Genomic DNA, 56,228 nt, shown 5'->3' on the forward strand with positions numbered 1-56,228 from the left:
GTGACGCCCCTTCCCCCTGCAGTCCCCTCTCGGAGGTCGCGACATGACGGAGTCCACGCACCACGGCAACGCTCAGCACGGACGGCCCTGGGTGCCCTGGCTGGTGACGGCGCTGGTGGTGCTGATGTCGGGCGGCGTGCTGTTCCTCGCGCACCGTGGCACGAGCCAGGCCGAGGCCCTGGCGGAGCAGTCCCGCCAGGCGGCCGTGGACGCGGCCACGCGCGCGCGGGACGCGGAGTCCGCGCGGCTGATGCTGGAGCAGAAGCTGGCGGCGCTGGAGGCCGAGCGCGCGCAGCTCGCCACGGAGAAGGACCAGCTCAGCACGGAGAAGGCGCAGCTCAGCCAGACGGTGCAGGAGCAGGAGGCGGAGCTGGCCAAGCTGAAGGCCACCTACGAGGACCTGGAGGACAAGATGAAGGCGGAGATTGCCGAGGGCGCCATCCGCCTGTCCCAGGCCGAGGGCCGCATCCAGGTGGACCTGGTGGACAAGGTGCTCTTCGACTCCGGCGACGCGAGCATCAGCGCGCGCGGCCAGGAGGTGCTGACGCGGCTGGGCAGCGTGCTGTCGAAGGTGGAGGACAAGTCCATCCAGGTGTCGGGCCACACGGATGACTCGCCGCCGACGCCGAAGCTGCAGGCCACCTTCCCCTCCAACTGGGAGCTGTCGGTGGCGCGCGCGGTGAACGTGGTGCGCTTCCTCCAGGAGACTGGCGGCGTGCCCGCGCGGCGCCTGGTGGCGGCGGGCTACGGCCAGATGCGGCCGGTGGCCAGCAACGCCACCCCGCTGGGCCGCGCGCGCAACCGGCGCATCGAGGTGCTGCTCATGCCGGACCTGCCCTCCAAGCGCACGCCGGCGGCGGCGGTGCAGCGCGCGCTCGCGGGCACCGCCACGCCCAAGGGCCAGGCGAAGCCCGCGCGCGGCACGAAGTAGCCTGACGCGCCCACCGCGCGTGGGCGCGCCGCGGGCTACTGCTTCTTCACCGACTCCAGCAGCTTGCGGAAGGACTTCTCCGAAGCGGCCACCGTCTTCTCCGGGCCCGTCAGCTTGAAGAAGACGGCGCCCTGGGCGCCCTCGACGATGGCGCCCAGCAGCCGGTAGCCCGGCTTGGGCGTGGAGGGGCCCATCATCGGCCCGCCGCCCGTGTACGTGCCCTTCACGTCCACCATCGTCAGCGGCATGCCGTTGACCTTCTCCGTCTTCGTCTTCGCCTCCTTCGTGATGGGCTTGCCGTCCGCCGTCTGGAACTGGCCCACCCAGCGCTTCACGTTCGCGTCCACGGCGCCGCCCTGCCCCTGGCCGAAGTAGAAGACGGCCAGCTCGGCGCCCTCCGTGTCGCCCTTCGCCGCGGGAATCTTGTACGTCGCCGCGCGCATCGGCCGGGGCCCCTGCACCGCCCACTCCGTCGGCGCCGTCCACGTCAGGCCCCCCGCGTCCTCCGCCTGCGCCACCATCGCCACTGCAGCCACCAGCACACCCAAGAGTCGGTTCATGGTCCGGAACGTAACCGACCCGGGCCCGCTGCGCAGCGTGTCAAAGACAGACCGTCACAGCTGAACACACCGGGCCGCCGCTGCGCGGCGTGTCAAAGACAGACGGTCGCCCAACCCCGCACGCAAAGGCCTGACTGACACAACGCGTCAAGTCCCTTGGCTTCCTGCCAACCCATGGACGTGGTAGGCCACGTACGTTTCCAGTCCAGCCATCCCAACCCGGACTTGGAGGGGGTTGTACCCATGAGAAAGGTGTTGTTCCTCGGGGCATTCGCCCTGGGCGCTTCGGCATGTGCTCCCGACATCGCCCAGGACCCACCGCGGAGCCCTGAAGACTCGGTCGTCGCGGAGTTCGACCCCACCGGGTCTCCGCCCGTCGTCCCGTCACCCAACGACCTGGCCATCGTCAACGGCGTGGTCAACGCGCCCATCAACCCCCAGGCCTCGGCGGCGGAGCAGGAGTTCACGCGCGACTACGTGAACACGCTCAACGGCTTCCCCACGACTGTCACGGTGACGACGCGCATCCGGGACCTGAACCCGGACACGGTCAACGAGAACACCGTCAAGCTCATCGACGCGTATGCGGGGACGCCGCTGGCGAAGCCGGCGACGCCCAGCGCCATCCGGTACAACGAAGAGACCGACCTCATCACCATCCTCCCGCCGCAGCCCGCCGGCTGGCCCAAGGGCGGCCGCTACGCGGTGGCCATCCTCGGTGGTGAGAACGGCGTGAAGACGACGGCCGGCAAGCCGGTCATCCCGTCCGCCACGTGGGCCTTCGCCAGCTCCACCGAGCCCCTGGTCACCTGCGACGACCTGACGGCGCCCGACTGCCAGACGGCCACCGAGCTCATCCCCTCCACGGAGACGGACCCCGCTGCGCGCCTGGCGGACCAGACGAGGAGCGCCCTCCAGCTGGAGCAGCTGCGCCGCGGCTACGCGCCCCTCCTGAACCTGGTGGCCGAGCAGTTCAGCGTGAAGCGCGAGGACATCGTCCTCCTGTGGACCTTCACCATCATGGACCACCCGGAGGCCACCTTCGACCCGGCCGGCAGCGTCATCCCCTTCCCCAACGACCTGCTGCGCGTGCCGGCCACCGAGACGACCCCGGCCCACCTGAACCTGCCGGTTCCTCCCGGAGAGGGCCCCGCCCAGAGCCTCATCGCGGGCCTCAACACGCTGGACGGCTGGTCCACCACCGCGCCCATCGTGTCGGAGAACAGCCCCACCCGCGGTCCCATCGACCAGGGCTCCAAGCTGCACGACGCCACCATCCGCCTGAAGGTGGGCTTCGACCCGGACCCGGAGGGCACGCCGGCTGACCAGAAGACCAACCTGCGCTTCATCAAGCTCACCAACCGGGACTCGGGCACCGAGCCGCGGGTGAAGATGTGCTTCAACTGCGAGCCCGTGGTCGAGGGCGTGACGCCCGTGGAGGGCACGCCGCAGCAGCTGCAGATCGTCCCCGAGGTGCCGCTGGACGAGGGCACCCAGTACGCCGTGGTCATGCTGCGCGGCATGAAGGACGAGGACGGCCGCACCGTGGCGCCCAACGCCATCCAGGCGCTGATGCGCATGGCCAACCCGCTGGTGGACGCCAATGGCAAGAGCCAGGTGGCCGCCGTGACGGACGAGCAGGCCGCCCAGCTGGAGCCGGCCCGCCAGGGCCTGAAGCCGCTGTTCGACGCCCTGGAGGCCGGCGGCATCCCGCGCAAGGACATCAGCCTCGCCTGGGCCTTCACCACGCAGAGCACGCGCTCCATCCTCGAGCGGCTGAACGAGGCGCCCACGGCGGTGCCGGCCGACCCCGTCTACCTGGTGGACCAGACGGACGCCATCAAGGGCACGATGGAGGCCCTGACGCTCGACACCGGCGCGGTGGGCCATGTCTTCATCGGCGCCTACCACACGCCCTACCTCCTGGATGACGTGCAGGGCACGCTCAACCGCGCCCAGCCGCGCATCGACCGCGTTCCCTTCATGCTCTTCACGCCGGCCGGGGCCGCGCCCGCCGAGGGCTACCCGGTGGTCGTCTTCGGCCACGGGCTGACGGGCAACCGCACCAACGTCATGACGGTGGCCAACAACTTCAACGCGGCGGGCTATGCCGTGGCGGCCATCGACACCGTCTTCCACGGTGAGCGCGCCAGCTGCGCGGGCGTCAGCGAGGCGTCCCCCATCTTCGTCGACGAGGACCGCAACGGCACCCCCGAGTTCTACGCCACCACGCCGGACGCGGCCTGCGAGACCGGCTCCACCTGCGACGTGACGCCGGGCAGCGCCACCTACGGCCGCTGCGTGTCCAACACCCGTCCGGCCTGCAACGTGTCCCCCACGGCGCCCGTCCACGGCGACCTGTTCTGCTCGAGCCAGGGCCTGGGCCGCTGCCTGGCGGCGCCGGGCAGCGCCGAGGGCGTGTGCGAGGGCGGCGACTTCGCCCGCCCGGGTCCCAACCAGGCGCCGTACGCTTCCGCCTCCGGCTTCCTGAACCTGGTCAACCTGTTCGCCACGCGCGACAACTTCCGCCACCACGTGGTGGACTTCGCGCAGTTCGTGCGCGCGCTCGACGCCGACAGCCTCAATGGCCGCCTGAACGCCATGGGCGCGGGCACCCTCAACACCAGCCAGTTCCACTACGTGGGCCAGAGCCTGGGCGGCATCCAGGGCGCGCTGTCCGCGTCCGTGTCCCCCGTGGTGAGCCGCACCGCGCTCAACACCCCGGGCGGTGACCTGGTGGACATCCTGCTGACGGCCACGGACCCGACGTTCGTGCGCTACCGCACGGGCTTCTTCCAGACGCTGGCGGGCATCGGCCGCGCGCCGGGCACGCCGGAGTTCTACGAGTTCATCACCCTGGCGCGCACCATCCTGGACCCGGCCTCGCCCCGCAACTACGGCCGCTACCTGGAGAACGCGCCGTCGGCTCCCGCCAACCGCGAGGCCTTCATCCAGTACATCTCCGGGGACATGGTCATCCCCAACGCGGTGACCCAGGGGCTCATCGACGCGGCCAACCACCCGCTGGTCAACGCCTCCACGCCGCGCACCGTGCAGTCGTACATGGTGCCCGACGACACCCCGCTCCCCCTGGACGTGCGTCACGCCTTCTTCGGCATCGTGGACCCGTCGCTGGACCCGAACTCCACGACCAGCCGCGTCCTCAAGGCCGTGCGTGACGAGGCCCAGAACCAGGTCATCCAGTTCCTGAACACGGGCACCGCGCCCTCCCCGTAATGGCCACCCGAGAGAGAACGAACACCATGAAGAAGACACTCTCCCTCATCACGATGCTCGCCGCCGGGGCCTCCCAGGCCGCGGGCTTCCAGGTGAACACGCAGAGCGCCCGCTCCACGGGCATGGCCAACGCGGCGGCGGCGTGGCTGGACGACTCGTCCGCCATCTACTCCAACGCGGCCAACATCCTGGGCGTGAAGAAGCTGGACATCACCGCCGGCGGCACCGGCATCCTGCCCAGCCTGCAGTTCACGCCGACGGACGGCACGGTCCAGGGACAGAAGACGACGCTGTCTCCGCCGCCGCACGTGTTCGCCGTGTACAAGCCCACGGACTCGCTGGCGGTCGGTGTGGGCTTCTACACGCCGTTCGGCGCGAGCAGCCGCTGGGAAGACGGCTTCGTGGGCCGCTTCCGCGCCCAGGAGTCCGCGCTGTCCATCTACAACATCAACCCCACGGTGGCGTACCAGGTCCACGAGCGCTTCCGCCTGGGCGCGGGCGTCAACATCACCCGCGGCACGCTGGAGCTGAAGCGCGCGCTGGGCTTCGTCACCAGCGAGGGCCAGGTGCACCTGGGCGGCGCGGGCTGGGGCTTCGGCTTCAACGCCGGCGCCCAGGCCGTGGTGGTGCCCAAGCTGGTGACGGTGGGCGTGCAGTACCGCAGCGCCATCAGCATGACGTTCAAGGGCGACGCGGACTTCCAGAACGTGCCGCCGGCCTTCCAGGGGCGCCTGCCGGACACCCGCGTGGAGGGTGACGTCAAGCTGCCGCAGTCGGTGGTGGCAGGAATCGCCGTCACGCCGCTGGAGCGCCTGACGCTGGCGTTCGACGCCAACTGGGTGGGCTGGTCCAGCTTCCCGGAGCTCGCCATCGAGTTCCCGGACAACCCGGCCATCAACAACCCGCTGCCCAAGAACTGGCGCTCGACGTGGAACTTCCACCTCGGCGGTGAGTACGGCATCACGGACGCGCTGCAGGTGCGCGCGGGCGTGCTGTGGGACCCGGCGCCCAGCCCGGATGACACGCTGACGCCGGACCTGCCGGACGCGGACCGCCTGGGCCTGTCGGCGGGCGTGGGCTACAGCTTCGGCGCGCTGCGCGTCGACGCCGCCTACCAGTTCGTCAACCTGTTCGACAAGGACAGCACCGCGCCGGGCATGCCGGGCACGTACAACGGCACGGCCCAGGTGTTTGGCCTGACGCTCGGCTACTCCATGTAGTCTTCCGGCACGTCCGGACCTCACCGCGCCCGGGTCTCCCCACGGAGGCCCGGGCGTCGTGTTTCCAGCGGTCCGCGCCCGGGCCGCGCGCTCAGTCCACCTTCGTGGGGAACGGATTGCGCTCCGCGAAGCCGCGCTGGTGCCAGTACGGATAGGTCGGCGTCACGGCGCTGGCCGCGTCGAGCCGCGCCACCTGCTCGGCGGAGAGGTTCCACCCCACCGCGCCCAGGTTCTGCCGCAGCTGCTCCTCGTTGCGCGCGCCGATGATGATGGTGGACACGGACGGACGCTGGAGCAGCCAGTTGATGGCAATCTGCGGGAGCGTCTTCCCCGTCTCCTCGGCGACGACGTCGAGCGCGTCCACCACGCGGAAGAGGTACTCCTCGGAGAGGGGCGGCGCGCCCTGGGCGTTGAACGAGGCCTCCATGCGGGAGCCCTCGGGGCGCGGCTGCCCACGGCGGAACTTCCCCGTCAGCCGGGCCCAGCCCAGCGGGCTCCACACCACGGTGCCCACCTTCTGGTCCAGCGCCAGCGGCATCAGCTCCCACTCGTACTCGCGGCTCACGAGCGAGTAGTAGGCCTGGTGCGCCACGTGCCGCGCGAGGCCGTACTTCTCCGAGGTGGCGAGCGACTTCATCAGGTGCCAGCCCGAGAAGTTGGACGCGCCGATGTAGCGAATCTTGCCGGCGCGCACGAGGTCGTCGAGCGCCCGCAGCGCCTCCTCGACTGGCGTGAGCGCATCGAAGCTGTGGAGCTGGTACAGGTCGATGTAGTCCGTGCCCAGCCGCTTCAGGCTGGCCTCCACCGCGCGGATGAGGTGGAAGCGCGAGGAGCCCACGTCGTTCGGCCCATCCCCCGAGCGGAAGCTGCCCTTCGTGGAGATGATGACCTTGTCCCGGCGACCGGCAACGGCCTTGCCGAGAATCTCCTCCGCCAGGCCCTTCGAGTAGCCGTCCGCGCTGTCGAACATGTTCAGCCCGGCGTCCAGGCAGATGTCCACCAGTCGCGTGGCCTCCTCGACCCCGCTGCTGCCCCACGCCTTGAAGAAGTCCCCCCGGCCACCGAACGTCCCCGTGCCGAGCGTCAATACCGGGACCCTGAAGCCAGAGCCGCCAAGCTGTCTGTATTCCATTCCCATAGCGGGGCCTCCTGGTAACGAGGACGGCCAGGCTGCTCAATCGGAATGCGGGCCCGGGCCGCGAATTCCGCCGCTATGCTCGGACAGCGCGAACGTTAAGGGGGGGCCGGACGTTCCCGGGGTCCTTTGGATGAAGTCACGCAACGCGGTTGCTTGGCGCGCCGTCGCGTCTCTCCTGGCCGGGCTGGCCGGGCGGATGGCGCATGCCCATGCGGGTCTGCCGGAAACCTCCAACATCGCCATCCGCCGGGGCCACCCCCAGGACTTCTTCGTCGGGACGACGTTCGGCGCGGTCATCTCCCGCGACAGCGGCCAGACGTGGCGCTGGGTGTGCCCGGATGCCATGGGGTATGGCGGCTGGCGCCCCGAGGCCTACCTGTGGCGGGAGACGGGCGACATCCTCGCCGCCACCGGCAGCGCCCTCCTGCATTCGCCGGACGAGGGCTGCAGCTGGCGCACGCACCCCTTCTTCAAGTCGACCTGGGTGACGGGGCTGGCGGCCCACCCCACCGATGACCGCGTCTTCTATGCCGTCACCGGCCGGCCTGGCATCGCCAACGGTGTGTACCGCTCCGAAGATGGTGGCGAGACGTGGGCCGCCACGCCGCTCTTGCGCGAGGGGCTGGAGCTGAACGCGGTGCGCGTGTCGCCCGTGGACCCGCGGCGCCTCTACGCGTCCGGCGTCGCGAACAGCCAGCTGGTGCTGCTGCGCAGCGACGACGCGGGCCTCACCTGGCAGGAGTTCCCTCACGCGCTGCCAGAGCTGCTGCGCCCCTATGCGCTGACGGTGGTGGCCGTGGACCCCGCCGCGGTGGACGTCGTGTGGACGCGCGTGTCCGCCCAGGGCTACACCCACCTGCTGCGCAGCGAGGACGGCGGCCGCACGCTGACGCAGGTGTCCGTGCTGGACGACACCTTCATCAACATGGACCTGTCCGCCGACGGCGCCACCGCCTGGGTGGGCACCCTCAACTACTTCTTCCGGGGCCCGAGCACCGGCCCGCTGGAGAAGCGGCCCCTGCCCACCGGCAACGCGTGCGTGCTGCGCGACGGCGAGACGCTCTACGGCTGTGGCTCCACCTGGCTGCACGACTGGGCCCTGGCGCGCAGCACGGACCAGGGCAGCACCTGGCAGCACATCTTCGGCCTGTACGAAATCCAGGGCACCCAGCTGTGTCCCCGCGGCACGCCCGTGAGGGACCTGTGCCCGGCCCGCTGGCCGCAGCTGGCGGAGCAGCTCGGCGCGCCGCTCTATCCGGATGGCGGCGTGGAGGAACCGCCGCCGCCTCCAGACGCGGGGGCGCCCGACGCGGGGACGCCCGATGCGGGGACGGCGGACGCGGGCACCCCGGACGCGGGCGGCCCCCCCGAAGAGCCGCCCCCCGCGCCGAAGGCCAGCGGCTGCGGCGCCACCGCCGGCACCTCCGTTCCCCTGTTGTTGTTGCTGCTGTCCTCCCTCCTTCCATGGCGCCGTGGAGCGCGGCGCCCGCACCAATAGGCCCCTCATGACCCTCGAGACACGAAGGTGGCTGTGGACATCCTGCGCGGCCCTGCTGCTCGCGCTGGGCACCGCATGCGACGGTGGAGACGACGCCCCACCCGATGACGCGTGCGGCGAGCCCCTGTACGCCGGCGAAGCCACCGACGAGGCGTGGCGCACCTTCGTCGATGCGAAGAGCCGGCCCGATGACAGCTCCCAGGCGGTGACGCTGGTGTCGCCCGCGCCGGGCCAGACGTACTCCGCGGCCGACGCGCCGCCCACGTGGCGCTGGACGTCGCCGCTGGCCTCCCGGCTTCCATCGCGAGAGCCCGTGACGCCCGCGGACGTGCCGCCCTCGCGAACGCCGGCTCGCGGCATGCTGGCGTGGCTGGGCAACCTCCTCCTGCCCTCCGCGGAGGCGCACCTGCCGCCCGTCACGGGCGACTTCTACTGGGTGCAGGTGACGGTGCCCGGGCGCCAGTGCCCGGTGGAGCTGCTGACGTCGAACATGGAGTGGCAGCTCGACGCGGCGACCTGGGACGTGCTCCGCGCCGCCGCGGACCAGGACCTCCGCGTCCAGGTGACCAGCGCGTACCTGGTGCAGAACCGGCTGCGCGAAGGCCCGTACCGGCTGGCGTCGCCCCACACCATCCGCGTGGAGGTCGCACGATGAGCCGCGCCTCCTGGTGGATGCCCGCGCTGGCCTTGGTGCTGGCCGGCTGTGACGAGGAGTCGGCGCGCGTGGTGGGCGTGGCGCCTCCGGACGGGCTGGACTACGCGCATGAAGAGCCCTGGGCGGAGCCCGCCACCGTCCCGCCGCCAGGGCCCGGCGGGCGCATCGTCATCACCAACAGCCTGGACGACACGTTGAGCCTGGTGGAGCTGGACACCGTGGGCACGCCCGGCTTCCGGGAGCTGGCGCGCGTGCCCGTGGGGCTCAACCCGGTGGAGCTCGAGGGGCCGCACCACTCCGCCGTGTCCCCCGCCGGGGACTTCTACTACGTGGGCATCTCCAACTACGTGCCGGGCGGCGGCTCCGGGCCTCATGGCGCTCACGGCACGGGCGCGGATGACGGCTACTGCCTGAAGCTGGACGCGCGCGACAACCGGATTGTCGGCTCGGTGCGCGTGAATCCCAACCCGGGCGACGTCATCATCAGCGCGGATGGCAACACGCTGTACCAGACGCACTTCGACACGCTGAAGATTGCCGAGATGGCGCGTCAGGGCCGCCCCGAGTCCGACATGAACGCGAACCTGGCCATCCTCGACGCGCGGACCATGACTCGCAAGGCCATGGTGGAGGTGTGTCCCGCGCCCCACGCGGTGCGCCTGTCCGCGGACGAGCGCACGGCCTATGTCGCCTGCTGGTCGGACGAGGTGGCCATCGTCGACCTCGCGGTGGAGGGCACCCCCGTGACGCGGGTGAAGGTCGCGGCGGGCGCGGGCAGCGCGGTGGCGCCCCGGCACCAGCCCTATGCGCTCACCCCGTCCCCCTCCACGGGCGAGGTGTGGGTCAGCTCCATGGCCAGCCGGCAGCTCCAGGTGCTGAATCCCCAGACGCGCCAGATGATGCCCGAGCGCGCGGTGGCCCTGCGCGGGCCCCCGATGTTCGGCGCCTTCACCGCGGATGGACGCACGCTGTACATGCCGTACCAGCTGGTGGACGCGGTGGCCGTCATCGACCCGGAGACGGGCACCGTGCTGCGCGAGGTGCCCCTGGCCGAAGCCGGTTGTCTCAACGTGCACCAGCTCATGCTCACGCCCGACGAGCGCATCGGCCTGGTCGTCTGCGAGGGCGACCACGTGGGGCCCGGCACGTTGCACGCCGTGGACCTGGCGGAAGGCAGGGTGGTGGGCACGGTGGAAGTGGGCATCTTCCCGGACTCGGTGAACATCCTGTGGGGGCAGCGATGAGGCGCGTAGCAGGGAGTGTGGTGATGCTCGCGGTGGCGCTGGCCGGCTGCGATGGCGGCGGGAGCGACCGCGTCTCCGCCGCGGAGTACGGCGAGGTGCTGTTCAACGACTCGCGGCTGTCGGACAGCACCTTCAACAGCTTCTCGTGCGCGACGTGCCATTCCACGACGCCCACGCCTCCGGCGGGGCGGATGGACTCCGGCTACACGCTGTATGACGCCGCCTTCCGGGAGAGCTGGTGGGGCGGCTACGAGACGCGCCTGCTGGACGCGGTGAACTTCTGCTACGTCAACTTCATGCGGGGCGTGGCGCCGCTGCCCAAGGACTCGCCGCAGAGCCGGGCGCTGTACGAGTACCTGGTGAGCATCAGCCCGAGCCCGTCCGCGCCGGCACGGCCCTTCACGGTGGTGAAGGACATCGTCGAGGTGCCACGCGGGGACGTGGCGCGCGGGCAGCAGGTGTACGTCGAGGCCTGCCAGAGCTGCCACGGCGCACCTCACACCGGCGCGGGCCGGCTGACCGAGCTGGCGTCCATTCTTCCGGAGGTGACGAACGACTACGACACGCTGTTCCCCGGCGTGCCCAAGTCCCTGGTCGTCATCGAGAAGGTGCGCCACGGCCAGTTCTTCGGCGTCGGCGGCAACATGCCGCTCTACAGTCTGGAGACGCTGTCCGACGAGGACCTGGGCGCGCTGCTCGCGTTCATGGGTTTGTGACGGAGGCCGGCGCGTTCCGGTGGAGCCCACGGTCCGCCGGACGTATACCTCGCCGCGGACACACACGTGGGAGCGCGAATGGGGTTCTGGGGCAGGCTTTTCGGGAGGAAGACGTCAACGGCCGCAGCGGCTCCTCCCGGTCCCTCCGACGCATGGCGGGTGGAGCCGCGCGAGGCGCTCATGCGTCAGGTGGAGGCCCTGCTGCGCGCGGACCCCACCGTGGAGAAGGTGGTGCGACGCACGGGTGACTACGGCCTCGACATCTCCCGCGCGGGAAGCAACTGCACCTTGTACCTGGACAACCTCTTCGCGGACACGCGCGAGCTGCCCCCCGAGCAGCGTGTCCAGCTCATCCAGCGCTACCTGCGCGCGCTGTGGCAGGAGCCGCCGGATTCACTTCCCTGGGAGCAGGCCCGCGAGCTGCTGCTGCCCGTGCTGCGCGCCTCCACCTTCAGCATGTCGCTGCATCCGCAGCCCGAGCCCGACCGGGAGCTGGTGGGACGGCGGACGCTGCCCTTCCTGCGCGAGCTGCTGGTGATGGACCTGACGGAGTCCGCCATGTTCGTCCAGCGCCGACACCTGGAGAAGTGGGGCGTCACGGAGGACGAAGCCTTCGATGCGGCCCACGCGAACCTGGCCCGGCTTCCCGACGAAGGCGTGGAGCTCTACGACGAGGAGCACGGCCCGCTGTGGTCCGTGGAGACGCGCGACACCTACGAGACGTCCCGGCTGCTCCGGCCCGGCTTCCTCGCCTCATTCGCGGGGCGCGTGGAAGGCCGGCCCATCGCCATCCTCCCGGAGCGCTCCATGCTGCTCATCGGCGGAGACGCACGGCCGGAGATGGTGGCACGCCTGACGGAGAGCGCCGAGCGGGAGTACGCGGCCGCGTCCCGGTGCCTGACGCCTGCCATGTACACGGTGGACGACGCGGGGCGGGTGGTGCCGTACCGGCATCCCGGCCAGGACGCGCTGGCGAACCGGGTGCGGCTGGCCCACGTGCGGCTGGCCCTGGAGGAGTACAGCGCCCAGAAGGAGTCGCTGGACGCGCGCCATCAGGCGCAGGACGTGGACATCTTCGTCGCGAGCTACAGCGCGACGGCGCGCAAGCGGGACGAGCTGCCCATCTCCTGGTGTGTCTGGCCTCCCGACACGGATGCCCTGCTGCCCGAGACCGACCTGGTCGCGGTGCATCCCTCGAAGGACTCGGAGGAGTTCTTCATGGTGCCCTGGGCGGAGGTGCAGCGCATCGCCGGTGGGTGCTTCACGCCCGTGCCGGAGCTGTGGCCGCCGCGGCATCGCACCACCGGACAGCCCTCGCCGGAGATGCTGGCGCAGCTGCGCGCCGCCAAGGTCTCCTTCGAGGACGTCACGCTGCCCTGACTGCCGAGGCCGAAACGATGCTCGCCTGCCTGGACGTGGACTACCGCCCCGACCTCACCGTGGCCGCGTGCGTGCTGTTCCGCGGCTGGGCGGACGCGACGGAGTCCTCGCATCTGGTGGAGCGCGGGCCTCCGGCCGAGCCCTATGAGCCGGGCCAGTTCTACCGCCGCGAGCTGCCACACCTGCTCCGGGTGCTCGCCCGGGTGGAGGTGCCGCTGGAGGCCATCATCGTGGATGGCTATGTGTGGCTCGGAGAGGAGCGGCCAGGACTGGGAGCGCACCTGTACGAAGCGCTCCACCGCAAGGTGCCCGTCATCGGCGTGGCGAAGACGGCCTATGTCACGACGGGGCCGTCGGTGCCCGTGCTGCGGGGGAAGAGCCTGCGGCCCCTGTTCGTGGGTGGCGCGGGCATCGACGCGGTCACGGCGGCGGAGCACATCCGGCGGATGCACGGGGCCTCGCGCACGCCCACATTGCTGAGGCGGGTGGACCAGCTCTGCCGCACGTCCTGAAGCGCGACGGCGCAGTTCCGGACAGCCCGCGCCGCTCCTTCGCCTGAGGGGCGACCATCCTCCTGGAATCCTTCCGCCGGGGGGCTTACCTTTGACGGTGGATGCCTTCACACCCGACATCCCAGCTGGGCTTGTTCGACACGCCCGCGCCCGAGCGCGCGGATGTGGACACAGGCCGGCGCGCGGACACTGCGCCGGAGCGCCGAATTCCTGCGCGTGAGGAGGCGCCCCCGCTGGGAACGGACCGGAGCGCGAGCACCGAGCCGAAGCGCCGGCTCCCTGCGCGTGAGGAAGCACTCCCGCTGGCGGCGGACCTGGCGCGGCGGCTGTCGTCGCTTCTCGGCGTACCGGTCCACCTGCGGCTCACGGACAACCGGGCCACGCTGATCAGCTTCCGCCGGGGGGAGGAGGGGTTGCGGCTGCGCATCCACCACCTCTTCCTGGGAGCGCCGGACTCGGTGGTGCAAGCCATGGCGGCCTATACGGGCCGGGCGGACGCACGCGCGAGCGAGGTGCTGGAGGCCTACGCGCACGAGCACAGCGGCAGGGTCCGCCGGGAGCGTCGGCCGGGGAAGCCGCTGCGCACGCGGGGCCGCTGCTTCGACCTCCAGGCCGTCTTCACCCGGCTCAACGCGAGCTGCTTCGACAACCGGGTACAGGTGGACGTCGGCTGGGCGCGCAAGCCCGCGGGCACGCGGCGGCGCAGCATCCACGTGGGGGGCTACGACGCGCGGCGGAAGGAAATCAGAATCCACCCCGCCTTTGACCGGCCGCACGTGCCCGCCTTCGTGGTGGACTACCTCGTCTTCCACGCCATGTTGCACGCGGACCTCGCGGGCCCGGATGAAGCGAGCAGCGAAGACCGCTGCGCGCCCGAGCACACGCCACAGTTTCGCGAGCGCGAGGCCTTGTTTCCCCTGCGTGACGCGGCCCAGCGCTGGTTGAGTGACAACCACAAGTCCCTGCTGCGTGGCTGACAGGGCGTAGCGCCCTGCCCAGATGCCGCTACTTCTGGACGGAGAGGATGAGCCACCTGTCCGTATCCACTGCGTAGACGATGGGAACGTCCGCGAGAGGCGGCCCGTCCAGACCTTGGCAGGCATCGGGCCGGGGTGAAAAGCTGACGAAGACCACGCCATCCGCGCCGGGGACAGCCGTCACGTCATAGGACTGGCGCTGAGAGGCACAAACCTCCGTAGGAGCCGCGTCTCGCCGAGGCTTCGTCCCCAGCGGTAGGAAGTCCTCCATGGCATACGCGACCGCAGCGGCAAGCTCCCCAGGCAGGACGTGCTGCCCTTCAGTGGGCAGCACGACGGGGAACCGATACCGAGCAGCCTCCTCGAACGGCACCTTCGCTGGACGAGGAACTGGGCGGAATAGCGCACAACCAGGAAGCAGGAGTAGCCCGAGAAGTCCCGATTGCGTGTATCTCAAACCAATCCTGACTGCTTTCAACCTCTGTGATGCATCCTGCCGCCATTCCCTTTGGATTGGTGCCGCCAATCGAACTCCCCAGCACATCCACGTGGCTCAACCTGCCGATACGAACTTCAATAGCTCACTACGTAAGGAGGCCGAACAAGTTCTTGCCCGACCGCTGCACTGAGAGTAGGCCGATGATGTGACTAGGCGTTCGAAAGCGCGATTGTTGGGCATCAAGCCGGACATGGGCGCAAGCCTTTCAAGATTGTTTTCCCATCCAACCTGCGCAAGGGACAGGCCCTCTGCAATATTCGAATCCGCGTCGGGGAACTTCTCGTGACGACATCCGGGGCAGGCGGGACGAGGGGCCTCTTCGAGGGCCACATTGAACGAGTCTCTTCTGTGTCCGATCATGGACCGGTAGACGTGGACCACTCCAGTGAGGCCGTATTCGCCATTGACGGAGACGGCCGCAGGTGGGTCCGCAAGAAGATGCTCTTCACCGGTTGGCAGCCAATCCTCGCAGAAAGCCTCGGATGGCTCATCTCTCGGGAAATTGGCGTGAGGGCCCCGGTAGGAGCAGTTTGTGGCTCAGGAGATGAGCTCTCGTGGCTAAGCGCCTACGTTCCCCATGCGCTTCACTGGCAGCGCAACTACGTTCACTTCGTCCGGAACATCGACGAGTTCGGAGCAATGTTGACGCTCGATGCACTGCTCTACAACGCCGACCGCCACGCCAAGAACATCCTGCTTGTCCCCGAGCAAGGTGAGGAGGAACTGATCGCCTGGTCGATCGACGTTGGGAATGCGTTGGTAGGACATCCCCAGGACTTCATGGAACTCGGACTCAGGGTCCCCGAAAAGCCCAACAGTGCCAGGGGGTTACCAATAGACCTGATGCGGGTCGGGGCCTTCGCTGCGGCGCAGCAGGCAAGCAAACTGGCTGGAACTCCCCGGTTGGAACGTTACGTCGCCGAGGCCTGTGCGATTGTCGGTGAGGGGACTGCTCCCTTACTGTTAGAAGCGATTTCCCGCCGGATGGAACGAGCCGGCGACCTTGTTGAGGAGTACCTCAAGATCCTTGAAGGCTTCCCATGACCGCCCGGTTCCGTCTCGTCCAGTATATGCCGGACCCCTTTGCCGGTACGAAGGTTACTGTCGGCGCACTCGTCGAGGCGCATGGCCGGGTGGAACTCGTACGCGCCCCGGCGCTGCCTGGTCCCAACTGCGTGGGTAGCCGCTCAGCCTGGGTGACCATGCAATTGGTCCTCGACTCCCTGGCGGGTTGTAGCGAACTCGATGTCCGGTCCGGAGAGGTAAGCTCCTTGGCGGGCCTCACTGTGCCCCATGCCATCCCTGACGGGGTCGACGATCCAGTCGCATGGGTCGAGTCCTTTATTCTCCCACAGAAGGGGCCGAAGGAGCAGGACTCCAAGGACACGGCCCATCGACAGAAGCGGGAGACGATGGGGTTCCGCTTTTTCGAGCAGTGGCACGTGGCGCAGTTCGTTCGTAGGAAGTTCGGTGCAGAAGACGTCCCTGTACGCTCGTGCAATGACGAACTGCCGCAGGTAAAACACCCTATTACGCACTACGTGTCGGGTGCTTCCGAGCTGCTGCTGATGGAACCCATTGTCGGGACACGTGCGAAGCTGACCGATGATCTGAAGGGGCTCAGTGAATCGTTCTTGGCGTATCGCTCGCTTTTTGAGATGGCGAACACGTCCCAGAAACCGACCTTCATCGTCTACGTCTTAACCGGGGGCTACCAGGGGGCACTGACGACGGCCCACGAGGTACTCAAAGGGGCTGCTCACCAAGTCATCAACGTGGATGACCCCTCCCAGCGAGTACCTTTCCTCCAGCGCATCATGGCTGTTGGAAGGACCGGTGGAGGCCAAGGAGCGCTTGGCCTCCATTGACGGCGACCCCTCGAGAGTTCCCCAGTGCGGAACATCGAGCATGGAATCACCGGAGTCACCAGTTTGATGCGGCGTGCTGGCAACTGCCGGAACAATGCTCTCATCGAGAACTCCCTCAACAGTCAGCAGGTAGTCGGAGGGCATCCGCATTGGCTGCATTGACACGCGAGAGGAGGCGCAATGGGTGCTACCCGAGTGCCTTGCCCGATACGCTGCCCTCCTCACCCAGCGACTTCAGCCCCAACAAGCATGAGCGAACGGCCGAGGCGGCAGCACAGTCAACCAGCTCGCCAACGCGTGAATTGACAACCGCGCATCCCTGCTGCGTGGCTGACGCACGCGCGCCGGGACAGTAGCGGCCATGGCCCTGACCGATGCATGCTCGGGGGGATGCGCTACTTCAGCGTGGAAGAGGCCAACCGGCTGGTGCCGCTGCTGACGCGTACCTTCGAGCGGGTGCGTCCCTGGGTGGAGCGCGCCCATCAGCTCGCGGACGCGCTGAGCGCCGCGCCCAACCCGAGAGACCCGGCCCTCGCCTCCATGCGCGAAGAGCGTGACGCCCTCCTCGAGCGCATCCGCGGCGAGCTCCTCCAGCTCCAGGAGATGGGCCTCGAAATCAAGGGCGCGGACGGCCTCGTGGACTTCCGCGCCCACCGCGGCGGTGAACAGGTCTACCTCTGCTGGCGCTTCGGAGACCCCGCCGTCTCCCACTGGCACGCCCTGCTCGACGGCTTCTCGGGCCGGCGTCCCATTGAAAGTCCCGACGACTTCGCGCCCACCTACCTCAGCTAGCCCGCGCCCTCGCTGAAGCGCTTCTGCAGCAACGCCATCTTGTTGCGCGCCGACAGCAACTGCTGGCGCAGCGAGTCCGCTTGCCGCGCGACGTCGTGGAACGCCTGCTCCTCCGCCGCCCGCGTCAACGCCTGCGCCTCGTCCGCCACCTGGGTCATCCGCGCCTGGAGCGCCTGGAAGTCCCCGGCCAGCGCGGCATTCTGCTCGGGGGTCTGCGCCTCCTGGCGTCGCTGCGCGAACTGCTGCATCTGCACGTTCAGCTCACCCGCGCTCTGCCCCATGGCGCCGTAGCGCACCAGCAGCTCCTTGAAGACCTCCGTGCGCTGCTGGAGCTCCTGCGCCCGCAGGTGTACGGCCTCGGCCTGCGCCTGCTGCCGGTCCCGCATCTTCGAGATGACGCCCACCAGCGCCGTCACGTGGAGCCGGAGCTGCTCATCCAGGTCCGCCAGGCCCTTGAGCATCGCCGAGGCACGCTCCAGGTGCTTCTCGGACTGCAACGGCGCCTGCTGAAGCTGCTCGGCCAGGGACTCGAAACGCCCGAGCTCCGCGTCGAGTGCCCGGGCAGCCATCACCAGCTCGGAGTCCTGCGGCTTGTCACGCTTGCTCATCGTGCGCAAGACCATGGCATTTCCCGCGGAAAGGCGCCGCACCCAAGCGAGCCCCCGCACGGCGAGCGTCACCGGAACGACGCGGCCGCCGGGGCAAGCCCCCGCGCCTCCTGGCAGCCTGCTGGCCCGGCTGCCCGGCAACCCCTGCCCGTCAGGCCCGATGCACCTTGGCTGTGCTCGCCAGCGGCGCCCGCCATCCCCAACTTCCGGACATCAGACGTCACGAGGTGCACACATGCCCATGGGTTTCTCTCGCTCCGTGCTCGTTACCGGTGCCACTGGCCAGCAAGGTGGCGCCGTCGCACGGAAGCTCTTGCAGCGCGGCCACCGCGTCATCGCCTTCGTCCACCGCGCCGACTCCCCGGCTGCCCGGGAGCTCACATCGCTCGGCGCCGAGCTGGCCGTGGGGGACTATGACGACCTGGACTCCATCGCCCATGCCGCCCAGGACCTGGACGCCATGTTCGCCGTGGCCACGCCCTTCGGCCCGGGCGGCGTGCAGGCGGAGGTTCGCCACGGAAAGAACCTCGCGGACGCGGCCCGGCTGGCGCGCGTGCGCCACTACGTCTACTCGTCGGTGGCGGGTGCGGACCGCCTGACAGGCATCCCCCACTTCGACAGCAAGCACCGCGTCGAGACGCACGTGAAGAGCAGCGACCTGCCCTACACCATCCTGGGTCCCACCTTCTTCATGGAGAACTTCACCAGCGGCATGTTCGAGGAGGGCCTGAAGGCGGGCGTGCTCGCCCTGGGACTGGCCCCCACGCGGGGCTTGCAGATGGTGGCCCTGGAGGACTTCGCCGCCTTCTCCGTGCGCGTCATGGAGGAACCGGAGCGCTTCGAGCAGCAGCGCATCGAGGTGGCCTCCGACGAGGTGACGGGCCAACAAGCCGCCGGCCTGCTGTCCATGGTGAGCGGCCACCGCATCCACTACGAGCAGCTGCCCCCGGAATACCTCCGTGAGCGCAGCGAGGACCTGGCCGCGATGTATGAGTGGCTGGATCGCCGGGGCTACCAGGCGGACATCCTCACGCTGCGGCACAAGTTCCCGGAGGTCCGCTGGCACACCTTCGAGGACTGGGCGCGCGAACAGGACTGGAGCGCCCTGACGTCCCCCGCCTGGCCCCATGCCGCCGCGGAGCCCGTGTCCCCCGCCACCCACTGAGGAGCGTGCCCATGCGAGCCCCCATGCCCACGGCAGCGGCACTGCTCTTCCTGACCGGCTGCGCGGCGGAGACGCAGCTGCGTCCCTCGCCGGGGGCCCAGGTCCTCCAGGGCGAGGAGAACGCCGCCAAGGCGGCAACGGACGGCATCGTCCTGGTCGCCGATGGCACGGCCTGGAAGGGCACGCCGCGCAACCTCGAGCGCAGCCTCACGCCCGTCTTCGTCCAGGTGGAGAACCGCGGCTCGCGTCCGCTGCGCATCGAGTACAGCGCCTTCTCGCTCGTCGGCACGCAGTCGCGCTTCCGCTACGCGGCGCTGCCGCCCCTGTCGCTGAGCGACGCGCTCACCTCCGTCCAGCGGGGCACGGGCGGCTCGGGGCTCGCGCTGGGCTTCTCGTCGGGCTGGGGCTACGGCCGCTACCGGCCGTTTGGCGGCTACGGCATTGGCTCGTACCTGGGCCCGTACTACCCGGACCCGTATTACTACGGCTACCAGTGCCAGGAGCCCCTGCCCACGCAGGACATGCTGCAGAAGGCCCTGCCCGAGGGCACGCTCGAGCCCGGGGGCAGCATGGCCGGCTTCCTCTACTTCCAGGGCGTGGGCGAGCGGGAGGGCCAGGTCGTGCTCCAGGCCCGGCTCGTGGATGCCGAGAGCGGCGAGCAACTGGGCACGCTCGACATCCCCTTCCAGGTCCGCAAGGGCTGAGCCCCACCGCGCCGCTTCAGTGCAGCGTGTGAGAGACTTCCCGCGTGGACGAGCGTGGGAAGCCCTCCAGCAGCGAGGCCTCGTCCGACACGCCCAGCTCGCGCCGCAAGTCCGGGCCGTGCATCGGCAAGCCGAAGAGCGCGGCCTCGGGCACCCAGTCCAGGGCCGCGGCCACCAGGGGCCCCAGGCCCAGGAGCGCCACCGCCGCGCCCCGGGACGTCCCCGACGCCAGTCCCCCCACCACCATCCCAGCGCCCGTCACGATGCGGAGCCACCGCCCCGGCCGCGACGCCAAGAAACCGACAACCATGTGCACCTCCCCACGGGCGAAGATGGACACGTCCCGGCGGGCGGCCACCCGGGCCACAGCCCCTCACGGGCGGGACGCCGGGCAATCAGCCGGGCACCACCCCCAAGCCTTGAGCAAGGCCTCGTCCGAGCGCCTGCTCGCCGTGCGTCTCGCACGGGCTCCGCGGGCGCGGTGTCTCGATTGTCCGCTGCCAGCCCGGAAATCCCGGGCAGTGCCCCACCCGAAGCCCTGACGCCTCAGGCGCCGCGGCCCGCGCCGGGCGCATCCTCCCGGGCAGGCACGGACACCGGCGCGTCGTCGCCGCGCCAGCCCGCCCGGGCCTCCGCCTCGCGGGCCGCGCGCCGCCCGGCCTCCACGTCCACCCGCGACAGCACCGCCGCGCCCGAGACGAAGAAGAAGAGCAGCGACAACACCGCCTGCCGGCTGGAGCCCGTCAGCTCCACCGTGGCCGCGAACACCAGCGGGCCCGCCACCGCGGTGACCTTCTCGAAGACGCTGAAGAGGCCGAAGAACTCCGCCGCCCGGTCGCGCGGCACCATCTGCGCGAAGAGCGAGCGGCTCAACGCCTGGCTTCCGCCCTGCACCATGCCCACCAGCAGGGCCAGCGCGAAGAAGTGCCAGGCCGAGCGCATGAAGTAGCCCAGGAACGTCACGCCCACGTACACGGCCAGGGAGAACATCAGCGCGTTCTTCACCCCCACCCACCCCGCGGCCCGGCCGAACAGCACCGCGCAGGGCACGCCCACCACCTGCGTCAGCAGCAGGGTGCCAATCAGCGCGCCCCGGCCGATGCCCAACTCCGTGCCATACAGCGTGGACAGCCGGATGATGGTGCCGATGCCGTCGCTGTAGAGCAGATAGGCCACCAGCAGCAGCAGGGCCTCGCGGTGCTGGCGCAGTCCGCCCAGCGTCTGCGCCAGCTGCGTGAAGATGCCGCGCAGGGACAGCGGCGGGCGGGCGGTCGCCACGTCCGGCTTCGGCTCGGGGATGCGCCGGAACAGGGGCACCGAGAAGGCCGCCCACCACACCGCCACGGAGGCGAAGGCCACGCGAGAGGCAGCCCCCGCGTCCGGCAACCCGAACCACTGGGGCTGGAGCAGCAGCACCAGCTGCGCCGCCAGCAGCAGCCCTCCGCCCAGGTAGCCCAGTGCGTAGCCGGCGGTGGACACCCGGTCCAGCTCGTCATCCCGGGCGATGTGCCGCAGGAGCGCGTCGGAGAAGACGATGCTGCCCGTCACGCCCACGTTGCCCAGACCGAAGAGCAGCAGGCCCCAGCGCCAGTCTCCGGGGCCCACCGTGGCCAGCCCCAGCGTGGACACCACGCCCAGGCCCGCGAAGGTGCCCAGCATGAGCTTGATGCGCCCGGCCCGGTCGCTCAGCGCGCCCAGCACCGGAGACAGCACCGCCACGACGCTCAGCGCCACCGCGGTGGCGGTGGCGAAGCGGCTGGTGGCCACCTCGCGCGGCAGCCCCTGCGCCACCACGGAGGCGTAGTAGAGCGGGAACACCACCGTGACGACGGTGGTGATGAAGGCCGAGTTCGCCCAGTCATACAGCGCCCACGCGCGCAGCTCGGGCCGCGTCAGGCCGATGCGTGACAGGAGCCCCAGCGCCAGGCGCCTCATGCGTCGAAGTCCACGCCGCCCACGGCGTCATCCCCCTGGGCGGCCTGGTAGACGTGCCAGGCCGCCGCCAGGTCCTGGAACGGCAGCCCCACCGCCGCGAACACGGTGATGTCGTCGGGCGACGTGCGCCCGGGCCGCATGCCGGCAATCACCTCGCCCAGCTCCGCGTGGATGGCGTCCTCGCCCAGCTCCACCGCGCCCGCGGCGCCGGAGGAGAGTGACAGCCCCCGGTGGTCGACGACGAAGCGCGACTGGCGCAGCAGCTCCGGGGACAGCTCGGCCTTGCCCGGCTCGTCCGCGCCCAGCGCGATGACGTGCGTGCCGGGCCGCAGCATGCCCGCGTGCAGGAAGGGGTGGCGGCTCCACGTCGCCGTCACGACGATGTCCGCGTCGGCCACCGCCTCCTGGACGGACTCGGCCATCCGCACCGGCAGGTTCAGCTCCTGGTACATGCGCGTGGCGAAGGCGAGCGAGCGCTCCGGCGCCGTGTCGAACACCCGCACGTGCGACAGCGAGCGCACCAGCCGCAGCGACTTGAGCTGCATCACCGCCTGCCGGCCCGCGCCGATGAGCGCCACCCGGCTCGCGTCCGGCCGCGCCAGGACGTCCGCGGACAGCGCCCCCACCACGCCCGTGCGCACCGCCGTCAGGTGGCCCGAGTCCATCACCGCCAGCACCGCCCCGGTGGCCACGTCGTGCAGGTGCACCACGCCCCGGATGGCCGGCGACTGTCCGGGGAACTTCGCGTGCACCTTCACCGAGTAGGCGGGGACCGAGGGCAGGCTGCCAGGGAAGAGCACCAGCGCGGTGCCCTCGGCGTGCAGGGGCGCCCGGGCGCGCTGCGGCGCCACGGTGCGCGCCAGGGCGTCGGTGCGGAAGGCCTCGCGCATGTCCTCCAGCAAGAGGAGGGCCTGCAGGTTGCGGGAGACGTCGGAGCGGGTCAGCAGGAGCGTGCGCATCTTCCTGACACCCTAACCGAGCAGGTGCGGGCTCACAGCCCCCATGACACGGCCAGGAGGCCAAGCGCCCGAAGTTGGACGTCCGGGCAGACGGTGTAGCGCCATCCCATCTCGTGTGGCGCCCACCTGCCGTGCACTCGGACCGGAGGGACGAAGCACGCAGGCGCCATCGTCCCCAGAATGGGAGTGGGAGACGGCATGGGCGGACACGGGGCCTCGGGAGGCCGGTGATGCTGGAGACGGAGTCGCGCGCGGAGAACCAGGAAGCAGGAGCTCGGGCCCGGACGCTCAAGGTCGCGGAGTTCCTGCGCGCCCACCAGGTGGAGCTGCTCGACGACTGGCAGCGTGCCATGCGCGCACTCCATATGGGGAGCAACGCCCCGTCCTCGTGGCTGCTGGACCACATCCCCCAGGTGCTGGGCGTCCTCGCGGACCTCATCGAGCACGGCCCGGACCAGGTCCTCACCACGGTGCCGGACGAGCACGCGATATCCCGCCTGGACGAGGGCTTCGACCTGGGGCAGGTCGCGTCCGAGTACGCCCTGCTGCGCAAGTGCATCCTCCACAGACTCGACAGCGCCAGGACGCTCCCCGTGCCCGGCGAGCTGGAGCGGCTGGACGACGCGCTGGACCGGCTCGTCACCCGGACCATCACCGCCTTCTCCCAGGGGCGGCAGCGCATCCTCCAGGCCCTGGACCGGATGTCCCGGGCCGCGCTGGATGACCCCACCCTGGAGAATCTCCCCGCGCGCCTCCTCACCGTGCTGGTGGAGTCCGCGCTGTCGGTGGACTCGGCGGCGCTGCTGCTGGTGGAGGGAGACCGGCTGGTGGTCCGCGCCGCGGTGGGCCTGGGCGCGGAGGAAGCGCTCGGCCATACGATGGGACTGAGCGAGGGCTTCGTGGGCGAGGTGGCCATGCGGCGCCAGCCCACCGCGATGCGCTCGGCGTCCATGGACGCTCGCGTGGTCCTGCCAGCGCTGAAGCAGGAGGGGCTGCGCGCCGTCTATGGCGTCCCGCTGCTGGACGGGGAGCAGCTCCTGGGGGTGGCCTACATGAGCTCGCGCACCGCCTTCGCGTTCTCTGATTCGGACACCCTCCTCTTCCGAAGCATGGCGCAGCGGGCAACGGCCCACCTCGTCTACGCCCGGCTCCAGGCCCGCGAACGCCAGGCCCACACGGACGCCCAGCGCTCGCTGGCCCAACTGGATGCGCTGCTGGCCTCCATGCCCATGGGCATCGCCCTGCTGGACAGGGACTTGCGCTTCGTGCGCCTCAACCAGGCCATGGCGGACATCAACGGTCACTCCCGGGAAGCCCACCTGGGCCGCCTCTTCCAAGAGATGGCGCCCGCCACGGCCGTGGAGACCTTCGAGCCCATGTTCCGCCGGGTCATCGAGAAGGGCGATTCAGCGGAGCCGACCGAGTTCACCATCCCAGGAGACCCTCGCGCCTGGCAGGTCAGCTTCCACCCGGTGCGCACGCCCGACAACACGGTGCTGGGCTTGAGCTGCACGGTGGTGGACATCACCCACCACAAGCGGGCCGAGGCCGTGCTCCAGCGGGCCGTGGACTTCCGGGAGCAGCTCATGGCGGTGGTGGGACATGACCTGCGCAACCCGCTCAACGCCATCAATGCCTCGGCCTTCCAGCTCGCGAGGGCCGAGGACCTGGCGCCCGCCGAGCGCCGCGCGGTGGACCGCATCCGGAAGGCCACCGCCCGCATGGGGCGCATGATTACGGACATCCTCGACTTCGCGCGCACCCGCCTGGGCGGGGGGCTGCCCGTGGCCCCCCAGCCCATGGACCTCGCGGAGGTGTGCCAGGCGACGCTGGAGGAGCTCCAGGCCAGCGCCCCGGACCGGCCGCTGGTGTTCGAGGCGAGCGGCGACACGCGGGGAAACTGGGACCCGGACCGCGTCTCCCAGGTCCTGGGCAACCTGGTGGCCAACGCGCTCCAGCACGGCCAGGAGGCCATGCCCGTGCGCGTGACGGTGCGCGGCAAGACGCGCGAGGTGGTGCTGGAGGTCCACAACACCGGAGAGCCGATTGCCTCCGAGCTGCTTCCGCGGCTCTTCGACCCGTTCAAGAGCCCCTCCACGGGCAGCCCCCAGGACGCCGCGCGGAGGAAGCGCAGCCTGGGCCTGGGCCTCTACATCGTCAGCCAGATTGCCAGCGTGCATGGAGGCCGCGTGGAGGTCCGCTCCACCCGGGAAGAGGGGACCGCCTTCACGGTCCACTGGCCCCGGCAGCCCGAAGGTCGCGTGTCTCCATGAAGCCATGCGACGGGCGGGACGGCCCTCGGCGGGTCGGCCGGATGCCCGCCCCTTCTGGGGGTGAATCCAGCGCGGAGGGCCGCTATTGCTAAGGGCATGTTCTTCAATCCGACCAAGAAGCTGAGGTTGCCGACGCCGGAGGAGGCCCTGCCGGGCCGCTCGGACGAGATGCCCGTCCCCCCGAAGCACGAGGTCCTGGGGACGCCCATCAAGGGCCCCGTCCCGGAGGGCATGGAAGAGGTCATCTTCGGCCTCGGGTGTTTCTGGGGCGCGGAGCGGAAGTTCTACCAGACGCCCGGTGTGTACAGCACGGCGGTGGGGTACGCCGGTGGGCTGACACCCAATCCGACCTACCGCGAGGTGTGCAGCGGACTCACCGGGCACAACGAGGTCGTCCGCGTCGTCTTCGACCCGAAGAAGGTGTCCTTCGAGCAGCTCCTGCGCGTGTTCTGGGAGAGCCATGACCCGACGCAGGGCATGCGCCAGGGCAACGACGTGGGCACGCAGTACCGCTCCGGCATCTACTACACGAGCGAGGCCCAGAAGCGCGCCGCCGAGGCGAGCCGCGACGCGTACCAGAAGGCCCTCTCCGCCCGGGGCTTCGACGCCATCACCACCGAGGTGCTCCCGGCGCCCGCCTTCTATTACGCCGAGGACTACCACCAGCAGTACCTGGAGAAGAACCCGGGCGGCTACTGCGGTCTGGGCGGCACCGGCGTGAGCTGCCCCGTGGGCGTGGGCGTCAGCGCCTGAACCCGGACGCCGACGTGTGCGGGCGCGTGGGCAATGCCATGCGCCCGCCTTCCCGACGGGGTGCGCAATCCCAGACAAAGACAACGCAGCAAGCGCGTGTGTGACGTGGGCCTCCTGCCCTGGGGCGCACGCGCGACTTCCACGACTTGATGCGTTATCCGACCTTGGTTTGACTTTGTTGTGATGCCGAACGAATAGAATAGGCAGCAGAAAGGAAAGGACCGCTCGGACGCCGTTCTTCGTCGCTGCGCGCTGGTTCACCCCCTCCCCCACTTTCTCCAACGGTCCGCTTTTCCCATGCGTGTGCCAATTTCCCGTGTGCAGGACGCGCACGGTCCCTGGCTGTCTTTGGCCCGGGCCTGCGCCGTCGTCGCGGTATGGCTGCTGGTGGCCGTGGGAGGACGCGTGGAGGCCCAGATGGGCCCCAACCTCGCGCTCAACCGGCCGGTGGTGACGTCCTCCTCGGAGCCCGGGCTCACCGGCAACTTCGCGGTGGATGGCGATGGCGGAACGCGCTGGGGCAGCGAGTTCGCGGAAGGCCAGTGGATCTACGTGGACCTGGGCCAGCCCACGGCCATCTCCCGCGTGGTGTTGACGTGGGAGACGGCATACGGCCGGGGCTACCGCGTCCAGGTCTCCAACGACGCCGCGGGCTGGCAGGACGTGCGCGTCGTCACCGACGGCGACGGCGGCGTGGATGACCTCTCGGTGACGGGCAACGGCCGCTACGTCCGCATCCTCGGGACGCAGCGAGGCGCCATCGACTACGGCTACTCCCTGTGGGAGCTCGCCGTGTACGGGGGCTCGCATCCGTCGGGTGACCTGGCCCGGGGCCGGCCGGCCACGGCCTCCAGCGTGGAGGGCAACGCCGCGCACCTGGCGCCCGGCTACGCGGTGGACGGTGACGCGACGACGCGCTGGTCCTCCGACGATACCTCGCATGACCAGTGGATTCGGGTGGACCTGGGCTCCACGCAGCAGGTCGGCCGCGTGGTGCTGGACTGGGAGGGGGCCTACGGCAAGCAGTACGTGATTGAGGGCTCCACCAACGACACCACCTGGGCGGCGCTGGCGCCCCCCATCACCGACGGCGCGATGGGCCGCCGTGACATCACCGTGTCGGGCAGCGCCCGCTACGTGCGCATGCGCGGCATCGAGCGCGGCACCGGCTATGGCTACTCGCTCTGGTCCTTCGAGGTGTACGCGCCCGGCGGCGGTCCCCAGGAGCCACTGCCGCAGACGACGCCCCAGACGGTGAAGCTGATGTTCCCGGAGCTGGCCTACGCGAAGATCAACGTCTCGCCCGCGCCCCTCAGCGTCACGCCCACGCCCGAGGAGGGCAACACCACGCCGTCGGTGCGCAACCCGCCCGGGCCCTTCACCTACGAGCTGACCTTCCCGCCCAACACCGTGGTGACGATGTCGAAGAACCAGTTCTCGCCCACCGCGCCCAACACCGACATCCGGCTGGCCGTCACCACGTCCACCGGTACGGTGCTGCGCGGCCAGACGGTGTCCGCGCTGGCGGTGCAGGGCGCCGAGTGGCAGGTGGAAATCTTCTCCACCGGCACCAGCCCTGATGGCAGGGACCGCACCATCATCCCCGACCCCTACCCGAAGCAGCCGCCGCCCGCCGTCGCAGGGGCCTTCCGCGTGGTGGCGCCCGCCAACGAGGCGGTCATCACCACCACCCGCCGGCCCACGCTCCAGTGGGCGCCCGTCACCGGCGCCACCGGCTACACGGTGTTCGTCAACCTGAGCCGCAACGACTACGACTGGATGGCGCCGGGCAGCCTGCTGGACCGCTTCACCCAGGTGGGCACCACCACCGGCACCTCGTTCACGATGCCGGAGGACCTGCCCGACCGCTGGACGTACAAGTGGTACGTCGTGGCCAACCTGGGTAGTGGCGGCACCAGCCGCTCCGACCTGCGCACCTTCAGCGTGTACCTGCCGGTGGTGGAGACGGCCGATGACGGCGTCGCGCTCATCAACGGCCGGCGCGACCTCAACAAGAACGGCGTCATCGACCCGTACGAGGACTGGGCCAACCCCATCTCCGTCCGCGTCAATGACCTGATGTCGCGCATGACGCTGCACGAGAAGGCGCTGCAGATGTTCTACGAGGCGCGGACGGTGCCCGAGGCCGGCTTCACCATGGGGCCGCTCAGCCCGCAGGACATCGTGAGCTTCCAGCGCGCCTCCGCGCGCACGCGCCTGGGCATCCCGCACATCGACGCGGGTGACACCATCCACGGCTTCAAGACGAGCTGGCCCACGCAGCCCGCGCTCGCCGCGTCGAGGGATTTGGACACCGTCTACGAGCTGGGGGACATGCAGCGCCGCGAGCAGCTCGCGGTGGGCAGCCGCGGCACGCTGTCACCGCTGGCCGAGGTGGGCACCAAGGTGCTCTACCCCCGCATCCAGGAAGGCGGCGGCGAGGACGCCGACCTGGCCGCTGGCATGACACGCGCGCTCATCGCCGGCCTCCAGGGGGGCCCCGAGGTGAACCCGCACTCCCTCTGGGTGACGACCAAGCACTGGCCGGGCCAGGGCGCGGGCGGCGAGGGCGGCATCACCTACGACGGCACCACCATCCACTACCACATGCGTCCGTGGCACGCGGCCATCGAGGCGGGCACCAGCGGCATCATGCCCGGCTACGCGGGCAGCTGGCTGCTCGGGCCAGAGGGCTGGGGCGCGGGTGACAACCCCGGCATCCTCAACTACCTGCGCCAGCAAATGGGCTACACGGGCGTCATCTGCTCGGACTGGCTGCCGTCGGGAGCGTGGTCGCGCTCGGCGATGGCGGGCTCGGACGTCATGGGCGGCGCCAACCCGCAGCAAATGGGTGACTTCGAGAGCGTCGTCACGCCGGCCCGCATCGACGAGGCCGTGCGGAGGATTCTCGACCTGAAGTTCCGCCTGGGCATCTTCGAGGACCCGTACCGCAACGGCCCCGCGGGCACGTCGGAGTGGCACACGGCCGACCACAAGGCCCTGGTGCGCCGCGCGGCGCAGAACGCGATGACGCTGCTCAAGAATGACGGCGCGCTGCCGCTGCGGCTGCCCGCGGGCTCGCGCATCGTGGTGGCGGGCCCCCGCGCGGATGACCCGTCCTGCATGGTGACGTGGCGCTCCGACTTCCACGGGACGGAGTTCGGCGCCCCCACCATCTACCAGGCCATCAAGCAGCGCGCGGAGCAGGACGGCATCACCGTCTACAAGGACGCGGCCCCGGCGGGCGTCACCGTCAACGCGGCCATCGTCGTGGTGGGCGAGAGCTACTTCACCCACGGCACCGAGTGGGACAAGGAGAAGCCCTACCTGCCCGGCGACCCGATTGGCCCGCCGCACGACGCCCAGTGGGGCGACCAGTACGGCCTCATCACCGGCTTCCGGGCGCAGAACATCCCGGTGACGACGGTGATGATTCTGCCGCGGCCCTACATCCTGACCAACGTGGTGCCCCAGACGAACGCGCTGCTGATGGCGTACCGCCCCGGCGACATGGGCGGCCCCGCCGTGGCGGACGTCCTCTTCGGCGACGTGCTGCCTCGCGGCCAGCTCCCGTGGCAGCTGCCGCGCTCGCTGGACCAGATTGGCACCGACGTGGAGACCAACCAACTGGAGCAGTGGGACCTGCCCTTCGACCTGGGCGCCACCGCCGCCCAGCGCGCGGAGATTCGTCAGCGGATTGCCCAGGGCCTGCCCATCTCCCCGGTGTACGGCAACCCGCTGTACCAGTACGGCGCGGGCATCCAGGGCTTCGGGCTGTCGGACGCGACGCCGCCCACGGCCTTCACGCTGCTCACGCCGGCGCCGGGCTCCACCATCTCCACGCGGCCCACCTTCACGTGGACGGCCAGCAGTGACCCGCAGACGGGCATCCACCGCTACGAAGTCTATCTGGACGGCAATCCCTTCCCGGTGGCGACGACGAAGACGCCCTCGGCGACCCTCTCCAACGTGTCCCTGGGCAACGGCGCGCACACCTGGTTCGTGCGGGCGTACAACTGGGCGGGCGGGGTGACGACGTCCGCCACGGCCACCTTCACGCTCAACGACACGGCGCCGCCAGCGGCCTTCACCGCGCTGTCTCCGGCGGCCGACGCTTCCGTGCCAGGCGCGTCCACGACGTTCATCTGGGAGCAGACCACGGACGTGGGCGCGGGCGTGTCGCGGTATGTCCTGATGGTGGATGGCGTGGACCGCACGCCCGCGGTGACGCCACGGGCCTACGTAGGCACCAGCACCAACCTGGCGCTGGGCCGCAACGTCGCGGCCACCTCGTCCGAGTTCGGCTCCCCCAACGACGCGGTGGACGGCAACCCGGAGACGCGCTGGGCGAGCCGCAACGACGTGCCCAGCCCCGACACGGAGTCCATCACCGTGGACCTAGGCGCGGTGTACGCCATCAAGCGCGTGGTGCTGCGGTGGGAAGCCGCGTTCGGCCGCCGGTACGTGGTGGAGACGTCCATCGACGGCAGCTCGGGCTGGAGGCCGCTGTACACGGAAGCGAACGGCGACGGCGGGGTGGATGACCTCACCGGCCTGAGCGGCGTCGGGCGCTACGTCCGGATGCGCGGCGTGGAGCGCGCGACCGCCTACGGGTACTCCCTGTGGGAGCTCGAGGTGTACGGCGTGGGCACGGAGCAGATGACCGTGACGGGCCTCGCCACGGGCAGCCACACGTGGCGGGTGCGCGCCGTGGACGGTGCGGGCAACAGCACGCTGTCCAACGGCCCCATCCCCTTCACCAAGTAGCCGGGTGATGCCGGGGGCCACCGTGAAGCAGGCGGTGGCCCCTTCGGGCGCCTGGGAGGCGCCTCACGCCAGGTTGTGGAACACGCGCTGGACGTCGTCGTCCTGCTCCAGCGCGTCCACCAGCTCCAGCACCTCGGTGGCCTTGTCCTCGGGCAGCTCGATGGGGTTCTGCGCCACGTACTCCGAATCCGCGGACACGGGCGTCAGGCCCTTCGCTTCAATGGCGGCCTGGAGCTGACCGAAGTCCGCGAAGGCGGAGCGGATGATGATCTGCTTCTCGCCCTTCTCGCCCACGCCCTCGCCCATCTCCTGGAGGCCGTGGTCGATGAGCTCCAGCTCCAGCGAGTCCAGGTCCAGGCCCTCCGGGTTCAGCCGGAAGACGCCCATGCGCTGGAACATGAAGGCCACGCTGCCGGAGGTGCCCAGGTTCCCGTTGTGCTTGTTGAAGTGCATGCGCACGTTCGCCACCGTGCGCACCACATTGTCCGTCGCCGTCTCCACCAGCAGCGCGATGCCGTGGGGCGCGTAGCCCTCGTAGAGCACGATTTCGTAGTCGGTCGCCGACTGGCCGCTCGCGCGCTTGATGGCCGCGTCGACCTTGTCCTTCGGCATGTTCGCGGCGCGGGCGTTCTGGAGCACCCGGCGCAGCGTGGAGTTCGAATCGGGATTCGGCCCACCTGCCTTCACAGCAATGGCGATGTCCTTGCTGATGCGGGTGAACGTCTTCGCCATCTTGTTCCAGCGGGCCATCATCGTGGCCTTGCGCGTCTCGAAAATGCGTCCCATGGAGGGGATGTATAGGTCGGCCGCGTTCCGCGTGGCTACTCCCTGTCGAGCCCCCTGGGCGTCAGATGTCCACCGGGAAAGGTCGCCCGGTGCACGCACGGGCAGTCCCATTCGCCCGTCCGCCCCGCCGGGGAGCCGCTCAGCAGCAGCGTCCTCCGCCCCCGCGGTACCGGGCCCGGAGGCGCTCGTCGAAGAACCGCGCATAGCTCATCACCTCCCGGTCCGGGTGGTGGCGGCGCATGTGCTCGACGTAGGTGTCGTAGTCCGGAACGCCAATCATCAGCCGGGCCGCCTGCACCGCCTTGCGCCAGGCCCGGCCCAGCCCTGCCCACACGGTGGCCATGTCAGCGGACCTCCGCCGCGGGGAGCGGCACGGCGGGAGCCTCCTTCGCGGTGGGCTCCGGCGAGCGCCAGGCGGCCCGCGCCGCGCGCACACCGAAGAGCACCGTGGCCACCACCAGCACCATGAACGCGCCGGTGAGGGTGGCATCCAGGTAGTCGTTGCCGATGATGCGCTCCATCTCCTCCACGGAGGCCGCGGGCGCCACCACCTGCCCCTGCGCCGCCGCGGCGGAGAACTGACGCGCGTGGGCCAGGAAGGAGACGCGCGGGTCCCCGCCGAACACCTTCTGCCAACCCGCCGTCAGCGTGCAGAGGACCAGCCACGCGGCGGGCACCGCCGTCACCCAGGCGTAGCGCTCGCGCTTCATCTTCACCAGCACCACCGTCGCCAGGGTGAGCGCGATGGCGGCCAGCATCTGGTTGGCGATGCCGAACAGCGGCCACAGCGTGTTGATGCCGCCCAGCGGGTCCACCACGCCCTGGTAGAGGAAGTAGCCCCAGGCCGCCACGCAGAGGGCCGTGGCAATCATGTTCGCCGCCCACGACTCGGTGCGCTTCAGCGGGGCGTACACCAGGCCCGCCAGCTCCTGAATCATGAAGCGGCCCACGCGCGTGCCCGCGTCCACCGTGGTGAGGATGAACAGCGCCTCGAAGAGGATGGCGTAGTGGTACCAGAAGGCCATCATCCCCTCGCCCGCCACCAGGCCGTGGAGAATCTGCGCCATGCCCACCGCCAGCGTCGGGGCGCCGCCCGCGCGCGACAGGATGGTGGACTCGCCGATGTCCCGGGCCGTCTGGCTGAGGACCTCCGGGGTGATGACGAAGCCCCACTGGCTGATGGTGCGCGCGGCCTCCTCCACCGTGGTGCCAATCACCGACGGCGGCGAGTTCATGGAGAAGTACACACCCGGCTCCAGCACCGAGGCGGCGATGAGCGCCATGATGGCGACGAAGGACTCCATCAGCATGGAGCCGTAGCCCACGATGCGAGCGTCGCCCTCGCTGGCCAGCATCTTCGGGGTGGTGCCGGACGAGATGAGCGAGTGCCACCCGGACACCGCGCCGCAGGCGATGGTGATGAACAGGAAGGGGAACAGCCCGCCGGAGAACACGGGCCCCGAGCCGTCGATGAAGCGCGTCACCGCGGGCATCCGCAGCTCCGGCGCGGCCAGGACGATGCCCACCGCCAGCAGCAGCACGGTGCCAATCTTCAGGAAGGTGGACAGGTAGTCGCGAGGCGCCAGCAGCAGCCACACCGGCAGCACGGAGGCGCAGAAGCCGTAGGCGATGAGCATCCACGCCAGCGCCCGGGCGTCGAAGGTGAACGCCGGGCCCCAGTCCGGGTGCTCGGCCACGTGGCCGCCCAGCCAGATGGACAGCATCAGCAGCACGAAGCCGGCGATGGAGACCTCCAGCACGCGGCCGGGGCGGAGGTAGCGGAGGTAGAGCCCCATCAGCACGGCGATGGGCATCGTCATCGCCACCGTGAAGGTGCCCCAGGGGCTGTGCGCCAGCGCCTTCACCACCACCAGCGCCAGCACGGCGAGGATGATCATCATGATCATCAACACGCCAATCATCGCCGTCACGCCGGCGGCGGGTCCCAGCTCCAGGCGCACCATGTCGCCCAGCGACTTGCCGTCGCGCCGCACGGAGAGGACCAGGATGACGAAGTCCTGCACCGCGCCGGCCAGCACCGCGCCCACCAGAATCCACAGCGTGCCGGGCAGGTAGCCCATCTGCGCGGCCAGCACCGGGCCCACCAGCGGCCCCGCGCCGGCGATGGCGGCGAAGTGGTGGCCGAACAACACCCACCTGTCCGTGGGCACGAAGTCCAAACCGTCGTTGCGGAGGTGGGCGGGGGTGGCGCGCAGGGGGTCCACGCGCAGCGCCTTGCGCGCCACGAAGCTTCCGTAGAAGCGGTAGCCGATGAGGTAGACGGAGACGGACGCCACCACCAGCCAGATGGCGTTGATGCTCTCGCCCCGATGCAGGGCCACCGTGCCCAGGCTCACCGCGCCCACGATGGCGAGCAGCACCCAGCCCAACTTCCGCGCGACTCCGCCCATGCATGCCTCCGTACGGCCGCGCCCGCCCCGTCGCGAACGGTGCGGGCCAGCTGTGACGGTCGGCTATAGCCTGAGCTGTACGGGTCGCGTGACAGATGCCGGGCGCCGAGTGTCGTCCGTCAACACGGACTCACCACGCGTCCCGGATGCCCCGTGAAGCCCTCCGCGGGCGCGCTACGGGACCTGCTGCGCCGCGGGCACCGCGCGATTCACCTCCCCGGAGCCCATGCCACCGGCGCGGGCGCGCTCCAGGTGCGGAGCCAGCCTTCCGGCGGCCATCAGCCCCGCCATCCGGAAGTCGGAGATGAGCGACCAGAGCGGGTACTTGAACGACGCCGGCTTGTTCCGCTCGATGACGAAGTGGCTGAACCACGCGAAGCCGTAGGCGGCCACCAGCGCGGCCGGCACCAGCGCGGCGCGGCCCGTGGCGGCGGCCGTCACGCCCAACCCCACCCCCAGCGTGGTGCCCGTGAAGTGAAGCCAGCGCGTGGAGGGCAGCGCGTGCTCCCGCAGGTAGAACGGCCAGAACTCGGCATAGGTCTCGATGCGGTCGGACATGATGTGAAGTTAGGGCGCCAGGGCGGCCCCCCGTCAACCCACCCCGAGGCCACAGCGTGTAGGCATGGACAGGCCCGGGTACGCCTCGCACGTCCACCGGCCGGGCAAGCCGTCCAGCAGACATCATGTTTTCCACCGCGATGCCGCTCATCGGTGTCGGGGCCTGCGCGCGCCGCGCAGGTCATGAAAGACTCCAGGCCGATGACGGAATGGACGCCCAAGCCGAACCCCGCGGTCGACCTGCGGACGCTGGCCCTCAGTCCGGAAGAGGGCTTCGTGCTCTCGCGCCTGGATGGTGCCACGCCCGCCAGGAACCTGCCCGCGCTGACGGGACTGCCGCCGGAGCGGCTGCGGACCATCCTGTCCCGGCTCGTCACGCAGGGCGCCATCCTGCCCACCCCGGCTCCGGGCCCGGCGGCAGAGCCCCCTCCCGTCGCCTTCGAGCCGCAGCGCGTCACCGCCGCCACTCCGGCGGCGCCCACCGAGGAGGAGCTCCCCGTCCTCGACTTGACGCAGCAGGACGCGGAGGCCGCCGACGCCGTGCCGGAGGACGGGCCCGAGGCCGAGGACGAACCCGAAGCCGCGCTGGGCAACTACCGCCAGCTCTTCGAGTTGCGGCTCCATCCCCTCCCCGAGGATCAGCGCGTCGCCCACGCCCACGCGGCGGAGGACCCCGTCCTCTCCGCGCTGTGCTTCGACCCGGTGCCCGCCGTCATCAAGGCCGTGCTGGAGAACGCGCGCACGGGCCTGACCCACGCGCGGCTGGTGGCGCGCTACCACCGCAACCCCGTGGGCCTGGAGGCGCTCTGTGCCCGCGCGGCCTTCGCGGCGGACACGGGCGTGCGGCGCTGGCTGGTGCGCAACCCGCAGCTCCCGGCCAGCCTCTTCCGGCGGCTGTGGAGCGCGCGCCGGCTCATGGAGCTGCACAAGGTGGGCAACGACCGCGACGTGCCGGAGTCCACGCGGCGCTCGGCGCGTGAGGTGCTGCGGCAGCGCTTCGCCAGCGGCCCCGCCGAGGAGAAGGTGGAGCTCATCCTCAACACGGAGGGCCGCGCGCTGGCGGCGCTCATCGGCCTGCCGGTGGACGGGAAGACGGCGTCGCTCCTGTGCGGCCGTACCTACCGCTCGCCCATGCTCATCCAGAACATCGCCCGCTGGAGCGCGGCCCCGCCGGCCCTCATCGCGCACCTGCTGAAGCAGGAAGCGGTGCGGCGCCAGCCCCAGCTGCGCATGCTGCTCGCCCGCCACCCCAACGCCCCGGCGGACGTGAAGCGCGGCGGCGCCTGAGCCTCACGCGGACTTGCGCTTGCGCGCGGCGGCGGGCTTCACGTCCACCCAGCGCTCCGCCCACTTGCTCAGCTCGTCGACGACCTTCCAGAGCGCCTGCCCCTTCTCCGTGAGCTGGTACTCCACGCGGACGGGAGGCCCCGGGTCCACGTTTCGCGTCACCACCCCCTCGGCCTCCAGCTCCTTGAGCCGCTCCGACAGGACGCGCTCGCTGATGGTGCCAATCGCCTCGCTCAGCGCGCCGAAGCGGTGAGGCCCCGCCAGCAGGAGGCGCAGGATGAGCCCCGTCCAGCGTTTTCCCATCAGCTCGCTGGCTTTCTCGTACCGCGCACAGCGGGGTGTCAGCGCGTGCTCCATGGTGCCTCCGCGCCCAATATAGCGAGCCCCCCGGCCGCCGGCATCGGAACGCCCAGTCACTTACTTTTTGGAAGTAACTTGCACGATAAAAGTCCCACCGTTACCTGGGAGGCGTGGCGACGGCCCCCCAGCGGCCGTGCGCCGGACCTCTCCAGGAAGGGACACGCCCATGACGACGCAGCAGGCCCGCCTCGACGACACCGCGCTCGACCAGCTCTTTCTCAACGCCCGCACCCACAACGCGTGGCTCGACAAGCCGGTGGCGGACGACGTGCTCCAGCAGCTCTACGCGCTCACCCGGATGGCGCCCACGGCGGCCAACTCGCAGCCGGTGCGCATCGTCTTCGTGAAGAGCCGCGAGGCGAAGGAGCGGCTCAAGCCCGCCCTGTCCCCGGGCAACGTGGACAAGACGATGAACGCGCCGGTGACGGCCATCATCGCGTACGACACCGAGTTCTACGAGAAGCTGCCCCAGCTCTTCCCCGCGCGCGACATGAAGTCGGGCATCGCGAGCCGGCCTCCCGAGGTCCGCGAGAAGATGGCCTACATGAACAGCTCGCTGCAGGGCGGCTACTTCATCCTCGCCGCGCGGGCGCTGGGGCTGGACTGCGGCCCCATGGCCGGCTTCGACAACGCGCTGGTGGACGCGGCGTTCTTCCCGGACGGGAAGTGGAGGTCCAACTTCCTCGTCAACCTCGGCTACGGCGACGCGGAGAAGCTCTTCCCGCGCAACCCGCGCCTGGACTTCAGCGAGGCGTGCCGCATCGAGTAGCGCCGGGCGCCTCCGCCGCGCTCAGGCCCGCCGCGCCGTGAGGATGGGCTGATGGAAGCCCGTCTCCTCCGGCGTGTACCACCGCGTGTCCACCAGCCCCGCGCGCGTCAGCGCGTGCTCCAGCTCCACGCGCTGGAGCACGCGGTACATGCCGGTGTGCTCGGTGGCCTGCCAGCCCTTGCCCTCCGGGCGCAGGATGAACTGGTGCACCGTGTACGTGCGCCCGTCCGCGGCCCAGTCCCAGATTTGGAAGAGGATGCGGCGGCCCTCGGGCGTCTCCAGCAGCCGCTCCGAGGTGAAGCGCGGCTGGCGCTCCACCAGTGCGTCGGTGTCGCGGACGCTCAGCACCACCAGCCCGCCCGGCGCCAGCTTCGACGCCATGGCACGCGCGGCCGCGTCCAGGTCCGCGTCCGTCAGCAGGTGCGTCACCGCGTTGTCCATGGCGAGCACCACCGGGAAGGTGCCCTCCACCTGCGCGCCCAGCGTGCGCAGGTCCGCCACGCCCGTGGTGAGCTGCACGTTCATCGCGCGGGCCTCGCGCTCGGCGCGCGCCACGGCGGCGGGGCTCAGGTCGGTGGCGTGGACGGTGTAGCCCCGGCCGGCCAGTCCCAGCGCCTGCGTGCCAATGCCACACGCGCAGTCCAGCACCCGCCGCGGCGGCGGCGCGTCGCAGCGGCGCAGCAGCGCGTCCAGCATGGCCCCCTGCCGCTCCACGGCCTGGGGCCAGTTGGCGAAGAGCAGGTGGTACTCCTCCGCCATGCCCTCGTAGAAGCCCAGCGCGAGGTCCGTCATGCGCGGTGTCGGCGTCTCGGACAGAAGCGTCCCCTCCCTCACGTGCTGAAGGAACGCCCCTCGAGCGCCTCGATGGCCGCGCGGATGGCCGCGGGCACGGGGACCTTCTCGTGGGTCGCGTAGCGCAGGGTGACGACGACGCAGCTTCCCCGGGTGTAGAGGACGCCATCGTCCTCCCCGGCCACCGCGTGCTCCAGCGTGATGGACGAGTTGCCGATGCGGGTGGCGCGGCAGCCCGCCACCAGGCGCGTGGGGAAGAGGATGGGACGCAGGTACTCCGCGTTCGTGGCGGCAAGAATGGGCCCCACGCCGTCCCGGGTCGTCCGGTCGTCTCCCGCGCCCGACGGGCCCGTCAGGCCGATGCGCGCGAAGTACTGGATGCGGGCGGTCTCGAACCAGGTGAAGGTGCGCGTGTTGTTGGCGTGGCCGAAGGCGTCCATCTCCCCCCAGTGGAGGGGAAAGGAGACGACCACCGGGAAGTCCTTGAGCGGTGAATCCGGCATGGCGCCAGGGTGCCCCAGCCGGAGCCCCCTGGGAACCGCGAACCGCGCCCGCCTGGCCTGCAGGCGAGCGCCTTCGCCGTGGTAATCCAGGACTGCCATGCGTTCACGATTCCGCACCTCCTCGCCCGCGGCCCCCGGGCTCATCGTCCTCCCCTGCCTTCGCCTGGAGCAGCGCCCCCATGGCCGCTGAGCGCGAGCAGCCGGTCCCGGAGCGCGAGGAACGCATCGAGGAAGCACCGCGCCCCTACGCGGTGTCGTCGCGTGAAGGCCCGCCGCGCTCCGACCCGAGCCTGACGGCGCGGCAGCAGAAGCGGGCGGACATGGTGCGCTGGCTGCACCCGGCACAGTTGCTGCGCACGGGCCTGGATGCACTGGTGGCGGCCGTCTTCGGCGCGCGCGCGGACCACCGGCTCATCGAAGCCGTGGTGCGGCCCCAGCCGCCCTACTTCGACTACTCGCAGGAGCCGGTGACGGAGAGCGGCTTCTGGCTCGACTACGTGTCGGACACCGGCGACGGCTGGAACTCCACCTACGCGGTGGCGCGGCTGCTGGCGCTGCCCGAGCTGGCACTGACCGTGCGCGGCGAGCCCCCCACGCAATCCCACGTCACGCTGCGAGGCCGGCTGCTCGTCTTCGGCGGCGACGGCGTGTACCCCGGCGCCAGCCGCGAGGTGTACGACGAGCGGCTCGTCCAGCCCTACGAAGCGGCGATGCGCCGCTCGCACGCGCCCAGCCCCGACCTGTTCGTGATTCCGGGCAACCATGACTGGTACGACGGGCTCGGGGCCTTCCTGCGGCTGTTCTGCGCCAACCGGTGGATTGCGGGCCGCCGCACGCGGCAGAGCCGCAGCTACTTCGCCCTGAAGCTGCCGCAACGCTGGTGGCTCGTCGGCACCGACGTGCAGCTCAACAGCGACATCGACGTACCGCAGGTGGAGTACTTCCGCGAGGTGGCCACGCACATGGGCCCCGACGACCGCATCATCCTCTGCAACGCGGAGCCCGCGTGGATTCTGGCGGCCACGCAGCGGCGCAAGGGCAGCTACCTGGAGAACAACCTGGAGTACCTCCAGGAGAAGGTGTTCGGCCGCCGCATCAACGTCTTCCTCGCGGGGGATTTGCACCACTACCGGCGGCACGAGGACGCGGGCGGCCGGCAGAAAATCACCGCGGGCGGTGGCGGCGCCTTCCTCCACCCCACGCACGCGCCCTCCGCCCACGTCCTGCGGGACGGCTACACGCTGCAGAAGAGCTTCCCGGACGAGTGGACGTCGCGGCGGCTCGCGCGGCAGAACCTGCTCCTCATCCGCCACAGCCCGCTCTTCGGTCTGATGACGGGCGCGCTGTACCTGCTGCTCGCGCTGGCGGCCTACGCGGAGGTGGGCTCGTTCGGGCTATCGCAGCTTCCGGAGGTCATCCTGGCGGTGGCCAACAGCATGGTGGCCCGGCCGTGGACGCTGGCGCTGGGCCTGGCCACCATCGGCGGGCTCATCGGCCTGGCGGACTCGGCCTTCGGCAAGTGGCGCACCCTGGCGGGCACGCTCCACGGGCTCGCGCACATCACCGCCGCCTTCTTCGTGGCCTGGGGCGCCACCTACTTCACCGTGAGCGGCCTGGGCGTGTGTCCGGAGCTGGCGGCGGACGGCATCCACTGCGAGGCGGGCTGGTGGCACCTGGCGGGCAAGTTCCTGCTGTCCTCCGGCTTCACCTTCCTGGGCGGGTTCCTGGTGGGCCCCTTCGTCATGGGCCTGTACCTGTGGCTGAGCGTGAACCGCTTCGGCGCCCACTCCAACGAGGCGTTCATCTCGCTGGCCTTGCCCGACTGGAAGAACTTCCTGCGGCTGCGCATCGGTGAAGACGGACGGCTCACCGTGTTCCCCGTGGGCCTCGAGCGGGTGCCCCGCAGGTGGAAGGAGACCCACGCGGGGCCCTATTCGCCCGCCTTCGACCCGGACGACCCGAAGGCCACCGAGCCCCAGCTCATCGAGCCCCCCATCCGCGTGTGACGCGGGGTCCGGGCCGCACCCGCCCGTGTCCTCAGCCTTCCACCATCGATGAGGTCAGCGAGCTCCGCCAGACGCTGGCGTGTGGCGCTGACCCGCAAGAACACCGATGGGAGGAGACTTCCGCGGTACACGGGCCGGCGTGAACGGCCGCTATGGCTTTGGCGCGGCGTACGCGCGTTCCCACATCTGCACGTAGTGCTCGGCGGAGTTCATCAACGGGTCCAGGTCCTGGTTGCGGATGCCCTGTCGGCGCAGGTCCTCGATGAAGTCGGGCAGCATGCCCACATGGGCGGGGCCGTCCTCGTTGACGTCGAAGACCTGGTTCCCCACCATGCTCGGGTACAGGCGCGAGGGGCCCGTCTTCGTGCTGATGGACAGCGGGTAGGAGACCCGCGACGTCTGCTCCAGCTCCTTGCCGTCGAAGCAGGCGTCCGCGCCGAAGCGCGGCGCGGGCAGGCCCGCCAGCCCGTTGTAGTCCGTCCCCAGCGCCACGTTGCGCCCGCCCATCTGCTTCACCGCGTACAGGTACGCCTGCGCCCAGGTCTGCGACGTGCCGCCGCAGCGGTGCTCCACCACCGGCTGGCCCTCGCCCCGCCACGTGTCCACCGTGTCGAGGCCTCCCTGGTGGAGGATGACGCCCACCATGCCACCCACGTCGCGGATGCGCTGGAGCTGCTCCGCGCTGCGGTTGCCCTCGTGCCGGCTGCTTCCCTTGGAGATGCCGATGAAGCCCTCGTGTCCGCCGACCACCGGGTAGCCATAGGGCTCCACCAGGTCCAGCGTGTCGTCGAAGGCCCGCGCGGACATGTGGTCGATGTCGATGATCATCCCCCGGCGCATCATCCCCTGCACCAGCACGCGCCCCAGGTCCGTCAGTCCCACGGGACTGCACACCGGCGGCCAGACGATGTTGTGCAGGTACGTGTAGCCCTCCGCCGAGCAGTCCCGCTGGGGAGGCACCTCCAGCAGCCACTGGATGGGCGAGTAGAGCGCCGGCCCCGCGAAGACGTTGTGCTTGAGGTGGACGGGGAACACGTGCCGCACGCCCCGCGCGTGGTAGGCGTCGAGGAACTGCTCGACGCGCGCCGCGTCGCAGCCGCCCGTTCGGGAGCAGCCGAAGAGGTCGTCCACCTCGATGCCGAGCACCACCGCCAGCTTGCCCTCGGCAATCACCTGCCGCGCCTCGGCCGGCGTGGTGACGATGCGGTACCAGCCCTTTCCTGGGCCGCCGGCCCTCGCGTCGATGTCGGCCTGCATGCGCCAGGCGGCGTCCAGTTGCATGTCCACCGACTGCATGTCCGAGCCATCCACGCCCGGCGCCCGCTGCACCACGCCGGCGATGGACTCGTTGTTGACGGCCAGCATCACCATCAGCCGCAGACCGCCCTGCACCGCGCGGTACAGCCAGTCCTCGTATACCGCCTGGTGCATCACGTTGTCCCAGCGCGGCCAGCCGTCGAACTCCGGGTAGCCGCCCACGTGGTGCCCCGGCAGGAGACGCTCCAGCCGCGGCCCGGTGAAGAGCTTCTGGAAGTACGACGTCAGGTCCCCCACGCCACCGGGGCCATGGGCGGCGGTGCACCAGGGCAGCGCCTCCTGGATGGGACCGAACGCCTCACCGTGGAAGACGCGACCGCCGAAGCCCAGGTTGGCGAACTGGTGGTTGTGCAGGTCGGCGAAGCCGACGGCCGGCGCGCGGCAGTAGCAGGTGACATTCGTGTCGCCCTGCTGCGCGGGCACGTCCCTACAGGGGACGCACTGCCCGGCGTGCAGCCCGCTGTTGACGCGCCCCTTCACACAGGTGCCGCGCGCGCCCCAGTTCGCGTCCCGGTTGGCGCAGAACGCGTCGCAGCTCACCGAGCCGTCGTTGCCCACCTTCGCGAAGGCATCCGAGGGCGGCGCGGGGTCGGTGCACTCGGTCACCGGGTTGCACTGGGGATCCACCGCCTCGAACTCGCCCCACCACTGGCCCAGCAGATCGGCCTTGCAGCGCTGCGGGCGCGCGAAGCGCTGGCCACCGAAGGTGCCTCCGGTGGAGTTGCACGCCGCCTCGGCGGACATGCCCGGCGGGATGTTGCGGATGATGGACGCGTACAGCTGGCGGCCGGAGTCCTGGCACCCCTTCACCTGGGGTACGTCCCACCACGGCGCGCAAGAGCTATCGGAGAAGTCGAACTCGCCCCACACCTGGCCCAGCACGTCGGCACTGCACCGGCGCGCGGACGCCGTCCTGCCAGCCACCGTCAGGGGCTTGCTCCAGCAGTACGCGAGCCCGTCACCCCCGGGAGGGATGTTGCGGAGGATGGCCGAGTGCTGCCGGTGGGTGGTGCTGACACAGTGGTCCTGCTTGGGCGTGTCCCACCAGGGCGCGCAGGCGCTGTCGGGCACATCGAACTCGCCCCACCACTGGCCCAGCACGTCGGCGCTGCACCGGCGCGCGGAGACGACGTAGCCCTGGACGTTGAGGCGCGTCTGCCAGCACGCGGCGTCCGCTGTCATCCCCGGCGGCACGTCGCGGATGATGGCCGAGTACTGCCGGTGGCTGGCGCTGACGCAGTGGTCCCGCTTGGGCGTATCCCACCAGGGCGCGCAAGAGCTGTCCGGCACGTCGAACTCGCCCCACATGTTCCACAGGACCTGGATGCAGGCGCGCGGATAGCCCGTCCATCGGTTCTCGATGGTGACCGGCGTGCGCTGGCACCAGGAGCTCGCGCTCTGCCCCCAGGGCACGTTCAGCAGCACCGCGGACCACTGCCGCAGGCCGAGACTCCGGCAATGGTCCCGCTTGGGTGTGTCCCAGTACGGCGTGGTGGCCTCCTGGCTCACCTCGGCCAGCACTGCCGGCGCGGTGTCCGCCTCCGGCGCGGTGCCATCCCCACAGCCTCCGACCAGCATCCCCACCAGCAGGAGCCCCACCACCGAGGGAGCACTCCCATGCTCGTTCTTCATCCGCGCCTCTTCCCGTTCTGGCGTGAGGCGCACTGGGCAACCCATGCGTCCCGCCGTGAGGCGAGCCGCTGAGCATGGCCTGTGCCAGCGCCTTGGGGCGGCATTCGTCAGTGGTTACCGTGCTTTATGCACATGCAAGGCAGCCCGGCGGCCGGGAGCGTCGAGAAGTGACGCGCTCCGGCGACGAGGAATGATGATGCCTCTGAGGTGCGGCACGACGCCGGACCCCTGACGCAGTGTGACGGAAGCGTCAAACCTCGACGGAATATCCGTGGAGACCCGTTGGAGCCGATGCGTATTGTCGGCAATCCATGAATAGGCCCGAGTCTCTCTCCACCTTGCCCGGTCCGCTCCTGTACGTGGACGACGAGCCATCCAACCTGGAGGTGTTCCGGCTGACCTTCGAAGAGTCGTTCGCGGTGCACACGGCGCCCAATGCCCGGGAGGCGCTGCAGCAGATGGAGCACGAGCGCGTCGCCGTGGTCCTTACGGACGAGCGCATGCCAGGGATGAGTGGCATCGAGCTGCTGGCACGCGTCATGGAGCGCTGGCCGGACACCGGGCGCATCATCGTCTCCGCGTATGCGGATGCGGACCGGCTGCTGCGGGCCATCACCCAGGGCCGTGCCCACGAGTACGTGCTCAAGCCGTGGCGCCCCGAGGAGCTGCGCGCCTGTATCGAGCGGTGCCTGACCATGGCCGAGCGCCTGCGCGAGTTGGTGGCGCGCGCCGACCTGGGCGAGGTGCTGCGCGAGCAGGAGCGCGAGCGTCATGACCCGGGCCACCTGGTGGGCGCCGACGGCGGGCTGCAGGCCACGGTCCACTCGGCGCGGCGCGCAGCGCTCAGCGATGCGACGGTGCTCATCCACGGGGAGACGGGCACGGGAAAGGAAGTCATCGCCCGCCTCATCCACGAGAGCAGCACCCGCAGCCGCGGGCCCTTCGTCCGTGTCAATTGCGCGGCCCTGGCCGAGGGCGTGCTCGAGAGCGAGCTGTTCGGCCACGAGCAGGGGGCCTTCACGGGCGCGCTGCGCATGAAGCGCGGTCGCTTCGAGCTGGCGGACGGCGGAACCCTCTTCCTGGACGAGGTGGGCGACATGTCGCCCAAGCTTCAGGTCAGCCTGCTGCGCGTGCTGCAGGAGCGGGAGTTCGAGCGGGTCGGGGGGACCAAGACGCTGAAGACCGACGTCCGCGTGGTCGCCGCCACCCACCGCGACCTGTTGAAGCTCGTCCTGGAGGGCCGCTTCCGCGAGGACCTCTACTACCGCCTCAACGTGCTCCCCATCCGGGTCCCCCCGCTGCGTGAGCGGGTGGAGGACCTGGACGCGCTGCTGACCCACTTCATCTCGCGCTACGCCCCGGCGGGCACCCGGCCCGCGGTGGCTCCAGGGGTGGTGGAGGGCCTCTCACGCTACCGCTGGCCCGGCAATGTGCGGGAGCTGGAGAACCTCGTGCAGCGCGCCGTGGTGCTGTCCCAAGGAGACGTCCTGACGCTCGACGACTTCTCCCTCACCTTCTCCGTGCCCGAGGTGCCACCGGCGGTGCCCGGCGTGCGTGAGCAGGTGCGCCAGTCGGAGCAGGAGCAGCTGCGCCAGCTCCTCGTCAGCCACGGTGGCAACTTCGCCGGCGCCGCGCGCACCCTGGGCGTGCCGCGCACCACGCTCATCAGCCGGGCCAAGAAGTACGGCCTGCTCTAGCGCCCCGACACACCATGAGAAAGCGAGCCGCTTCCGTGGCGGGAGTGCTGGTGCTGCTGCTGGCGTCGGGCGTCCTCGCCCAGCCGGTGGTGGAAGCCCCCGCCGAAGGCGACAGGGTGGACCTCGGACAGGTCATCGAGGTTCTCGAGGACCCTTCGGGGCTGCTGACCGTGGACGAGGTGGCCTCGGGCTCGCTGCCGTACCGGCTGGCGCTGGCGGGCCACGAGCTGAACGTGGGCTTCAGCCGCAGCACCTGGTGGGTGCACTTCACCGTGGTGAATCCACGGCCCACGGCGGGCGAGTGGCGGCTGGAGCTCTGGCGCGACGTCTACGTGGCCGAGCTCCATACCCGGAAGCCAGGGGGCGGGTGGGAGCTGCGACGCACCGGCAAGCTGCTGGCCCTCGGAGACAGGGATGTCGCTTCCCCGCGGCTGCAGCTGCGCCTGGCCGTGGAGGCAGGGTCCTCCACCGAGTGCTGGCTGCGGCTGTCGAGCGAGGACTCGCTGGTGCTCGCGCCAGAGCTGTGGTCCCAGTCGGCGCTGGAGCGCCGGGAGGCGGAGACCGGGCTGCTGTGGGGAACGTACTACGGCGTGCTGGTGGCGATGCTCGCCTACAACCTCTTCCTGTTCCTCTCCACCCGGGACGGCGTGTACCTCTCCTATTTCCTGTTCCAGCTCGTCATGGTGCTGATGCAGGCCGCGGGAGATCAGCTCCTCTTCTTCTATCTCTGGCCGGAGCACCCGGTCCTGACGCCGCGCAGTGAGCTGCTCTTCATTGGTTTGACCTATCTCTTTGGACTGGACTTCTCGCGCCGCTTCCTCGACCTGTCGCGGGTGGCTCCCCGGCTGGAGCACGGGATGCGCGCGCTCATGGCCCTGTCGGGGCTCTACTGCGTGGCAACGCTGTTCCCCCACGCGGCGTTCCTCCCACAAGCGGGCGTCCTCCTGCTGGCCCTGAGCGCCACGGCCATCCTGTCCGCGGGCGTGTGGGCCTGGCGGGCTGGCAGTCCCAACGCGCTCATCTTCCTGCTGGGCTGGCTCGCGCTGCTCCTCGCCGCCTTTGCCAGCGGCCTGATTCTGCTGGGCTGGATTCCAGCCATGGATCTGGGCATCAACGGCCCCCGGCTTGGCTCGGCGGTGGAAGCCATCGTGTTGTCCCTGGCGCTCGCGCGCCGTATCAAGCTGCTGCGGGACGAGAACGAGCGCACGCGCGCCGAGCTGCTCGAGAGCCGCCTGGCCAGCGCACGTGACCTGGAGGACCGCGTGGAGGCGCGCACGCGAGAGCTGTCGGAGGCGCTCCACGCGCTGCGCGCCACGCAGGCCCGCCTCCTCCAGCAGGCCCGGCTCGCTTCCCTGGGCCAGCTCGTCGCGGGCGTGGCCCACGAGGTGGGCAACCCGCTCAACTTCGTCATCGGCGGCGCGGACAACCTGACGCAGCGGCTGCGCGGCCTCCGGGAGGAGCTGGACGCAGCCCCGCCGTTTCCCGGCACCGAGCGCGTCCAGCGACTCCTGCAGGGGGCTGACCGGGCGCTGGGGCTGGTGCGGGATGGGAATGACCGCATCCGGCGCATCGTCACCAACCTGCGGGACTACGTGCGCTCGCGAGAGGCCACCCGGGAGCTGCTCGATCTGAACGCCGAGCTGGAGACGACGCTCACCTTGCTGAGCCCCCAGCTCGAGCGGAGCGCCGTCCTGGTGGAGAAGGACTTGCACCCCCTGCCGGCGCTGTCCTGCCGGCGCGGCGAGCTGGGCCAGGTCTTCATGAACCTGCTGCTCAACAGCTGCCAGGCCATGCCCTCGGGGGGCTCCATCCAGGTGGCCTCTCGCGAGGTGGAAGGAGGCGTGGAGCTGACGTTCCAGGACACCGGCACCGGCATCCCTCCCGAGCACCGCGAGGCCATCTTCGACCCGTTCTTCACCACCCGCCCGCCGAACGAAGGCACGGGGCTGGGCCTGTCCATCTCGCATGAAATCGTCAGCCGGCACGGCGGGGAACTGCGACTGGTGGACTCACCACGGGGGGCGCGCTTCGTGGTGACCCTGCCGTTGACGCCCGAGCCCTGAAGCTTGGCGTTCCGGCTCCCGGCGACAGCGCGGGGCGAGCGTGTCCCAGCGTGACGGCTCGTCGCTCTTCGACACCTCCGTCATCCATTTCCGACACCTTTCGTCGCTGCCCGTGTCATCCGGTTCGCAAGCCATTGTTTCCTGGCGCGGGGAGGTGGGTGCGCCGCGTGGTACGGGACCTGCTTTGGGCAGCGCCCGAGCGCGAGTGAGAGGAGAGCTCGCGCCTCGCTTTTGTGAATGCTCCTGAAGCATGGACTGGAAAGGATGAAGACAATGGGCTTCAAGAAGACGCTGCTCCCTGTTTCGCTGACGCTCGCCATGGTGGGGCTGGTGGGTTGCGGTCCGGAGATGGAAGGCATGCCGGAGGAGGGCGCGCCGACCGAGCACGAGGTGGGAGCTGGCGTCGCGGATGATGCTTCGCTCGGCACCACGGAGCAGGCGATTCTCGGCTCGGCGGACATTGCCTGCGGGCGCGAGGCGAGCTTCCCGACGTGGTCGTTCTGGGGCGAGACGACGCTGGACATGACCAACCTGAACCCCGGCACGGTCATCAAGGCCCGGTATCAGGCGGGCGTCAGTGGCGGCATCGACGTCGACGTGGATTCCTTCCGGCAGGTCAAGGGCCGGTTCGGCGGCTTCGCCGTCACGGTCACCGTGCTCGGGTACACGCAGAACGGCGTCTACACGGGCTGCCTCCACAACACCGAAAACCCCGGCTCGCCGACCCTGCGCGTGCAGGCCTACTGAGGAACGAGGGGCCACAGCGCCACGGTGGTCGTGACGCCGTGGCGTGTCCCGCGTCCGCGGAGTCCAGCGGAGTGGTCCCCGGAGCGGACGCTCCTGCTCCGGGGCGCATCCCGCCCGCGGGCGCACCGACCGTGGCAGGTGGTGACTCCGGGCCGCGAGGACAGCGGTCCGCACCTCGGCGGGCGTCATGCAGCGAACGACGAGCGCCGGCCGACCGGCGAGGGGGCCGTCGACTTCGAGCTGGGCCTGGGGATGCGGACCGCGCCCGCCAACCGGAGGGCGCGAAGGCCGCACTCCGCGCGGAGAAGAGGAACAGGCGCGAGCTGGTTAGGCTCGCACTGGCTGCCTCGGCGCATGGATGGGCCGGCAGGCGGGAAACAGAGGGGCAACGGTATGTGGCGGTCCATGTTGCGATTGACGGTGGTGGTGCTTGGTGGGCTGAGCCTTGTGGCGTGCGCGCCCTGCAGGCGGGTTGACTGCGGCGGGGCGCTGCGGGTCGAGGTTCGTGACGCGGCGGGAGTCCCCGTCTCCGCGTTCTCGGGCGAGGCGCGCTTCGAGGGGCGCACCGTCTCCTTCCAGTGTCCCGCCGACACGGGTGCCAGGACACCGCTCCCGGAGTACTCGTGCTTGCCCGGCTCCGTGACATTCTCGGCAGAGCCTGCGTCGCTCGAGCTCGTCGTGGAGGGCACGGACGGGGCGCGCTACGAGGCAAGCGTGCAGCCGGAGTACGAGAGCTCTTTCCCCAATGGGGACGAGTGTGGTCCTGCCTGCAAGAACGCAGTGGTGACGGCTCATCTCCAGTAGCGCGCAGCCCCTCATCCCGCCCCGCTCTCATCGGAAGAGGCGACGGCTCCGCTCGGCTGAGCAGGGCGGCGTAAACATCGACGAAACGGACGCCACCTTGTCCGGGATGGGCCAACCCGTCGAGCGCATCAGGCGAGCGGGTCGAGTGGATTGGTGGCTGTTTGTGCGGCTTGGACTATGTAGGAGTCGTGGCGCAAGCTTTGGGGGCTGGCAATTTCCGTGAAGGAGTTTCAGTGAGGGCTTCTGGAGTCCCCGTCACCACGAGCCGGTCCATCGCGCGGGTCATTGCCACGTAGAGCAGCCGGGCTTCCTCCTTGGCGTCCAGAGCCTGCTTGTGGGGGCGCCCCACCCCTGGGATGGCGATGGCTGGGAACTCCAGGCCCTTGCTGGAGTGGAACGTGAGCACCTTGATGCTGTCTTCGCGCGGGGCCAGCGGCGACTGCCGCGCGAACTTCCCCACCCACTGAAAGGGAAGGCTGGCCCTGCCCAGCCGGCGGACGACCGCGTCGCCCACCTCGTAGCTCCGGTAGAGCACCGCCATCTCGTTCCAGCGCAGCCCCTCCGCGTGGAGCTGCCGCAGCCGGCCCGCGATGTAGTCCAGCTCGTCCGTCAGCGTGGGCAGCGCGAGGACCTGGGGCGGCGGCCCGTGTCGCCCCGCGCTCCGGGGCAGCAGCAGCGGTACGCCATCATCGTCCGCATCCTCGGGCGTGAGGACGTGCTTGGCGTACTTGTAGGCGAACTGGAGGATCTCCGCCGTGTTCCGGTAGTTGAGGTGGAGAATCGTGGTCCGCCCCCGCGCCTGGATTCCCACACTCTTGAAGCTGAAGCGCTGGTGCCGGTAGATGGACTGGGCGTCGTCGTACAACAGCAGCAGTGAGTTGGTCTCCGGCGTCACCATCTGGGCGACGAGCTTGAGCCACTCGGGTTCGAAGTCGTGGCCCTCGTCGATGAGGACCGCGCCGTATTGCGCGCGTGGGATGAGCCCCTTGTCCACGGCGGCGATGACGCGCTGGACGAGCTGCTCCGCGTACTCATCCCCCGACAGTCCCTGGGGCGGAAGCCCCGCGTGGTACGTGACGAGCTGCTCCCGGCACCACTCGTGGAAGCGGCGGACGTCCACCTGTCCGGAGACGCCGCGTGACTCCAGGTGCTGCGCCAGCCAGCTCGCCAGGGAACGATTGAAGCACAGGACCAGGATGGGACGCCGCAGCACCTTCGCGAGATGCACGCAGCGGTAACCCAGAATCATCGTCTTGCCCGAGCCCGCCACGCCGTGGATGACCCGGTGCCCCTCGCCCAGGCTCCGCGCGAGCTGCTCCTGCTGGAGGTCCATGACCTTGATGAGGTCGGGCAGGGTGTTCTCTAGATGGGGCTGCTCGAACATGTCGAGCTGGGCGCCGCTGATGCGAATCTCCGGGAAGATGTGCCAGCGGACCCGGTCGAGCTGGGGCAGCGACAGCGGCTGCGCGGGGACCCAGGGGAACATGTTCCACAGGCGCTGCTGGAACTCCTCCGGCTCCACGTCCTCGGACATCTCGTCCTTGCAGATGACCCGGTTGGGCGGGAGTACCTCACCCAGCCCGCCGTCCTGGAACTGGGCCCGTGTGATGTTCGACAAGACCACGCCGTGGCTCCAGGGGAGTATCAACTGCCCACGCCGAGCCCCTTCCGCATGGCGGAGGACCGGGTCCTTCTGAAGCAGCGAGGCGATGTCCTGGGCATACACTCGCGACTGCTCGAAGGGATTCGCCACCTCCTTCAAACCCGACTCCGTCAGCAGCGTGGCGTGTGCCTTGTCGATGCCGCGCAGGATGTCACGCTTCCAATCCTTCACCTCCAGGACGAGGATGCCCCGGCGCGGATGCAAGACGATGAAGTCCGGATGGTGTCCTGTCCGGCCAACGGGCACGTCGTACCAGAGGAGGTAGTCGTCCTCGAGCTTCTCCTCGAGCCGTCGGGCCAGACGCTTCTCCCCCGCCTGCATCCGAGGGAGGCATTGGTTCAAGGCGGGGATGAGCGTCGCCATGGCGGCATGCTAGCAATTCTGGAAAGGCCTTGGGTCGAGGGGTGAAGTCTTTCATGACCGGGCCCGGGGGCCCGCGTACCCACCCGAGGCGCGCAAGTGCCTCGTCCGAGCACTGGTGAGATGGTTTCGCTGCGCAACGACTCCCGGTCATGACGAAACCATGACGGTTCCATGGACGCGCCCACGCCGCGGCGCGGAGGCGACTCCGTACGGTGGTCGATGACTGCTCCGGTCATCGTCCCCCACGGGCCATCTCCCAGCCCACCACGCGAGGAGGCGCGTCGCAATCCACCATGAACTTCACTCTTACGGGCCTCTGGGCCCACATGGGTCCGTTCGCCAAGGGCATCGTCGTCGTCATGGCCCTCATGTCGGTCATCTCCCTCGTCATCCTGGTCGAGCGGGCCCTCCTCTTTCGGATGTCGAGGCGCCAGTCGCGCAAGTTCGCAGCAAGGCTCGGTCCGCTGCTCGCCCAGGGGGACTTCGACGCCGCCCTCGATGCGAAGCTGGACAAGGACGTCGGCTACCTCGGGCGGACCATCCGCGCCGGGCTGACCGCGTACCGCGTCTCCTCGGACGACACCCGGGACGAGGTCATGGAGTCGGTGGCCCGGAACCTGGAGCGCCAAGCGCAGCGCGAGGTGCAGAGCTTCAAGCGAGGCCTGGGACAGCTGGCCACCGTGGCCTCCACCGCCCCCTTCGTCGGGCTGCTCGGCACCACCGTGGGCATCGTCACCGCTTTCCAGCAGATGGGCGAGGCCGGTGCCGGAGGCATCGGCACCATCTCCACCGGCATCTCCGAGGCGCTGGTGACGACGGCCTTCGGCCTGCTCGTCGCCATCCCCGCGGTGATGGGCTACAACTCCCTCCAGGGGTGGGTGGACGCCCGCGCGGTGGACCTCGCCGAATCGAGCAACGAGCTCCTCGACGGCGTCGCCCGGGTCCTCAAGCGCTCCCGCTCCGTCGCCACCTGACCCGCACGCCCCCTGAGTTCCTGGCGGCCAGCCTTGCGCGTGTCACCAGCGAACACCGGCCGTCCCAGAAGCGCACAGCCCTCAGCGTGCCAGCGGGCGCCGGCCGCTGGGAGGCCACGCGGTTGCACCTGTCCTCCGCGTTGGCACGCGAATCGCTCCTGATACGACCCATGGCCTCCTTCTTCAGGGACCTCCGCTACGGGGCCCGCTCGCTGCGGCGCAGTCCTGGCTTCACGCTCGCCACCGTGCTGGCCCTGGCGCTGGGCATTGGCGCCAACACCACCCTGTTCAGCGTGGTGAGCGCGCTGCTGCTGCGGCCCCTGCCGCTGCCCCAGCCCGAGCGGCTGGTGGCGGTCTGGGGCCAGGAAGCCGAGCGCGGCGCCGAAGACATGCGCCTGTCGCGGCCAGACGTGGAGGCCCTGCGGCAGAAGACGACCGCCCTCACCGGGCTGGCGGCCTACGCCACCCTGGCGCCCACGCTCACCGGCCCCGGCCTGGAGCCCGAGCGCGTGGAAGCCGTCGCGGTGGGCGAGGACTTCTTCCGCGTCATGGGCGTGCCGCCGCTGCTGGGGCGCGGCCTCTCCGCGGAGGAGCAGGTGCCCGACGGCCCCCGCGCGGTGGTGCTCTCGCACGGGCTGTGGGCGCGCCGCTTCGGCAGCGACCCGCGCGTACTGGAGCGCAGGCTGGAGATGGATGGCCAGCCGTACCAGGTGGTGGGCGTGATGCCGCCGGGCTTCGACTTCCCACGAGAGGGCACGCCGGACGCGCTCGCCCTGTGGGCGCCGCTGTACGCCAAGGACTCCGTCCGCAACAACTGGGACCACCGCGGCGCCCACATGCTCCAGGCCCTGGGGCGTCTGGCGCCGGGCGTGAGCGCCTCACAAGCCCAGGACGAGCTGGGGCGGCTCATCGACGCGGTGGCGCGGGAGCACGGCGACACCAGCGGCAGGGCCAGCGTGGGCGTGGAAGCGCTGCAGCGCCGGATGTCCGCCGACATGCGCCGCCCCGCGCTGCTGCTGCTGGGCGCGGTGGGGCTGCTGCTGCTCATCGCCTGCGTCAACGTGGCGCAGCTCCTCCTGGCCCGGGCGCTGGCGCGGCAGCAGGAGTTCGCCATCCGCACCGCGCTGGGCGCGGGTCGGAGCGCCCTGGTGCGCCAACTGCTGGCGGAGGGCTCGCTGCTGGCGCTCGGCGGAGGACTGCTGGGACTCCTGCTGGGTGTGTGGGGCGTGGGGGGCCTCAACGCGCTGCTCCCCGAGGACGTGCTGCGCGTGCAGGCCGTCGAGGTGGACGAGCGGGCGCTGGCGTACACCGCGGGGCTGTCCATCGTGGTGGCCTTGCTGTGTGGGCTCGCGCCCCTGGGCACCGCGGTGAATGCCAACCTGGGTGGGCTGATTCAGAGCACGCGAGGTACCAGCGCCTCACGGGGCGCGCTGCGCTGGCGCGCGGTGTTGGTGTCCACGCAGGTGGCCCTCGCGCTGATATTGCTGGCGGGCGCGGGGCTGCTGGTGCGCAGCTCGCAGCGGCTGGCGGAAGTGGACCCGGGCTACCAGGCTGAGGGCGTGTCGATGATGCCGGTCACCCTGCCCATCGCTCGCTACGAGCTCGCCGAAGCGGCCCGCTTCCAGAGCCAGTTGCTGGAGCGCGTGCGCGCGCTGCCGGGCGTCGACGCCGCGGGGTGGATGATTCCGGGCGTGGTGTCGGGCAGCGCCATCTCCATCGCCCTGGACCTGCCGGGCAAGCCCTTCCCGCCCGACAAACTGCCAGACACGAGCTACCGGGCGGTGAGCGACGGCATCTTCACCACGCTCGGCATCCCCCTCCGGCAGGGACGTGACTTCACGCCCGCGGACGGCGCGGACGCCTCGCCGGTGGTGGTGGTGAACGAGTCCTTCGCGCGCCGCTACTTCCCGGGCGAGGACATCATCGGGAAGAGCATCGCCATCGGATACGGAGAGATGACGCCGCGCCAGGTCGTGGGCGTGGTGGGAGACATCCGCTCCTACTCGCTGGACGCGCCCGCGAAGCCGGAAGTGTATGCGCCGCTCGCGCAGACGCCCTGGCGGCAGGCCACCCTGATGGTGCGCAGCCGGCTGGCGCCGTCCCAGGTGGCGGCGGCGGTGAAGCCCGAGCTGCGTCAGCTCGACTCGCAGCTGTCACTGGCGCCGCCCGTCACCCTGGCGCGGAGCCTGGATCAGTCGGTGGCGGGCCGTAGCTTCCAGCGGGTGCTGCTGCTCACCTTCGCGGTGACGGCGCTGGCGCTGGCATCGCTGGGCCTCTACGGGCTGATGGCCTACAGCGTGGCGCAGCGGCGCCGCGAGCTGGGCATCCGGCTGGCACTGGGCGCGATGCCCGGTGACGTGGTGCGGCTGGTGATGCGGCAGGCCCTGCGCCTGACCGCGACGGGACTGGCGGTGGGCCTGGGCCTGGGCTTCGTGGTGTCGCGGCTGCTGGAGGGGCTGCTGTACGGCGTGAGCGCCAGCGACCCGCTGACCTTCGGCGCCGTGGCCCTGCTGCTGCTGGGGGTCATGGCCCTGGCGAGCTGGCTGCCCGCGCGCCGGGCCTCCCGCGTGTCTCCCGGCGTGGCGATGACGCCGGATTGAGGCGAGAGCTGGAGCACCGCGAGGCCCAGCGGGATGCGCCAGCCATCCCCAGGCGCCCCGGTCCGGAGTAGACAGGGGCCATGAGCATCCCTGTCTTCATCTACCTGACCCCACCCGACGGACTCATCCCCCTGCTGACCCCGGAGCGGCTCGCGGACTTCCGGGAGTGGTTCCGGCGGGAGTACACCGAGCATCTGGATGAGGAAGAGGCGCAAGAGGCGGAGTCGGACGAGGAGATGAAGACCATCCTCGGCTTCGTGGACCACCTGCTCCAACAGGGCTCCGAGTCCCTGCGCAAGCCGCCCGCCCGCCACGCGGACGCGATGCTGGACCTGCTCGACGAGCTGTCCGACTACTTCACCTCCGAGGAGACGGGCATCCCGGAGGGCATGGAGCTGGCGACGAAGCTCAAGCCCACCGAGAACGAAGTCCGGGCCTCGGACGTCGTCATCGCGGAGGGTTGCCCCAAGCGAACCTTCGCGCTGTGGCGGCACCTCGTCTGGGGCCGCGCGCCGGACCGGGTGGTGGCGGAGGGCATCGGCCTGCGGCGCAACTACCCCTCCCTGGGCTACTGGACGGCCGAGGAGGTGCGCCAGGTGCGCGACGACCTGCGCGAGCACCTGAGCGGGGCACCGGACTACAAGCCCGTGCGCGGCTGGGCCCGCTTAATGACGTCGCTGCGCCTGAAGCTGTCGCGGACCGGCCGCGGTGGAGCGCCCGCCCCGGCGCTCGACGCCATCAGCCGCGCGGTGGACCGGGCGGCCCGCGAAGGCGCGGGGCTGCTCTTCGCGCGCTGAAGCCCGGCCCTCACGCCAGGCTGCGCGCCAGCGCCCCCAGCGTGGCCATGGCCGCCTCGATGCGAGGCGTCCACGGGTGGCCACAGCTGAGCCGGAAGCAGTTGCGGTACGTGTCCGTCCGCGCGGAGAAGATGGGGCCGGGGGCGATGCTGATGCCCGCCTCCAGCGCCTTCGCATGCAGCGTCAGCACGTCCACCTGCTGCGGCAGCTCCACCCACAGGAGCTGGCCGCCCGTGGGCCGCGTCACCCGCGTGCCCTCGGGAAAGAACTCCGCCACCGCCGAGGTCATGCGCTGCACCTGTGCGCAGAGCCGGCGTCGCAGCGAGCGCAGGTGCCGGTCATAGCCACCGCTCTGGAGGAAGCGCGCAATCGCATACTGGGGCAGCGTGGCGGTCGTCACGGAGGTGGAGAACTTGAGCAACTCCACCCGCTCCCGGAAGCGCCCCGGCGCCACGTAGCCCACCCGAAAGCCCGGCGCGAGCGTCTTCGAGAACGAGCCACAGAGCATCACGTTGCCGCGCTTGTCGAAGGCCTTGCAGGAGCGCGGTCGCTCGGGGCCGAAGTGCAGGTCGCCGTAGATGTCGTCCTCGATGAGCGGCACGTCGTGCGCATCCAGCAGGTTCACCAGCCGCTGGCGCCGCACGTCGGGCATGCAGCTGCCCACCGGGTTGCTGAAGCTGGGCACCACCAGCACCGCGGCGATGCGGCGCCGCGTGAGCGCCGCCTCCAGCGCCTCCATCTGCATGCCGTTGCACGGGCAGCTGGGAATCTCCAGCGCGCGCAGGCCCAGCGCCTCGATGGCCTGGAGCGTGCCGTAGTACGCGGGAGACTCGATGGCGATGGTGTCGCCCGGGCGGGCCACCGCGAGCAGGCACAGGTGGACGGCCTCGGACGCGCCAAAGGTGGTGATGAAGTCGTCCATGGCCAGCGAGCAGCCCCAGTCCATGGAGCGCCGCGCGAGCTGCTGACGCAGCTCCACGCACCCGGGCAGCACGTCGTACTGGACGCCCCGGTCACGCGCGTCCCGGGTGAGCGCGTTCAGCTCGCGGAACAGCCTGCGGGTGGGCAGCAGCTCCGGTGAGGGCGAGGCGGCGCCGAGCTGAACCATCCGGGCATCCCCCATGGACTGGTACACGCTGGCCACCAGCGAGCTGACGGTGACGAGGGTGGCGGTGGACGCAGGCCGGGACAGCTGGGGCTCGGCGAGCTGGGGACGCTCGCGGCGGCGCACGTAGTGGCCGGACTGGGGGCGCGTCTCGATGAGCCCCTCGGCCTCCAGGTGCAGATAGGCCTGGAGGACGGTGGAGATGCTCACCCGCTCCCGCAGGCTGAGCTGCCGCACCGACGGCAGCTTGTCTCCAGGCCGCAGTGTGCCTGCGGTGATGGCCTCTTCCAGCCGCTCGGCGACCTGCTCATACAGTTTCGGCTTATGCGCCACCGCGCCCATGGCTCCTCCCAGGGTGTGCCGCTTTCATGTTCGGCATCGGAGACGAGAACGGGCGCGATGCCCAGATACAGCTCCTCCCGATGGCGACCAGTACAGTTCGTGGGTGTAAATCTGTACCGGTCACAATTTCAATTTACTGAATCTGTTCTGCAACCGCCGCGGGGCGCATGTTGGGCGCCATGGAGGACGCGGCGATGTGGGACTGGCTGAGGACAGTGGCGCACCGGTGGCGGTTCGGAGCGCGCGGAAACTGGACCACGG

46 protein-coding genes (1 of these 46 running past the window's edge) are annotated in these 56,228 nt (G+C 70.3%); 29 read left to right on the forward strand and 17 right to left on the reverse strand.

Features of this window, described 5'->3' with window-relative positions:
• The first annotated feature begins 43 nt into the window (after positions 1–43).
• On the forward strand, positions 44–931 hold the full coding sequence (locus VZL07_RS12060; RefSeq protein WP_426755651.1) for an OmpA family protein: 888 nt from the start codon (positions 44–46) through the stop codon (positions 929–931).
• A gap of 35 nt (positions 932–966) precedes the next feature.
• On the opposite strand, the gene VZL07_RS12065 is transcribed toward VZL07_RS12060, so the two are convergent.
• Positions 967–1,491: a hypothetical protein gene (locus VZL07_RS12065; protein ID WP_426755652.1), complete on the reverse strand. Its 525-nt coding sequence runs from the start codon at positions 1,489–1,491 to the stop codon at positions 967–969.
• Positions 1,492–1,734: 243 nt separating this feature from the next.
• Here VZL07_RS12065 and VZL07_RS12070 point away from each other — a divergent pair, with 243 nt between their 5' ends.
• Both VZL07_RS12070 and VZL07_RS12075 read left to right on the forward strand, forming a co-directional pair.
• Complete coding sequence (locus tag VZL07_RS12070) at positions 1,735–4,728, forward strand: hypothetical protein (protein WP_426755653.1); 2,994 nt, start codon at positions 1,735–1,737, stop codon at positions 4,726–4,728.
• A 26-nt stretch (positions 4,729–4,754) separates the two neighbouring features.
• The gene (locus VZL07_RS12075; RefSeq protein WP_426755654.1) at positions 4,755–5,948 is read left to right on the forward strand and encodes an OmpP1/FadL family transporter; all 1,194 of its coding nucleotides are present in this window, start codon (positions 4,755–4,757) and stop codon (positions 5,946–5,948) included.
• Between the two features lie 91 nt (positions 5,949–6,039).
• Here the strand turns inward: VZL07_RS12075 and VZL07_RS12080 are convergent, their stop codons facing one another.
• Positions 6,040–7,080, reverse strand: a complete 1,041-nt coding sequence (locus tag VZL07_RS12080; RefSeq protein ID WP_426755655.1) for an aldo/keto reductase — start codon at positions 7,078–7,080, stop codon at positions 6,040–6,042.
• Positions 7,081–7,216: 136 nt separating this feature from the next.
• Between VZL07_RS12080 and VZL07_RS12085 the strand changes: the two genes are divergently transcribed.
• The 7 genes from VZL07_RS12085 to VZL07_RS12115 all read left to right on the forward strand — a co-directional run bounded on the left by VZL07_RS12085 (position 7,217) and on the right by VZL07_RS12115 (position 14,068).
• Positions 7,217–8,584 carry a WD40/YVTN/BNR-like repeat-containing protein gene (locus tag VZL07_RS12085; RefSeq protein WP_426755656.1) on the forward strand — a complete coding sequence of 456 codons (1,368 nt, stop codon included), beginning with the start codon at positions 7,217–7,219 and terminating at the stop codon, positions 8,582–8,584.
• A gap of 7 nt (positions 8,585–8,591) precedes the next feature.
• A complete protein-coding gene (locus VZL07_RS12090) occupies positions 8,592–9,239 on the forward strand; it encodes a hypothetical protein (RefSeq protein WP_426755657.1) in 648 nt (215 codons plus the stop codon).
• The gene (locus VZL07_RS12095; protein WP_426755658.1) at positions 9,236–10,483 is read left to right on the forward strand and encodes a YncE family protein; all 1,248 of its coding nucleotides are present in this window, start codon (positions 9,236–9,238) and stop codon (positions 10,481–10,483) included. The genes VZL07_RS12090 and VZL07_RS12095 overlap by 4 nt, the downstream gene beginning before the upstream one ends.
• Complete coding sequence (locus VZL07_RS12100; RefSeq protein WP_426755659.1) at positions 10,480–11,199, forward strand: c-type cytochrome; 720 nt, start codon at positions 10,480–10,482, stop codon at positions 11,197–11,199. The genes VZL07_RS12095 and VZL07_RS12100 overlap by 4 nt, the downstream gene beginning before the upstream one ends.
• Before the next feature lie 180 nt (positions 11,200–11,379).
• On the forward strand, positions 11,380–12,579 hold the full coding sequence (locus tag VZL07_RS12105; protein ID WP_426755660.1) for a DUF1444 family protein: 1,200 nt from the start codon (positions 11,380–11,382) through the stop codon (positions 12,577–12,579).
• Positions 12,580–12,596: 17 nt separating this feature from the next.
• On the forward strand, positions 12,597–13,091 hold the full coding sequence (locus tag VZL07_RS12110) for an endonuclease V (RefSeq protein WP_426755661.1): 495 nt from the start codon (positions 12,597–12,599) through the stop codon (positions 13,089–13,091).
• Between the two features lie 101 nt (positions 13,092–13,192).
• Positions 13,193–14,068, forward strand: coding sequence for a hypothetical protein (locus tag VZL07_RS12115; protein ID WP_426755662.1), 876 nt, complete (start codon positions 13,193–13,195; stop codon positions 14,066–14,068).
• 28 nt (positions 14,069–14,096) lie between these two features.
• On the opposite strand, the gene VZL07_RS12120 is transcribed toward VZL07_RS12115, so the two are convergent.
• Positions 14,097–14,339 (reverse strand): hypothetical protein, encoded by a 243-nt coding sequence (locus VZL07_RS12120; RefSeq protein ID WP_426755663.1) that lies wholly within the window; start codon positions 14,337–14,339, stop codon positions 14,097–14,099.
• A 576-nt stretch (positions 14,340–14,915) separates the two neighbouring features.
• On the opposite strand from VZL07_RS12120, the gene VZL07_RS12125 reads away from it, so the two are divergent.
• The 3 genes from VZL07_RS12125 to VZL07_RS12135 all read left to right on the forward strand — a co-directional run bounded on the left by VZL07_RS12125 (position 14,916) and on the right by VZL07_RS12135 (position 17,227).
• On the forward strand, positions 14,916–15,611 hold the full coding sequence (locus tag VZL07_RS12125; RefSeq protein ID WP_426755664.1) for a hypothetical protein: 696 nt from the start codon (positions 14,916–14,918) through the stop codon (positions 15,609–15,611).
• A complete protein-coding gene (locus VZL07_RS12130) occupies positions 15,608–16,435 on the forward strand; it encodes a hypothetical protein (RefSeq protein ID WP_426755665.1) in 828 nt (275 codons plus the stop codon). The genes VZL07_RS12125 and VZL07_RS12130 overlap by 4 nt, the downstream gene beginning before the upstream one ends.
• 390 nt (positions 16,436–16,825) lie before the next feature.
• Complete coding sequence (locus VZL07_RS12135; RefSeq protein WP_426755666.1) at positions 16,826–17,227, forward strand: DUF2203 domain-containing protein; 402 nt, start codon at positions 16,826–16,828, stop codon at positions 17,225–17,227.
• Here the strand turns inward: VZL07_RS12135 and VZL07_RS12140 are convergent.
• The gene (locus tag VZL07_RS12140) at positions 17,224–17,835 is read right to left on the reverse strand and encodes a hypothetical protein (protein ID WP_426755667.1); all 612 of its coding nucleotides are present in this window, start codon (positions 17,833–17,835) and stop codon (positions 17,224–17,226) included. The two genes, VZL07_RS12135 and VZL07_RS12140, sit on opposite strands and share 4 nt — an antisense overlap.
• Positions 17,836–18,070: 235 nt before the next feature.
• On the opposite strand from VZL07_RS12140, the gene VZL07_RS12145 reads away from it, so the two are divergent.
• Together VZL07_RS12145 and VZL07_RS12150 are read left to right on the forward strand one after the other, a co-directional pair.
• Positions 18,071–19,000 (forward strand): NmrA/HSCARG family protein, encoded by a 930-nt coding sequence (locus tag VZL07_RS12145; protein WP_426755668.1) that lies wholly within the window; start codon positions 18,071–18,073, stop codon positions 18,998–19,000.
• An 11-nt stretch (positions 19,001–19,011) separates the two neighbouring features.
• Complete coding sequence (locus VZL07_RS12150; protein ID WP_426755669.1) at positions 19,012–19,704, forward strand: hypothetical protein; 693 nt, start codon at positions 19,012–19,014, stop codon at positions 19,702–19,704.
• 16 nt (positions 19,705–19,720) lie between these two features.
• On the opposite strand, the gene VZL07_RS12155 is transcribed toward VZL07_RS12150, so the two are convergent.
• The 3 genes from VZL07_RS12155 to VZL07_RS12165 form a co-directional block, all read right to left on the reverse strand.
• Positions 19,721–20,014, reverse strand: a complete 294-nt coding sequence (locus tag VZL07_RS12155; RefSeq protein ID WP_426755670.1) for a YgaP family membrane protein — start codon at positions 20,012–20,014, stop codon at positions 19,721–19,723.
• A gap of 236 nt (positions 20,015–20,250) precedes the next feature.
• Complete coding sequence (locus tag VZL07_RS12160) at positions 20,251–21,639, reverse strand: MFS transporter (protein WP_426755671.1); 1,389 nt, start codon at positions 21,637–21,639, stop codon at positions 20,251–20,253.
• Positions 21,636–22,598 carry an ornithine cyclodeaminase family protein gene (locus tag VZL07_RS12165; protein WP_426755672.1) on the reverse strand — a complete coding sequence of 321 codons (963 nt, stop codon included), beginning with the start codon at positions 22,596–22,598 and terminating at the stop codon, positions 21,636–21,638. The genes VZL07_RS12160 and VZL07_RS12165 overlap by 4 nt, the downstream gene beginning before the upstream one ends.
• 230 nt (positions 22,599–22,828) lie before the next feature.
• On the opposite strand from VZL07_RS12165, the gene VZL07_RS12170 reads away from it, so the two are divergent.
• The 3 genes from VZL07_RS12170 (at position 22,829) to VZL07_RS12180 (ending at position 30,391) form a co-directional block, all read left to right on the forward strand.
• Positions 22,829–24,871 carry an ATP-binding protein gene (locus VZL07_RS12170; RefSeq protein ID WP_426755673.1) on the forward strand — a complete coding sequence of 681 codons (2,043 nt, stop codon included), beginning with the start codon at positions 22,829–22,831 and terminating at the stop codon, positions 24,869–24,871.
• A 96-nt stretch (positions 24,872–24,967) separates the two neighbouring features.
• The gene (gene msrA, locus VZL07_RS12175; protein ID WP_426755674.1) at positions 24,968–25,624 is read left to right on the forward strand and encodes a peptide-methionine (S)-S-oxide reductase MsrA; all 657 of its coding nucleotides are present in this window, start codon (positions 24,968–24,970) and stop codon (positions 25,622–25,624) included.
• 297 nt (positions 25,625–25,921) lie between these two features.
• Entirely contained in the window at positions 25,922–30,391 is a 4,470-nt protein-coding gene (locus VZL07_RS12180; RefSeq protein ID WP_426755675.1) for a discoidin domain-containing protein, read from the forward strand.
• A gap of 63 nt (positions 30,392–30,454) precedes the next feature.
• Here the strand turns inward: VZL07_RS12180 and VZL07_RS12185 are convergent, their stop codons facing one another.
• From VZL07_RS12185 to VZL07_RS12200, 4 genes are all read right to left on the reverse strand, one after another.
• Positions 30,455–31,177, reverse strand: a complete 723-nt coding sequence (locus VZL07_RS12185) for a YebC/PmpR family DNA-binding transcriptional regulator (RefSeq protein ID WP_426755676.1) — start codon at positions 31,175–31,177, stop codon at positions 30,455–30,457.
• A gap of 139 nt (positions 31,178–31,316) precedes the next feature.
• Complete coding sequence (locus tag VZL07_RS12190) at positions 31,317–31,520, reverse strand: YbdD/YjiX family protein (RefSeq protein WP_426755677.1); 204 nt, start codon at positions 31,518–31,520, stop codon at positions 31,317–31,319.
• A 1-nt stretch (position 31,521) separates the two neighbouring features.
• The gene (locus VZL07_RS12195; RefSeq protein ID WP_426755678.1) at positions 31,522–33,588 is read right to left on the reverse strand and encodes a carbon starvation CstA family protein; all 2,067 of its coding nucleotides are present in this window, start codon (positions 33,586–33,588) and stop codon (positions 31,522–31,524) included.
• A 174-nt stretch (positions 33,589–33,762) separates the two neighbouring features.
• Positions 33,763–34,146 (reverse strand): Mpo1-like protein, encoded by a 384-nt coding sequence (locus tag VZL07_RS12200; RefSeq protein ID WP_426755679.1) that lies wholly within the window; start codon positions 34,144–34,146, stop codon positions 33,763–33,765.
• Positions 34,147–34,347: 201 nt separating this feature from the next.
• On the opposite strand from VZL07_RS12200, the gene VZL07_RS12205 reads away from it, so the two are divergent.
• Entirely contained in the window at positions 34,348–35,433 is a 1,086-nt protein-coding gene (locus VZL07_RS12205) for a hypothetical protein (protein WP_426755680.1), read from the forward strand.
• A gap of 3 nt (positions 35,434–35,436) precedes the next feature.
• Here VZL07_RS12205 and VZL07_RS12210 read toward each other — a convergent pair whose 3' ends face one another.
• The gene (locus tag VZL07_RS12210; RefSeq protein WP_426755681.1) at positions 35,437–35,790 is read right to left on the reverse strand and encodes a winged helix-turn-helix transcriptional regulator; all 354 of its coding nucleotides are present in this window, start codon (positions 35,788–35,790) and stop codon (positions 35,437–35,439) included.
• Between the two features lie 169 nt (positions 35,791–35,959).
• Here VZL07_RS12210 and VZL07_RS12215 point away from each other — a divergent pair, with 169 nt between their 5' ends.
• On the forward strand, positions 35,960–36,562 hold the full coding sequence (locus VZL07_RS12215) for a malonic semialdehyde reductase (RefSeq protein WP_426755682.1): 603 nt from the start codon (positions 35,960–35,962) through the stop codon (positions 36,560–36,562).
• Between the two features lie 21 nt (positions 36,563–36,583).
• Here VZL07_RS12215 and VZL07_RS12220 read toward each other — a convergent pair whose 3' ends face one another.
• Positions 36,584–37,354, reverse strand: coding sequence for a class I SAM-dependent methyltransferase (locus VZL07_RS12220; protein ID WP_426755683.1), 771 nt, complete (start codon positions 37,352–37,354; stop codon positions 36,584–36,586).
• Positions 37,355–37,392: 38 nt separating this feature from the next.
• Positions 37,393–37,857 (reverse strand): acyl-CoA thioesterase, encoded by a 465-nt coding sequence (locus tag VZL07_RS12225; RefSeq protein ID WP_426757287.1) that lies wholly within the window; start codon positions 37,855–37,857, stop codon positions 37,393–37,395.
• A 179-nt stretch (positions 37,858–38,036) separates the two neighbouring features.
• On the opposite strand from VZL07_RS12225, the gene VZL07_RS12230 reads away from it, so the two are divergent.
• Entirely contained in the window at positions 38,037–39,863 is a 1,827-nt protein-coding gene (locus tag VZL07_RS12230) for a metallophosphoesterase (protein WP_426755684.1), read from the forward strand.
• Positions 39,864–40,013: 150 nt separating this feature from the next.
• On the opposite strand, the gene VZL07_RS12235 is transcribed toward VZL07_RS12230, so the two are convergent.
• The gene (locus VZL07_RS12235; protein WP_426755685.1) at positions 40,014–42,812 is read right to left on the reverse strand and encodes a membrane dipeptidase; all 2,799 of its coding nucleotides are present in this window, start codon (positions 42,810–42,812) and stop codon (positions 40,014–40,016) included.
• Positions 42,813–43,150: 338 nt separating this feature from the next.
• On the opposite strand from VZL07_RS12235, the gene VZL07_RS12240 reads away from it, so the two are divergent.
• The 4 genes from VZL07_RS12240 to VZL07_RS12255 all read left to right on the forward strand — a co-directional run bounded on the left by VZL07_RS12240 (position 43,151) and on the right by VZL07_RS12255 (position 48,123).
• Positions 43,151–44,509, forward strand: a complete 1,359-nt coding sequence (locus VZL07_RS12240; RefSeq protein ID WP_426755686.1) for a sigma-54-dependent transcriptional regulator — start codon at positions 43,151–43,153, stop codon at positions 44,507–44,509.
• Positions 44,510–44,523: 14 nt separating this feature from the next.
• Complete coding sequence (locus VZL07_RS12245) at positions 44,524–46,572, forward strand: sensor histidine kinase (protein WP_426755687.1); 2,049 nt, start codon at positions 44,524–44,526, stop codon at positions 46,570–46,572.
• Positions 46,573–46,836: 264 nt separating this feature from the next.
• On the forward strand, positions 46,837–47,319 hold the full coding sequence (locus VZL07_RS12250; RefSeq protein ID WP_426755688.1) for a hypothetical protein: 483 nt from the start codon (positions 46,837–46,839) through the stop codon (positions 47,317–47,319).
• Between the two features lie 405 nt (positions 47,320–47,724).
• On the forward strand, positions 47,725–48,123 hold the full coding sequence (locus VZL07_RS12255) for a hypothetical protein (protein ID WP_426755689.1): 399 nt from the start codon (positions 47,725–47,727) through the stop codon (positions 48,121–48,123).
• Positions 48,124–48,298: 175 nt separating this feature from the next.
• Here VZL07_RS12255 and VZL07_RS12260 read toward each other — a convergent pair whose 3' ends face one another.
• A complete protein-coding gene (locus tag VZL07_RS12260; protein WP_426755690.1) occupies positions 48,299–50,149 on the reverse strand; it encodes a DEAD/DEAH box helicase in 1,851 nt (616 codons plus the stop codon).
• Positions 50,150–50,442: 293 nt separating this feature from the next.
• On the opposite strand from VZL07_RS12260, the gene VZL07_RS12265 reads away from it, so the two are divergent.
• The 3 genes from VZL07_RS12265 to VZL07_RS12275 all read left to right on the forward strand — a co-directional run bounded on the left by VZL07_RS12265 (position 50,443) and on the right by VZL07_RS12275 (position 54,520).
• The gene (locus tag VZL07_RS12265) at positions 50,443–51,123 is read left to right on the forward strand and encodes a MotA/TolQ/ExbB proton channel family protein (protein ID WP_426755691.1); all 681 of its coding nucleotides are present in this window, start codon (positions 50,443–50,445) and stop codon (positions 51,121–51,123) included.
• Between the two features lie 170 nt (positions 51,124–51,293).
• Complete coding sequence (locus tag VZL07_RS12270; RefSeq protein ID WP_426755692.1) at positions 51,294–53,723, forward strand: ABC transporter permease; 2,430 nt, start codon at positions 51,294–51,296, stop codon at positions 53,721–53,723.
• An 80-nt stretch (positions 53,724–53,803) separates the two neighbouring features.
• Positions 53,804–54,520, forward strand: a complete 717-nt coding sequence (locus VZL07_RS12275) for a hypothetical protein (protein WP_426755693.1) — start codon at positions 53,804–53,806, stop codon at positions 54,518–54,520.
• 10 nt (positions 54,521–54,530) lie between these two features.
• Here VZL07_RS12275 and VZL07_RS12280 read toward each other — a convergent pair whose 3' ends face one another.
• Entirely contained in the window at positions 54,531–55,967 is a 1,437-nt protein-coding gene (locus tag VZL07_RS12280; RefSeq protein WP_426755694.1) for a PLP-dependent aminotransferase family protein, read from the reverse strand.
• A 167-nt stretch (positions 55,968–56,134) separates the two neighbouring features.
• Between VZL07_RS12280 and VZL07_RS12285 the strand changes: the two genes are divergently transcribed.
• On the forward strand, positions 56,135–56,228 hold the 5' end (the start) of the coding sequence (locus VZL07_RS12285; protein ID WP_426755695.1) for a DUF2917 domain-containing protein. It continues 275 nt past the right edge of the window; the window shows 94 of its 369 coding nt (coding positions 1–94); it begins with the start codon at positions 56,135–56,137; its stop codon lies off the right edge, out of view.

It is taken from the genome of Pseudomyxococcus flavus (assembly GCF_050038885.1).
In the GTDB taxonomy this organism is placed as follows: domain Bacteria; phylum Myxococcota; class Myxococcia; order Myxococcales; family Myxococcaceae; genus Myxococcus; species Myxococcus flavus.

What these genes read in the sequence shown, in the direction of transcription:
- VZL07_RS12075 (WP_426755654.1), top strand. Translation starts at nt 4,755, where the DNA reads ATGAAGAAGACACTCTCCCTCATCACGATGCTCGCCGCCGGGGCCTCC.
- VZL07_RS12155 (WP_426755670.1), bottom strand. Translation starts at nt 20,014, where the DNA reads ATGGTTGTCGGTTTCTTGGCGTCGCGGCCGGGGCGGTGGCTCCGCATC.
- VZL07_RS12245 (WP_426755687.1), top strand. Translation starts at nt 44,524, where the DNA reads ATGAGAAAGCGAGCCGCTTCCGTGGCGGGAGTGCTGGTGCTGCTGCTG.
- VZL07_RS12065 (WP_426755652.1), bottom strand. Translation starts at nt 1,491, where the DNA reads ATGAACCGACTCTTGGGTGTGCTGGTGGCTGCAGTGGCGATGGTGGCG.
- VZL07_RS12190 (WP_426755677.1), bottom strand. Translation starts at nt 31,520, where the DNA reads ATGGCCACCGTGTGGGCAGGGCTGGGCCGGGCCTGGCGCAAGGCGGTG.
- VZL07_RS12110 (WP_426755661.1), top strand. Translation starts at nt 12,597, where the DNA reads ATGCTCGCCTGCCTGGACGTGGACTACCGCCCCGACCTCACCGTGGCC.
- VZL07_RS12280 (WP_426755694.1), bottom strand. Translation starts at nt 55,967, where the DNA reads ATGGGCGCGGTGGCGCATAAGCCGAAACTGTATGAGCAGGTCGCCGAG.
- VZL07_RS12140 (WP_426755667.1), bottom strand. Translation starts at nt 17,835, where the DNA reads ATGAGCAAGCGTGACAAGCCGCAGGACTCCGAGCTGGTGATGGCTGCC.
- VZL07_RS12105 (WP_426755660.1), top strand. Translation starts at nt 11,380, where the DNA reads ATGCGTCAGGTGGAGGCCCTGCTGCGCGCGGACCCCACCGTGGAGAAG.
- VZL07_RS12235 (WP_426755685.1), bottom strand. Translation starts at nt 42,812, where the DNA reads ATGAAGAACGAGCATGGGAGTGCTCCCTCGGTGGTGGGGCTCCTGCTG.
- VZL07_RS12275 (WP_426755693.1), top strand. Translation starts at nt 53,804, where the DNA reads ATGAGCATCCCTGTCTTCATCTACCTGACCCCACCCGACGGACTCATC.
- VZL07_RS12230 (WP_426755684.1), top strand. Translation starts at nt 38,037, where the DNA reads ATGGCCGCTGAGCGCGAGCAGCCGGTCCCGGAGCGCGAGGAACGCATC.
- VZL07_RS12150 (WP_426755669.1), top strand. Translation starts at nt 19,012, where the DNA reads ATGCGAGCCCCCATGCCCACGGCAGCGGCACTGCTCTTCCTGACCGGC.
- VZL07_RS12120 (WP_426755663.1), bottom strand. Translation starts at nt 14,339, where the DNA reads ATGGAGGACTTCCTACCGCTGGGGACGAAGCCTCGGCGAGACGCGGCT.
- VZL07_RS12060 (WP_426755651.1), top strand. Translation starts at nt 44, where the DNA reads ATGACGGAGTCCACGCACCACGGCAACGCTCAGCACGGACGGCCCTGG.
- VZL07_RS12160 (WP_426755671.1), bottom strand. Translation starts at nt 21,639, where the DNA reads ATGAGGCGCCTGGCGCTGGGGCTCCTGTCACGCATCGGCCTGACGCGG.
- VZL07_RS12195 (WP_426755678.1), bottom strand. Translation starts at nt 33,588, where the DNA reads ATGGGCGGAGTCGCGCGGAAGTTGGGCTGGGTGCTGCTCGCCATCGTG.
- VZL07_RS12135 (WP_426755666.1), top strand. Translation starts at nt 16,826, where the DNA reads ATGCGCTACTTCAGCGTGGAAGAGGCCAACCGGCTGGTGCCGCTGCTG.
- VZL07_RS12115 (WP_426755662.1), top strand. Translation starts at nt 13,193, where the DNA reads ATGCCTTCACACCCGACATCCCAGCTGGGCTTGTTCGACACGCCCGCG.
- VZL07_RS12210 (WP_426755681.1), bottom strand. Translation starts at nt 35,790, where the DNA reads ATGGAGCACGCGCTGACACCCCGCTGTGCGCGGTACGAGAAAGCCAGC.
- VZL07_RS12070 (WP_426755653.1), top strand. Translation starts at nt 1,735, where the DNA reads ATGAGAAAGGTGTTGTTCCTCGGGGCATTCGCCCTGGGCGCTTCGGCA.
- VZL07_RS12250 (WP_426755688.1), top strand. Translation starts at nt 46,837, where the DNA reads ATGAAGACAATGGGCTTCAAGAAGACGCTGCTCCCTGTTTCGCTGACG.
- VZL07_RS12185 (WP_426755676.1), bottom strand. Translation starts at nt 31,177, where the DNA reads ATGGGACGCATTTTCGAGACGCGCAAGGCCACGATGATGGCCCGCTGG.
- VZL07_RS12130 (WP_426755665.1), top strand. Translation starts at nt 15,608, where the DNA reads ATGACCGCCCGGTTCCGTCTCGTCCAGTATATGCCGGACCCCTTTGCC.
- VZL07_RS12215 (WP_426755682.1), top strand. Translation starts at nt 35,960, where the DNA reads ATGACGACGCAGCAGGCCCGCCTCGACGACACCGCGCTCGACCAGCTC.
- VZL07_RS12165 (WP_426755672.1), bottom strand. Translation starts at nt 22,598, where the DNA reads ATGCGCACGCTCCTGCTGACCCGCTCCGACGTCTCCCGCAACCTGCAG.
- VZL07_RS12260 (WP_426755690.1), bottom strand. Translation starts at nt 50,149, where the DNA reads ATGGCGACGCTCATCCCCGCCTTGAACCAATGCCTCCCTCGGATGCAG.
- VZL07_RS12100 (WP_426755659.1), top strand. Translation starts at nt 10,480, where the DNA reads ATGAGGCGCGTAGCAGGGAGTGTGGTGATGCTCGCGGTGGCGCTGGCC.
- VZL07_RS12145 (WP_426755668.1), top strand. Translation starts at nt 18,071, where the DNA reads ATGCCCATGGGTTTCTCTCGCTCCGTGCTCGTTACCGGTGCCACTGGC.
- VZL07_RS12080 (WP_426755655.1), bottom strand. Translation starts at nt 7,080, where the DNA reads ATGGAATACAGACAGCTTGGCGGCTCTGGCTTCAGGGTCCCGGTATTG.
- VZL07_RS12255 (WP_426755689.1), top strand. Translation starts at nt 47,725, where the DNA reads ATGTTGCGATTGACGGTGGTGGTGCTTGGTGGGCTGAGCCTTGTGGCG.
- msrA (WP_426755674.1), top strand. Translation starts at nt 24,968, where the DNA reads ATGTTCTTCAATCCGACCAAGAAGCTGAGGTTGCCGACGCCGGAGGAG.
- VZL07_RS12220 (WP_426755683.1), bottom strand. Translation starts at nt 37,354, where the DNA reads ATGACGGACCTCGCGCTGGGCTTCTACGAGGGCATGGCGGAGGAGTAC.
- VZL07_RS12085 (WP_426755656.1), top strand. Translation starts at nt 7,217, where the DNA reads ATGAAGTCACGCAACGCGGTTGCTTGGCGCGCCGTCGCGTCTCTCCTG.
- VZL07_RS12090 (WP_426755657.1), top strand. Translation starts at nt 8,592, where the DNA reads ATGACCCTCGAGACACGAAGGTGGCTGTGGACATCCTGCGCGGCCCTG.
- VZL07_RS12180 (WP_426755675.1), top strand. Translation starts at nt 25,922, where the DNA reads ATGCGTGTGCCAATTTCCCGTGTGCAGGACGCGCACGGTCCCTGGCTG.
- VZL07_RS12170 (WP_426755673.1), top strand. Translation starts at nt 22,829, where the DNA reads ATGCTGGAGACGGAGTCGCGCGCGGAGAACCAGGAAGCAGGAGCTCGG.
- VZL07_RS12095 (WP_426755658.1), top strand. Translation starts at nt 9,236, where the DNA reads ATGAGCCGCGCCTCCTGGTGGATGCCCGCGCTGGCCTTGGTGCTGGCC.
- VZL07_RS12200 (WP_426755679.1), bottom strand. Translation starts at nt 34,146, where the DNA reads ATGTCCGACCGCATCGAGACCTATGCCGAGTTCTGGCCGTTCTACCTG.
- VZL07_RS12205 (WP_426755680.1), top strand. Translation starts at nt 34,348, where the DNA reads ATGACGGAATGGACGCCCAAGCCGAACCCCGCGGTCGACCTGCGGACG.
- VZL07_RS12225 (WP_426757287.1), bottom strand. Translation starts at nt 37,857, where the DNA reads ATGCCGGATTCACCGCTCAAGGACTTCCCGGTGGTCGTCTCCTTTCCC.
- VZL07_RS12270 (WP_426755692.1), top strand. Translation starts at nt 51,294, where the DNA reads ATGGCCTCCTTCTTCAGGGACCTCCGCTACGGGGCCCGCTCGCTGCGG.
- VZL07_RS12265 (WP_426755691.1), top strand. Translation starts at nt 50,443, where the DNA reads ATGAACTTCACTCTTACGGGCCTCTGGGCCCACATGGGTCCGTTCGCC.